The following is a 56,194-nucleotide window of genomic DNA, read 5'->3' on the forward strand; positions in this document are numbered from 1 at the left end:
CCGGTCGCGTCGCATGCACGGCTGATCGGTCGGATGGTCGACGTGAAGATCGTGCACGCGTATCCGCACTCGCTGCGTGGTGAACTCGTGATGGTTCACGACGACAGCGCCGCGACGACGCATTGAACGACATTCTGAGTACCGCAACCGACAGGATCGACTCACCGCCTTGAAGACCACTCAGCAGCCTCTGGAATTCACCGCACCGCGCGAAGATAATGCGCGGCTCGCCAACCTCTGCGGACCGCTCGACGAAAATCTGCGGCAGATCGAGCAGGCCCTCGACGTGACCCTGCAGCGCCGCGGCCACCGCATCGCGATCCGCGGGCGCGGCGCGAAACTCGCGCTCACCGCGCTCGAAAACTTCTACAACAACGCGCGCGAGCCTTTGTCGGTCGACGACATCCAGCTCGCGCTCGTCGAAGCGCGTAATCCGGTGCGTCATCGTTCGAATGGCAACGGCAATGGCAATGGCGACACCGTCGACGCGCACTTCGCCGGCAATCCCGACCACCCGTTCGACCAGCCCGCCGACGCCACTGCGAGCGAGGACGACTTCGAGGAATACGGCCCGAAGCTGTACACGCGACGCGCGGATCTGCGCGGCCGCACGCCGGCGCAGCGCGAGTACCTGAAGCAGATCGTGTCGCACGACGTCACGTTCGGCGTCGGCCCCGCCGGCACCGGCAAGACCTATCTCGCGGTGGCCTGCGCGGTCGACGCGCTCGAGCGCGACCAGGTCAAGCGTATCGTGCTGACGCGCCCGGCCGTCGAGGCGGGCGAGCGGCTCGGCTTTTTGCCGGGCGATCTCGCGCAGAAAGTCGATCCGTATCTGCGCCCGCTCTACGACGCGCTGTACGACCTGCTCGGCTTCGACAAAACCGCGAAGATGTTCGAGCGGCAGATGATCGAAATCGCGCCGCTCGCATACATGCGCGGCCGCACGCTGAATCACGCGTTCATCATCCTCGACGAGGCGCAGAACACCACGCCCGAGCAGATGAAGATGTTCCTCACGAGAATCGGCTTCGGCTCGAAGGCGGTCGTCACCGGCGACACGACCCAGGTCGACCTGCCTCGCGGCCAGAAGAGCGGGCTGATCGAAGCGCAGCAGGTGCTCGCGAACGTGCGCGGCATCGCGCTCACGCGTTTCACGAGCGCGGACGTGGTGCGGCATCCGCTGGTCGCGCGAATTGTGGAGGCGTACGATGCGCATGCGCAGAAGTCGCCGGCCGCGGTCGATCCGCGCTAAAGCGATGCGCTTCGCAGCGCGAGGCCCGCGTCGCCTCGCCGCAAAAAAAAAACGACTGAGCCAGGAATGCCACGCATAGAAACCGCATGAGCCGCACCCCGAAACTGACGTTGAGCCTGCAATTCCCCGCCGCCAAAGCCTGGCCGGAACACAAGGCGCTGCTGCCGCGCGCGACGGTGGCCGGCTGGATCAAGGCGGCGCTGTTCGCGGACGGCGAACTGACGGTTCGGTTCGTCGACGCCGAAGAAGGCCGCACGCTGAATCGCACCTATCGCGGCAAGGATTACGCGACCAACGTGCTGACCTTCGCCTATGCCGAATCGGAAGATGATCCGGTCACGGGCGATCTGATTCTGTGCTGCCCGGTGGTCGAGAAGGAAGCCGCCGAGCAGGGCAAGCCGCTCGCCGCGCATTACGCGCACCTGCTCGTGCACGGCACGCTGCATGCACAGGGCTACGACCACGAGGTCGAAGAAGAAGCCGAGGAAATGGAGGCGATCGAAACCGAAATCCTCGGCAAGCTCGGCTTTCCGGACCCTTACCAATAGGCGTTCCGCCCCTCCTCGACGCCAGCCCGCCCGAACCCACCGTGAGCACTCCGTCCCCCGAAGCCGATATCCCCGTGCGCTGTCCGGACTACCCGCCGGTGCTCGGCGACTCGCGGCTCCTGACGGACGATGAACTGCGCGCGTCGCTCGAATCCACGTTGCGCGGCTGGGACCGTCAAAGCGATCTGTGGCTGTTCGGCTATGGCTCGCTGATCTGGAACCCGGGCCTGCCGGCCGTCGAGGCGATGCGCTCGAAGGTGCACGGCTATCACCGCGGCCTCTATCTGTGGTCGCGAGTCAATCGCGGCACGCCAGAGCAGCCCGGCCTCGTGCTCGCGCTCGATCGCGGCGGCTCGTGCACCGGCATGGCCTTCCGGCTTGCGGCCGATGGCTCGAGGCCGCATCTCGAAGCACTGTGGCGCCGCGAAATGCCGATGGGCTCGTACCGTCCCGCGTGGCTGCCGTGCGTGCTCGCGGACGGCCGGCGCGTCGACGCGCTCGCATTCGTGATGCGCCGCGACGTGCCGAGCTACACCGGCAAGTTGCGCGACGACATCATCCAGACCGTGCTGGGCTGCGCGAGCGGCCGCTACGGCACGACCTTCGATTACGTGAGCCGCACCGTGCACGCGCTGCGCGAAAGCGGCATGCCGGACCGCGCGCTCGAAGCGCTGCTCGCGCGCTGCAAGCCGGCCGGGTGACCGCGGCATCTCGGCGAAAACCCCACCCGCGACTTTTTTGCCAGCGAGCGCTTTTGCCCGCGTAATCGGTTAGGATGATTCCACACTCCGCCGTCGCGGCGGGGCCGTTTCACCCTGGCTTCGCTCATCGCCGGGCCCGGCGGGACACGGTTCCGCCATGCGCCTGGTGTATCCTTAACGCACTGCAACAGCGCGCCCAGTCTCGCCGGGCGCACTACCATGAACGACACGTATCCCAGTCGACGCCATACCGGACGTCAACTCGACAAACCGCAGGAAAAGCGCACGCTGCTCGAGCGCCTGACCGACTTCATCTCGCCCGAGCCCGACTCGCGCGCCGAACTTCTGGAAATTCTGCAGGACGCGCACGAACGCAACCTGATCGACGCCGACTCGCTGTCGATGATCGAAGGCGTGTTCCAGGTGTCGGAACTGAGCGCACGCGACATCATGGTGCCGCGCGCGCAGATGGACGCGATCAATATCGCGGACAATCCCGCTGAATTCATCCCCTACGTGCTGGACAAGGCGCATTCGCGCTATCCGGTCTACGAGGGCAATCGCGACAACATCATCGGCGTGCTGCTCGCGAAAGATCTGCTGCGCTACTACGCCGAAGAAGAGTTCGACGTGCGCGGCATGCTGCGCCCTGCCGTGTTCATCCCCGAGTCGAAGCGGCTGAACGTGCTGCTGCACGACTTTCGCGTGAACCGCAACCACCTCGCGGTGGTCGTCGACGAGTACGGCGGCGTCGCGGGCCTGATCACGATCGAAGACGTACTGGAGCAGATCGTCGGCGACATCGAGGACGAATACGATTTCGACGAGGAGAGCGGCAACATCATCGCTTCGCCGGACGGACGCTTCCGCGTGCGCGCGCTGACCGAGATCGAGCAGTTCAACGACACCTTCGGCACGCATTATTCGGACGACGAAGTCGACACGATCGGCGGGCTGGTCACGCATCACTTCGGCCGGGTGCCGCATCGGGGCGAGAAAGTCCGCCTCGACGACCTGATCTTCGAGATCCTGCGCGGCGACGCCCGCCAGATCCACATGCTGCTGGTGCGCCGCGACCCGCTCGCGGGCGAGCGCGAGCGCGAGTCACAGCACGCGCAGACCTGAGCCGGCGGCTCGGGCCGATGCACGGCCTGAGCGCCCGCGCGCTTTCATTGCTGGCGCATTTGCCAACTCGTTTGCCTACTGCGTTGCCCTTTCAACTACCGACGCCGACCGCGCAACAATGGCCGACCCGATCACTTCCCGTTCGCACCGCGGCGTGAGCGCCCCCGCCCCCGCTCCCACCGAAGACGGCACGCGCAGCCGCGCGCTGCCGCGCTGGCACTACCTCGTCGCACTGGCCGCGGGCGCGGCCAATACGCTGTCGTTCGCGCCGACGCCGCATGGCGGCTGGCTGCAACTCGCGATCTTCGTGTTCTTCTTCGCGTGGCTCACGCGCAGCACCGGCTGGAAAAGCGCCGCGCTGACGGGCGGCGCGTTCGGCTTCGGCAACTTCGTGAGCGGGGTCTGGTGGCTGTATGTGAGCATGCACTACTACGGCGGCATGCCGGCGCCGCTCGCCGGCACGGCGCTCGTGCTGTTCTCGCTGTATCTCGCGGTCTATCCGGCGCTCGCCGCGGGGGTGTGGTCGTTCTGCGCGGGCCATGCGCGCAACGGCGCGGCCGACGAGCGCGCGCCATTCTCGCCGACCTGGCACGGCGCGCTCGCCTTTGCAAGCGCGTGGGCGATCGGCGAATGGCTGCGCGGCACGGTGTTCACCGGCTTTCCGTGGCTCGCCACCGGTTATGCGCAGGTCGACGGCCCGTTGGCGGGGTTTGCGCCGGTGGTCGGCGTATATGGCGTCGGTTGGATGGTTGCGCTGACGGCCGCGTTGATCGTGCAGGCGTTGCTGGCGCTGCTGCCGTCATGGCGCTCCGGGTGTGCGAATGAATCGCTCGAGCCGAACGCCAGCGCCGCTGATGACGCCGGCGGTCGCGCCGCGCGGGGCCGCGGCACGCGCGTCGCCCCCATCGTCGTGCCTGCTGGCGTCGCGCTCGCGCTGCTCGTGATCGGCCTGCTGCTGCCGCTCGTGCAGTGGACCACGCCCGCCAACGCGGCGCTGTCGGTGCGGCTGTTGCAAGGCAACGTGAAGCAGGAGATGAAGTTCGAGGAAGCCGGCTTGCGCGCGGCGGTCGACGAGTATCAGCAGATGATCACGTCGAAGCCGGCCGATCTGATCGTCACGCCGGAAACCGCGATCCCCGTGCTCGCGCAGCAGCTTCCGCCGAACTTCGCGGCCGCGATCCGCCAGTTCACGGATTCGACCGGCAGCGCGCTGCTGTTCGGCGCGATCGGCGGCACGATCACGCCGGACGGCCGGGTGGTCGACTACACCAACAGCCTGTTCGGCGTCACGCCCGGCTCGCACGAGATTTATCGCTACGACAAGCACCATCTGGTACCGTTCGGCGAATTCGTGCCGTGGGGCTTCCGCTGGTTCGTGAACCTGATGAACATTCCGCTCGGCGATTTCTTCCGCGGCCCGCCGGTACAAAAACCGTTCATGGTGCATAACCAGCCGGTCGCGGTGAACATCTGCTACGAGGACATCTTCGGCGAGGAGATCGCGCGCACGCTGCGCGAGAATGCGACGCCCGCCGGCGTGCTGATCAACTCGACCAATCTCGCGTGGTTCGGCGACACGATCGCGCTCGACCAGCATCTGCAGATCGCGCGCATGCGCTCGCTCGAAACCGGCCGGCCGATGCTGCGCGCAACCAACACCGGCATGACCGCCGCGATCGACGCGAACGGCCGCGTGATCGGGCGCCTGACGCCCTACACGGTCGGTTCGCTCGACGTGAGCGTGCAAGGCACCTCAGGCAACACGCCTTACGTGACGAGCGGCAACAACACGGTGCTCGCGGTGTCGGCGCTGCTGCTCGCGTTCGGTTTCGCGTTCGGACCGGGGCTCGCGCGGCGACGCAACGGCAAGCGGTAACGCCGACGTCAAAGGCACGACACCCGCAAAAAAAATGCGCCTGACATGCAGGCGCATTTTTTTCAAGCTCGTTCGAGCTTCATCAATCCTTCGGCACCGTATCGATGAACGACTGCCGCAGCGACAGCTTCTGGAAGTGCTTGTCCAGATTCGGATGCGATTCGCGCCAGTTCAGGTCCGGCATACGGAAGTCCAGATAGCCGAGCGCGCAGCCCACCGCGATGTCGGCCAGCGTGTAGTGATTGCTCGCGCACCACGGCTTGCTGCCGAGCCCTTGGGACATCGCGATCAGCGCTTCGTCGATCTTGCGCTGCTGCCGCGCGAGCCACGCGTCCACGCGCTGCTCGGGCGCGCGCTGCGTGCCTTCGAGACGGATCAGCACGGCCGCGTCGAGCATGCCGTCGGCGAGCGCTTCCCAGCAGCGCACTGCGACGCGCTCGCGCCCCGACGGCGGAATCAGCTTGCCGACCGGCGACAGCGTATCGACGTACTCGCAGATCACGCGTGAATCGAACACGGCCTCGCCGTCTTCCATCACGAGGCACGGCACCTTGCCGAGCGGATTGAAGGTGTGAATCCGGGTATCCGGCGCCCAGACGTTCTCGGGCACCAGTTCGTAGTCGATCTTCTTATCGGCGAGCACGATGCGTGCTTTGCGCACGAACGGGCTGCCGAACGAACCGATGAGTTTCATCATGACCTTCTGCCTTTTTCTGAATCCGGCGAAAGTATAAGTGGTCTAAGGCTTCCGCGAGCGTGCTGGCGCGATCTTCGCGAACTGCCCGCCGAGCCGCTGTGGACGGATTGCAACATGACGGCGGCCGCCGCGCCGTCCGGAGCCGCACAAAGCGAGTCAATGTCGCGCGCGGAGAATGGGGCCAGGAGAATCGCGGCGCTACAATCGCACGATGAACCAGCCGACCGAACCCACCATCGCCATCGACGTCTACCGCACGCGCCGCGAGCGCGTTCTCGCCGCGCTGCGCGCCGCGGGCGGCGGCGTCGCCATCGTCCCGACCGCGCCGGAAGCGCTGCGCAATCGCGACACTGACTACCCGTACCGCCACGACAGCTACTTCTATTATCTGACCGGCTTCACCGAGCCCGAAGCGCTGCTGGTGCTCGATGCCAGCGCCGCGCCCGGCGCGCCCGCGTCGATGCTGTTCTGCCGCGAGAAAAGCGTCGAGCGCGAGACATGGGAAGGCTTCCGCTTCGGCCCCGACGGCGCGCGCGAAGCATTCGGGCTCGACGCCGCGTTCCCGACCGGCGAACTCGACACGCAGCTGCCGCGCATCATCGCCGACAAGCCGGCGCTGCACTACGCGTTCGGCACCTCGGCGCATTTCGACGAGCAGGTGCGCGGCTGGCTCGACGCGGTGCGCGCGCAAAGCCGCAGCGGCACCGTCGCGCCCACGGCCGCGCGCGACCTGCTGCCGTTGCTCGACGAGATGCGGCTCGTCAAGGACGACCACGAACTCGCGATCATGCGCCGCGCCGGACAGATTTCGGCGGCCGCGCATCGTCGCGCGATGGCGGTGTGCCGGCCCGGTATCCGCGAGTACGAACTCGAGGCCGAACTGCTCTACACGTTCCGCAAGTTTGGCGCGCAGGCGCCGGCCTATACGTCGATCGTCGCGGCTGGCGCGAACGCGTGCGTGCTGCACTACCCGGCCGGCAACGCGATCGCGCGCGACGGCGACCTGATCCTGATCGACGCGGCCTGCGAACTCGACGGCTACGCGTCCGACATCACGCGCACGTTTCCGGCGAGCGGGCGTTTCACGCCGGCGCAGCGCGAGCTGTACGACATCGTGCTGGCAGCGCAGCAGGCCGCCGTCGACGCGACGCGCGCCGGTGCGAGCTTCGACGATCCGCATCAGGCCGCGCTGCGCGTGCTGTCGCAGGGGCTGCTCGACACCGGCATCGTGCCGCGCGCGAAGTTCGCCTCGGTCGACGACGTGATCGCCGGGCGCGCCTACGTGCCGTTCTACATGCACCGCACCGGCCACTGGCTCGGCATGGACGTGCACGACTGCGGCGACTACCGCGAGCGCGGCGCGCCGCGCGACGAAGCGGGCGTGCTGCCGTGGCGCACGCTGCGCGCGTCGATGACGCTGACGATCGAGCCGGGCTTGTACGTCCGCCCGGCCGAGGGTGTGCCCGAACGCTACTGGAACATCGGCATCCGCATCGAGGACGACGCGATCATGACGCCGACCGGCTGTGAGCTGATCACGCGCGACGTGCCGGTCGCCGCCGACGAGATCGAGGCGCTGATGCAGGAAGCACGAGCCCTCCATCAAGCGTCGCATCAACAGAGGACCTGATCCGCGATGAACGACGCATCTCCCTCGGCGGTGATCCTGAGGCCCGCCTCCCACCAGCAGGGGTTCGATTTCGACGTGACGATCGTCGGCGCCGGGCCGGTCGGCCTCGCGCTCGTCGGCTGGCTCGCGCGCCGCAGCGTGACGCGCGAGCTGAAGATCGCGCTCGTCGACGCGCGCGAGCCGGAAGACTCGATCGCCGATCCGCGCGCGATCGCGGTCTCGCACGGCAGCCGGATGATCCTCGAGCCGCTGCGCTGGCCCGCCGACGCCACCGCGATCGAGCGCATCCACGTGTCGCAACGCGGTCATTTCGGTCGCACGCTGATCGATCATCGCGAGCACGGCCTGCCCGCGCTCGGCTACGTTCTGCGCTATGGCTCGATCGTGCATGGCCTCGCCGACGCCGTGCATGCGACGCAGGTCCACTGGTTCCGCTCGACCTCGGCCGGCGCGCCGGTTCAGGTGCTCGACGGCGTCACGCTGCCGATCGAAACCGCGGGCGTCGCGCGCCAGTTGCGCACGCGGATTCTGGTCAACGCCGAGGGCGGCCTGTTCGGCGACCAGAAGCACGCGAAAAATCCGAGCCGCGCCACGGACGAATACGCCGGCGCACGCAACATCGGTAAAAACAACGCCGGCTCGCGCGACTACGGGCAGACCGCGCTGGTCGGCACGGTCACCGTGTCCGCGCCGCAGCCGCACGTCGCATGGGAGCGCTTCACGTCGCAAGGTCCGATCGCGCTACTGCCGATGGGTGGCGTGCGTGGTGCCGACTACGCGCTCGTCTGGTGCTGCGCGCCCGACGAAGCCGCGCGCCGCGCGCAGCTCTCCGACGAAGCGTTCCTGCGCGAGCTCGACGCCGCGTTCGGCGGCCGCATGGGCCGCTTTACGCACATCAAGGGTCGCGCGTCGTTCCCGCTCGGTCTCAACACGGTCGACACGCTGGTGAACGGCCACATCGTCGCGATCGGCAATGCGGCGCAGACGTTGCATCCGGTAGCCGGCCAGGGCCTCAATCTGGGCTTGCGCGATGCGCACGCGCTCGTCGACGCGCTGTCGGCCGAAGGCCCGACCCCGCTCGCGCTCGCCACCTTCGCGCAACGCCGCGCGCTCGACCGGCGCCTGACGATCGGCTCGACCGACACGCTCGCGCGCCTCTTTACCGTCGACTTCGCGCCGCTCGCGGTACTGCGCGGCCTCGCCCTGACCGCACTCGAATTCGTGCCGCCGATCAAGACCGCGCTCGCCCGGCAGATGATGTTCGGCCAGCGCCGTTAAGCGCGTGAAAGCGCTGCGCGGTTCTATGAGCCGGGCGACTTTCATAGAAGATTTAACGGGTTACGAGACTCGGTTCGCGAGTCCCGGCAACCCGTTAACGCTAAAATAACGATTTTCCCTCGCATTTCGCGCTGCGCCGGCTGTCACGATTGTCAAATCCTGGCCCGTCGTCGGCGCACGCTCACGCCATGCCCACTCTCGGCCCCCACAATCTGCGTAACAACCTGTTCGTCGCCCCGATGGCCGGCGTGACCGACCGACCGTTCCGCCAGCTGTGCAAACGGCTCGGCGCGGGCTATGCGGTGTCGGAAATGGTCGCGTCGAACGCGCAGCTGTGGAAGAGCGAAAAGACCATGCGCCGCGCGAACCACGAAGGCGAGGTCGAGCCGATCGCGGTCCAGATCGCCGGCGCGGACCCGGAGATGATGGCCGAAGCCGCCCGCTACAACGTCGCGAACGGCGCGCAGATCATCGACATCAACATGGGCTGCCCCGCCAAGAAGGTCTGCAACGTCGCGGCCGGCTCGGCGCTGCTGCAAAACGAACCGCTCGTGCAGCGCATCGTCGAGGCCGTCGTGAACGCGGTCGGCGTCGGGCCCGACGCGGTGCCCGTCACGCTGAAAATCCGCACCGGCTGGAATCGCGAGAACAAAAACGCGCTGAACGTCGCGCGTCTCGCGCAAGCAGCGGGCATTTCGATGCTGACCGTGCACGGCCGCACGCGCGCGGACCTGTACCACGGCGACGCCGAGTACGAAACCATCGCCGCGGTAAAGGCGGCGGTGCGCATTCCGGTCGTCGCGAACGGCGACATCACGTCGCCGCAAAAAGCGCGCGAGGTGCTCGCCGCGACCGGCGCGGACGCGATCATGATCGGGCGCGCCGCGCAGGGGCGTCCGTGGCTGTTCCGCGAGATCGAGCATTTCCTGCAAACGGGCGAGTTGCTGCCGCCGCCGCGAATCGACGAAATCCAGCAGGTGATGAACGAACATCTCGAAGATCACTACGCTTTTTACGGGGAATTTACCGGTGTCCGCACTGCGCGCAAGCACATCGGCTGGTACACTCGCGGCCTTTCCGGCGCCAACCTGTTCCGGCATCGCATGAATACGCTGGACACCACGCGCGAACAACTCCTCGCCGTCAACGAGTTCTTTGACGCGCAAAAGGCGATCTCAGACCGCCTCGTCTACGTCGACGAAGCGCCCGGCAACCCCGGGCTCGACAGCGAGAGCGAGGACAACTCCGACCGACTAGCAGCATGAGCAAGAACAACATCGAACAATCTGTCCGCGACAGCCTGGACGTGTATTTCCAGGATCTCGACGGCTCCAATCCGCACGACGTCTACGACATGGTCATTTCATGCGTGGAAAAACCCTTGCTCGAAGTGGTGCTCGAGCAGGCCGGCGGCAACCAGTCGCTGGCCGCCGAGTATCTCGGCATCAACCGCAATACGCTGCGCAAGAAGCTGCAACAACACGGTTTGCTGTAGCGCGTCGTAGTTTCTCGCGCCCTGCCACGTTTCCCTTCGGCTTTTTGTCTTCATCATGATCAAGCAAGCGCTCATCTCCGTTTCCGACAAGTCCGGCATCGTCGACTTCGCCAAATCGCTGTCGGACCTCGGCATCAAGATTCTGTCGACCGGCGGTACCGCGAAACTGCTCGCGGACGCGGGCCTGTCCGTCACCGAAGTCGCCGACTACACGGGTTTCCCGGAAATGCTCGACGGGCGCGTGAAAACGCTGCATCCGAAGGTGCACGGCGGCATCCTCGCGCGCCGCGACCTGCCCGAGCACATGGCCGCGCTCGAGAAGCACGAGATTCCGACCATCGACCTGCTGGTCGTGAACCTGTACCCGTTCGTGCAGACCGTGTCGAAGGAAGAATGCTCGCTCGAGGACGCGATCGAGAACATCGACATCGGCGGCCCGACGATGCTGCGCTCGGCCGCGAAGAATCACCGCGACGTGACGGTGGTGGTCGATCCGGCCGACTACGCGGTCGTGCTCGACGAAATGCGCTCGAACGGCAACACGGTATCGTACAAGACGAACTTCCGCCTCGCGACCAAGGTGTACGCGCACACCGCGCAATACGACGGCGCGATCACGAACTACCTGACGAGCCTGACCGACGAGTTGCAGCATTCGTCGCGCAACGAGTACCCGGCCACCTTCAACATAGCGTTCGGCAAGGTACAGGACCTGCGCTACGGCGAAAACCCGCATCAGAGCGCGGCGTTCTACCGCGACCTGGCGGTGCCGGCCGGCGCGCTCGCGAATTTCAACCAGTTGCAGGGCAAGGAACTGTCGTACAACAACATCGCCGACTCCGACGCGGCGTGGGAATGCGTGAAGACCTTCGACGTGCCGGCCTGCGTAATCGTCAAACACGCGAATCCGTGCGGCGTCGCGGTCGGCGCGGACGCTCACGAAGCGTATTCGAAGGCATTCCAGACCGATCCGACCTCGGCGTTCGGCGGCATCATCGCGTTCAACCGTGAAGTCGACGAAGCGACCGCGCAAGCGGTGGCGAAGCAGTTCGTCGAAGTGCTGATCGCGCCGTCGTTCAGCGCCGAAGCGCGTCAGGTGTTCGCGGCGAAGCAGAACGTGCGTCTGCTCGAAATCACGCTGGGCGAAGACCGTAACACGTTCGATCTGAAGCGCGTCGGCGGCGGCCTGCTCGTGCAGTCGCTCGACTCGAAGAACGTGCAGCCGCGCGAGTTGCGCGTCGTCACGAAGCGTCATCCGACGCCGAAGGAAATGGACGACCTGCTGTTCGCATGGCGAGTCGCGAAGTACGTGAAGTCGAACGCGATCGTGTTCTGCGCGAACGGTATGACGCTCGGCGTCGGCGCGGGCCAGATGAGCCGCGTGGACTCGGCGCGCATCGCGAGCATCAAGGCGCAGAACGCCGGTCTGAAGCTGGCTGGTTCGGCGGTCGCATCGGACGCGTTCTTCCCGTTCCGCGACGGTCTCGACGTGGTCGTCGCGGCAGGCGCGACCTGCGTGATCCAGCCGGGCGGCTCGGTGCGCGACGACGAAGTGGTCAGCGCCGCCGACGAGCACAACATCGCGATGGTGCTGACTGGCGTGCGTCACTTCCGTCATTGATCGGCTGAAGTTCGGTAGCCGCAAGACAGGCCCGGCGGGTTGTCCCGCCGGGCCTTTTGTTTCGCGGCGACGCGTTCAATCGTCCGGCTCTTTGCGCGCGTAACCGTCCCGCACCTGCGCATGCTGGCTGATGTACGTGCCCAAACCCCGGCCCCGCCGCGCGAGACGCTTCAGCACCGCGACATGTTCGGCGCCGACACTCGCCTCTGTGTACCAATACACGACGCCCGGCCGAAAGCGCACCTTGATGAAATCGTCGCCGATTTCGTAAGCGTCGACACCCGAGTCGCCGCTGAGATTGCGGTAGCGCTCCATTCTCGATCGCCCTCCCTGCGCAAAGCCTTCAGCAGCTTTTATTCCGCCAGGCATTCTGCCAGCGGACCGCCGCGCGCCGCGTTCGATGTAGTATCGCAGGCACCTGGTTTTTATCGCTTGTGCGGCACCTCATGAGAATTCTCGGCATCGACCCCGGCCTGCGCGTGACCGGCTTCGGCGTAATCGAACAACACGGCCACACACTGAGCTACGTCGCGAGCGGCGTGATCCGCACCGCCGACGCCGATCTGCCGTCGCGGCTCGGCACCATCTTCGCGGGCATCTCGACGCTGATCCGCGAGCACGCGCCGGATCAGGCGGCCATCGAAAAAGTCTTCGTCAACGTCAATCCGCAGTCGACGCTGCTGCTCGGCCAGGCGCGCGGCGCCGCGATCTGCGGGCTCGTCGCGGGCGGCGTGCCGGTCGCCGAATACACCGCGCTGCAGCTGAAGCAGTCGGTGGTCGGCTATGGCCGCGCGACCAAGGAGCAAATGCAGCAGATGGTCGTGCGGCTGCTGAGCCTGTCAGGCGTGCCCGGCACCGACGCCGCCGACGCGCTCGGCATGGCCATCTGCCACGCGCACGGCGGCTCGACGCTGAGCACGCTCGGCGGCATCGCACCGGCGCTCGCGAAGAAGGGGTTGCGAGTGCGGCGCGGGCGTCTGGTCGGCTAGCGCAACTATGCCCCGCGCCGCCGATCCGCTGCGCTACACTCGCGCTTTCCCATCCGACTCTGAAAACTAATCCGCCATGATCGGTCGCATCGCCGGCGTTCTGCTGGAAAAAAATCCGCCGCATCTGCTCGTCGACTGCAACGGCGTCGGCTATGAAGTGGACGTGCCGATGAGCACCTTCTACAACCTGCCGTCGACCGGCGAGCGCATCGTGCTGCTCACGCAGATGATCGTGCGCGAGGACGCGCATCTACTGTACGGCTTCGGCACCGCGCAGGAACGCGCGACGTTCCGCGAGCTGCTGAAGATTTCCGGCATCGGCGCGCGCATGGCGCTCGCGGTGCTGTCGGGCATGAGCGTCTCAGAGCTCGCGCAGACCGTCACGATGCAGGACGCCGCGCGCCTCACGCGCGTACCGGGCATCGGCAAGAAGACCGCCGAGCGGCTGCTGCTCGAACTGAAGGGCAAGCTCGGCGCCGACCTCGGCGCGATGGCGGGCGCCGCGTCGCCATCCGACCACGCGTCCGACATCCTCAATGCGCTGCTCGCGCTCGGCTACTCGGAAAAAGAAGCGCTCGCGGCAATCAAAAACGTGCCGGCCGGTACGGGCGTGTCCGAGGGCATCAAGCTCGCGTTGAAGGCGCTGTCGAAGGGCTAAGCTCCAAGCCGCGCGCGGTACAATGACCGCATGATCGAAACCGACAAACTCGCCGCCGAGCGCATCATCGCGGCCACGCCCGTGTCGCCGAACGAAGAAGCGTTCGAGCGCGCGCTGCGCCCGCGTCAGCTCGACGAATATGTCGGGCAGGAGAAAGTGCGCGGCCAACTCGAAATCTTCATCGAGGCCGCGAAGCGCCGTTCCGAATCGCTGGACCACGTGCTGCTGTTCGGGCCGCCGGGCCTCGGCAAGACCACGCTCGCGCACATCATCGCGCGCGAGATGGGCGTCAATCTGCGGCAAACGTCGGGGCCGGTGCTCGAACGCGCCGGCGACCTCGCCGCGCTGCTGACCAATCTCGAAGCCAACGACGTGCTGTTCATCGACGAAATCCACCGGCTCTCGCCGGTCGTCGAGGAAATCCTGTATCCAGCGCTCGAGGATTATCAGATCGACATCATGATCGGCGAAGGGCCGGCCGCGCGCAGCGTGAAGCTCGATCTGCAGCCGTTCACGCTGGTCGGCGCGACCACGCGCGCGGGTATGCTGACCAATCCGCTGCGCGACCGCTTCGGCATCGTCGCGCGACTCGAGTTCTATAACGCCGAGGAGCTCGCGCGCATCGTCACGCGTTCGGCCGCGCTGCTCGGCGCGCAGATCCATCCGGACGGCGCGTTCGAAATCGCCCGTCGCGCGCGCGGCACGCCGCGTATCGCGAACCGCCTGCTGCGGCGCGTGCGCGACTTCGCCGAAGTGAAGGCCGACGGCAACATCACCGCGCAGGTGGCCGACGCCGCGCTCAGCATGCTCGACGTCGACGCGGTCGGCTTCGACCTGATGGACCGCAAGCTGCTCGAAGCGATCCTGTACAAGTTCGACGGCGGCCCGGTTGGTGTCGACAATCTCGCGGCGGCAATCGGCGAGGAGCGCGACACGATCGAAGACGTGCTCGAGCCGTATCTGATCCAGCAGGGCTTCCTGCAGCGCACGCCGCGCGGCCGCATCGCCACGCTGCTCACGTACCGGCATTTCGGACTGGCCGCGCCGGATTCGGCGAGCGCGCGGCCGGGTCTGTGGGATTCCACGAACTGAGTCACGCGACGAGGCCGACCAGGATGTCAGACCAGACCCAGCAACCCGGCCCTTCCAACCGTTCACCTGTCAATCCCGCCGGCGACCCGTCCGGCAATTTCACGCAGCGCCTCACCCACCGCCTGCGCTCGAAGCTCGCCGCCGGCGTCACGCATCTGACGACCGGCAGCGGACCGGTGCTCGACTACTCGTCGCCGCCGGGCGACCCCGGTCTGTTCGGGCCGGACTCCGTCTGCTGGAAGGTCCACGCCGACTTCGCGTCGATGATGACCAGCGGCATCAGCGCGCTGCTACTTCAGGCGCTGCATCCGCTCGCGCTCGCGGGCGTCTGGGATCACTCGAGCTTTCGCACCGACATCCTGGGCCGGCTGCATCGCGCGGCGACGTTCATCGCCGGCACGACGTACGGCAGCAAGAGCGATGCGCTCGCGCTGATCAAGCGCGTGAAGCGCATTCATCTCGACGTGACCGGCGTCGCACCGGACGGCCAGTCGTATCGCGCGAGCGAGCCCGCGCTGCTGACGTGGGTGCACGTCGCGGAAGTGTCGAGCTTCATGACCGCGCACCTGCGCTATGTGAATCCGGTGCTGTCCGTCGCGGCGCAGGATCAATACTTCGCGGAAACCGCGCGCATCGCGGAAATGCTCGGCGCCGTCGATATTCCGCGCTCGCGCGCCGAGATCGAGGCGTACCTGCTCGCGATGCGGCCCGCGCTCGTCGCGAGCGAGCGCACGCGCGAAGTCGTGAGGATTCTGATGAACGCGCCGGCACCGAGCTTCGCGATGCGGCCCGCTGGCACGCTAATGCTCAACGCGGGGGTCGATCTGTTGCCCGACTGGGCGCAGACGATGCTCGGCTTGAATCGCCACGCGGCGCTGCGTCGAACCTTCGCGCGGCCTGGCGTGCGGGTCGTCGCGCCGGTGATCCGCTGGGCGCTGGTCAATGGAGCATCGAAGCGGGCTCGGCGGCGCGCGGCGGCGGCGGTGCGGGAGCGGGATTGATTGCGCCACGCGTCTCGGGCCATTTCCCGCCTTTGCTTACCGCCCCGGTCCCTTCCTGAAACCATCATCGTCGGCGCTGCCCGCGTCGAGATGCGCTACGTCCGCCCACGACACGATCGTTGCGCGACCGTCCCCGTAGTCCACGACGTTCAGGCTGGTGTTCAGCAGCGGGTAGTCGCGCGGTGCGTCGAGCCGCATGCCGGTTGCAAAGCGGCGCACGCAGTCGAGCACGCCGCCATGCGTGACACAGGCGATGCGCCCGCCCGGATGCGCGGCGACGAGCGGCTCGATCGCATGCACGATGCGGTGGTAGAACACGCGGTGCGACTCGCCCTCGGGCGGCGCGAAGCCGGGATCGCGGGTTTGCCACTGCGCGTATTCGTCGGGGAAACGCAGCGCGATCTCGTCGCTGTCATGGCCCTGGAACGCGCCGTACGAGCGCTCGCGCAAGTTCTCGCGCGACTGCAGCGGCAGGCCGAGCGCCTCGCCGATCGGTTGCGCGGTCTGCTGCGCGCGCTGCAAGTCGCTCGAATAGATCGCGTCGAGCCGCGCGCCCTGCTTCGCGTCGTCGGCGAGGCGCTGCGCGAGACGTCGCGCCTGCGCGACGCCGGTCGTCGCGAGCGGAATGTCGATGTGGCCTTGAATGCGCTTGATGCGATTCCAGTCGGTCTCGCCGTGCCGGATAAACAGGATCTGCGTCGTCATGAGAGAGAGGTGCCGTTCGCGGTTGTGTCGAGCGACTATTGTCGCAAAAAGCAGCGGCACGGCTCGCGTGCGGCGACGGCGCGCTCGAACGTTTGCGTTCTTTTAGGCGTTGGTCTGCAACCAGAACGTGACCGGCCCGTCGTTGACGAGCGACACCTGCATATCCGCGCCGAACTCGCCAGTCTGGACGATCGGATGCTTCGCGCGCGCGGCAGCGACGAAGTAGTCGAACAGGCGCTTGCCCTCGTCGGGCGGCGCGGCCGGCGTGAAGCTCGGGCGCAGGCCGCTGTTGGTATCGGCCGCGAGCGTGAACTGCGACACGAGCAGCAGCCCGCCCGCGCGTCCGGCGCCGTCGAGATTCTGCACCGACAGGTTCATCTTGCCGGCCGCGTCGCTGAACACGCGGTAACCGAGCACCTTGGCGAGCAGCTTGTCGGCCGTGGCCTCGGTGTCGCCGCGCTCCGCGCAGACGAGCGCGAGCAGGCCTGCGTCGATCGCGCCGGTCACACGATCGGCGACGCGCACTTCGGCGCGCCGCACGCGTTGGATCAGCGCGATCACGCCGTCAGCGTCACGCGCGCGAAACGGCGCTTGCCGACCTGCACGACGTACTCGCCCGCTTCGACCTTCAGGCCCTTGTCGGACACCGCGGTGCCGTCGATCTTCACGCCGCCTTGCTCGATATTGCGCAGCGCCTCGCTCGTCGACGGTACGAGGTTCGCCTGCTTCAGCAACTGGCCGATCGAGAGCGGTGCGCCCGCGAGCGTCACGGCCGGGATATCGTCGGGCACGCCGCCCTTCGCGCGATGATTGAAGTCCTCCAGCGCGCGTTCGGCGTCCGCCTGCGAGTGGAAACGCCCGACGATTTCCTGGCCGAGCATCACCTTGAAATCGCGCGGATTACGGCCCGCGCCGGCCTCGCGCTTGAAGCCGGCGATTTCGTCCATCGGACGGAACGACAGCAGTTCGAAGTACCGCCACATCAGCGTGTCGGAGATGCTCATCAGCTTGCCGAACATGTCGGTCGGCTTTTCGCTGATGCCGATGTAGTTGTTCTTCGACTTCGACATCTTCTCGACGCCGTCGAGCCCTTCGAGCAGCGGCATCGTCAGGATGCACTGCTGCTCCTGGCCGTACTGCTTCTGCAACTCGCGACCAACCAGCAGGTTGAACTTCTGATCCGTGCCGCCGAGCTCCAGGTCCGCGTTCAGCGCGACCGAGTCGTAGCCCTGCATCAGCGGGTACAGGAATTCGTGGATCGAGATCGGCACGCCGCCCTGGAAGCGCTTCGTGAAGTCCTCGCGCTCGAGAATGCGTGCGACCGTGTAGCGCGACGCAAGCTTGATCATGCCGTCGGCGCCTAGCGGCATCGACCATTCGCTGTTGTAGCGAATCTCGGTCTTGTCGCGATCAAGCACGAGCGCGGCTTGCTCGAAATAGGTCTTCGCGTTCGATTCGATCTGCTCGCGCGTAAGCGGCGGGCGGGTCGCGTTGCGCCCGGACGGATCGCCGATCAGCGACGTGAAGTCGCCGATCAGGAAAATCACCGTGTGGCCGAGGTCCTGCAACTGGCGCATCTTGTTCAGCACGACCGTGTGGCCGATGTGGATGTCGGGTGCAGTCGGATCGAGCCCGAGCTTGATGCGCAGCGGCTTGGCCGACGCCGCGCTGCGCGCGAGCTTTTGCGCGAATTCGTCTTCGATCAGCAGTTCGTCGACGCCGCGCTTGGTCACGGCGAGCGCGTGACGGACTTCGTCGGTGATCGGGAAGGCGGAAGCGGGATTGGGCTGGGTGGACTCGGTGCTCATGCTGGAAACGTGAAGTCGCGAAAAAACAGGATTGTCCCATAGATGCGCGCCGCCGCGCCCACTCACGCGCCCCGCACGGCCCCGCGACGGGCCAATTCGGTGCGGCTCGCGTCGCCTTCGCCGTTTGCGCCGATAATCTGCTACAACGAATCGGAATGAACATCGACAGGAGCAGCGACGTGGCGCAAGATTCCGCAGACGGCATCTATTTCGGACTGATGTCGGGAACCAGCATGGACGGTGTGGACGGCGTGGCCGTCCGGTTTGCCAAAGGGAAGCCGCCCGAGGTGCTGGCCGAGGCGTTCGTCGGCTTTTCGGCCGGCATCCGCGAAGCGCTGTTCGCGTTGCAACAGCCGGGGGACAACGAGATCGAGCGCGAGGCGCTCGCCGCCAACGCGCTCGCGACGCGCTACACGGTGTGCTGCCACGATCTGCTGCGCGACAGCCGCGTATCGGCCGATGACGTCCGTGCGATCGGCGTGCATGGGCAGACCGTGCGGCATCGGCCGGAAAAGGGGTATACGCGACAGATCAACAACCCGGCGCTGCTCGCGGAAATGCTGCATATCGACGTGGTCGCCGATTTCCGCAGCCGCGACGTCGCGGCAGGTGGCCAGGGCGCGCCGCTCGTGCCCGCTTTTCACGCGACGATCTTCGGTGCGAAGGACGAAACGCGCGTCGTCTGCAATCTTGGCGGAATCAGCAACATCACGATCCTGAACGCGACCGGCGGCGTGCGCGGCTTCGACTGCGGGCCGGCGAACGCGCTGCTCGACGCGTGGGCCGAGCGCCAGCTCGGCAAGCCATTCGACGAAAACGGTCATTTCGCGGCGAGTGGCCAGGTCGATCGCAAGCTGCTGAACGCGTTGCTCGACGAACCATTCTTCGCAGAGCAGCCGCCCAAGAGCACCGGCCGCGATCTATTCAACACCGCATGGCTCGATGCGAAGCTCGAGCCGTTCTCCGCGCTCGCACCAGCCGACGTACAGGCGACGCTCGTCGCGCTGACCGCGGTGACGGTCGCGCGCGAGATCGAGCGGCATGCATCCGATGCGCGGGCCGTGTACGTGTGCGGCGGCGGCGCGCGCAATCCGGAGATCATGAAGGCGTTGCAGCAGGCGCTCGAAGACAGCGGCGTAAGCGGTGTGCCCGTGATGACGACCGACGCGCTCGGCGTGCCGCCGAGCCAGGTCGAGCCGCTCGCGTTCGCGTGGCTCGCAATGCGCTGCATCGCGCGTCTGCCGGGCAGTCTGCCAAGCGTGACCGGGGCATCCGCGGAGCGGGTGTTGGGGGCTATTTATCCGCGCTGAGAAGGGATGAGCTGAAAACAAACACCTTTTGTTGCCGCACGCGGATTCTGCGGCACGAAGGCAATGAAAAACGGGGCCTCTCGGCCCCGTTTCTTCGCTCTGGCTTGACGAGCCTATGCGCTCAGACCGAGAACGACGAACCGCAACCGCACGTCGTGGTCGCGTTCGGGTTCTTGATAACGAACTGCGCGCCGTTGATGTCGTCCTTGTAGTCGATTTCGGCGCCGACCAGGTACTGGTAGCTCATCGAGTCGATCAGCAGCTGGACGCCGCTCTTGTTCATCACGGTGTCGTCTTCGTTGATCGCTTCATCAAACGTGAAGCCGTATTGGAAGCCCGAGCAGCCGCCGCCCTGCACGAACACGCGCAGCTTGAGCTCCGGGTTGCCTTCCTCATCGATCAGTTGCTTGACCTTGTCAGCCGCTGCGTCGGTGAAGACGAAGGGGGCCGGCATCTCGGTCACGGGGGTGTCGGTGACTGCGTTCATTTCGAACTCTCCAAAAAGCTTTAGCCGATATTGTAGGGCTGTTCCGGATATCGTGCTGAAGTCCACAAAATCAATGCGCTCTTGCTGCAAGGTCGATGCGAGGCGATCCGTTGGCACTTGAGCGAACGGGGCCGGCGTGCGAACCCCGGCGAACCATAAAAAAAGCCGCCTTCGCGCGTGGCGTTGGCGGCTTTTGCTGCAAACCGGCGCGAGGGCCGGTTCACGCCCGAAACGATTAACGCTTCGAGAACTGCTTGCGGCGACGTGCTTTGTGGAAGCCGACCTTCTTACGTTCGACTTCACGAGCGTCACGCGTGACGAAGCCAGCCTTCGACAGTTCCGGCTTCAGCGTTGCGTCATAGTCCATCAGCGCGCGGGTGATGCCGTGGCGAACCGCACCTGCTTGACCCGTTTCACCGCCGCCGGTCACGTTGACCTTGATGTCGAACGTGACACCGTGGTTCGTGAGCTCCAGCGGCTGACGCACGATCATCAGCGACGTTTCGCGCGAGAAGTAGTCGGCGATGGGCTTGCCGTTCACAACGATGTCGCCCTTGCCTGCCTTGATGAACACGCGAGCGACGGCGCTCTTGCGGCGGCCCGTGCCGTAATTCCAGTTACCGATCATGTGGGCTCCCCTTAGATCTCGAGCGCCTTCGGCTGTTGTGCCGAATGCGGATGCGTTGCGTCAGCGTAGACCTTCAGCTTCTTGATCATCGCGTAGCCGAGCGGACCCTTCGGCAGCATGCCCTTGACCGCTTTTTCGAGCGCACGGCCCGGGAAGCGTTCCTGCATCTTGCCGAACGTCGTTTCATAGATACCGCCCGGGTAGCCCGAGTGACGGTAGTACTTCTTGTCGGTAACCTTGTTGCCCGTGACCTTCAGCTTGCCGGCGTTGATGACGATGATGAAATCACCGGTGTCGACGTGGGGAGTGAATTCAGGCTTGTGCTTGCCGCGAAGACGGTGTGCCACTTCGCTGGCGACACGCCCGAGAACCTTATCCGTCGCGTCAATCACGTACCATTCGCGCGTCACCTCATGGGCTTTTGCGGAAAACGTCTTCATGATCGATCCAAAAAAATTGCTGCGCCCAATGTGTTCTTTCCTGCTTGTAGTGTGCGCATCGAGGCGCGTGCAGGCTCTCCCTGGTTCTTCTTCCGCGGGCGCGGATGCGGAAAAGCCCTGAATTATAAAGGAATTTGTGCTGGCAAGTCAAAACGTGCGATGCGCTCGCCGCGAGCGCCAGGAAACGGGCCGAAACGCCTGACAAACGGGGCGAAAAAAAACCTGAACGAGCGGTTCAGGTTTAATCCACCAAAGGAGGAGGTGGAGGAGACAGCGGAGGTTGCAGAACTGCTGCAACGATGGAATAAATTATAAGAGTCACCCTTGTGCAACGCAAGAAGATTTGCATTGTGAAATTAGTTTTCATAATGCGACAGATTCGATGCAGGGAGGACATTTGACTAAAACTCCTTTTGGATCAAGCACTAAAGGCCAAAGAATTCGAATCGCATCAGACATGCCTTGGAACTAAGGCCCCTAAACTGCCCGAGGAATTCTGGAACCGCCCGCCCGTTCCGCATCGCAACAAGAAAGCAATCGCCGTGCATGGACGCGGGATGCGTTCAGCGTGCGCCAATCGTCAGACACCGGGCTACAATGCCGTCTCGATAAAGCGATGCGCGGTGGGAGTGACAGCATGGAATGCAAGGTAAGCTGGATGGGACAAGACGGGATGGCGTTCGCGGCCGAGACGGGCAGCGGTCATCTGGTCGCGATGGACGGCGCACCCGAGGGTGGCGGACGCAACCTCGCGCCGCGCCCCATGGAAATGGTGCTGCTCGGCACCGGCGGCTGCACCGCCTACGACGTCGTGATGATCCTGAAGAAGAGCCGCCAGGAGATCGCCGGCTGCTCGGTGACGCTGAAGGCCGAGCGCGCGAGCGAAGATCCGAAGGTGTTCACGAAGATCCACTTCCACTTCACGGTGACGGGCAAGAATCTGAACCCGGCGACCGTCGAGCGCGCGATCAACCTCTCGCACGACAAATACTGCTCGGCGTCGATCATGATCGCGAAGACCGCCGAGCTCACGCATTCGTTCGACATCGTCGCGCTCTGAGCGCGAAAGCGATGGCGGCCACGGCCGCCACCCCGCCCCAAATCGGCATAGGGGGCAGCCTGAGGCTGCGCCCCTGCCACACCACCCGGCATGCGGGTCCGCACCGGGCGGTTCGGGAAGTTGAGGTTAGGAGAGTCGGGGCACACCCAGCTGATCGAAGTAAGTGATGGTCAGCACGCTGTTGAGGAGCTTGCCGCTGTTGCACCACCAGCGGCGACTGTTCGCCGCCACCTGTTGTGCCACAGAGCATGACGCGCCCAGCGCGCGCAGTTCCCGGTAGATGGTTGAGCCACGGCGCCAATGCTTAAGCTGGATGGCGCGTAGTCGGTGGCGCAGCCACTCATCCAGCTCACGCCAGACTCTGGGGGTTTGCGCCAACCGGAAGTATGCCCTCCAGCCCTGCACATAAGTCCGCAACCGTGCCACCACGTCCTTCATGCTGCGCCCGCCAGATCGGCGGGTCAGTTCACGAATGCGGTGCCTGAACGCCAGCAGCGGTTTGGCCGCCACCTTGCGCTTGACCACACCGCCTGGAGCCACCCATAAGCTGTAACCCAGGAACTTGCGACCGAACACACTCGCGACCGCACTTTTGGTCTCGTTGACCTTCAGGCGCAATCGCCCATACAGACGTCGCAGCAGCACCATTACCCGTTCGCCCGCGCGGCGGCTACGAACATACACGTTCGCATCGTCGGCGTAGCGCGCAAAGCAGTGGCCCCGCCGCTCCAGTTCCTTGTCCACCTCATCCAGCAACACGTTGGCCAGCAGCGGCGATAGCGGCCCGCCTTGCGGCGTGCCCTGGGCTCGCTGCTGAACCACTCCATCATCCATGATGCCGCTGTTCAGATACGCCCTGATCAGCCGGATTACACCAGCGTCTCCAATGCGTTTCTGTAGGCGGTCGATCAGGATGTCGTGGTTGACCCGGTCGAAGAACTTCTCCAGGTCAACGTCCACCACGATTCGCCGGCCTGACTGCACGTACGACTGCGCGGCAAGCACCGCATCGTGTGCACGCCGTCCGGGCCGGAAGCCGTAGCTATGCTCGCTGAAGGTGGGATCCAGAACCGGCTGCAGCACCTGCAGCAGAGCCTGCTGGATCAACCGGTCCGTTACCGTCGGGATACCAGGCTCGCGCTCGCCTCCGTCCGGCTTCGGAATCGTCACCCGCCGTACCGGGCTGGGCCGGTACGTCCCCTTCAGCAGTTGTTCACGAATCGCTGGCCACGCCGTCACCAGATGGCGCGCAGTCTGGTCAACGCCCAGACCATCCACCCCAGCGGCTCCTTTGTTGGCCCGCACCCGTTTGAACGCCCGCTTCAGGTTCTCTCTCGTCAACGCCGCTTCCAGCAACGCTGACCTTGTGCTCCCGGGTTCATGCCGCGGGCAGCCGGCTTCGTCGCTCACAGGTACATGCGCAGCTTCACCACGCGCTGCTCCCGCTCGCCCCGTTTGCACGGGCATCTGACGCATTGCCTGCCGCATCGGCATATCCCTGAACACTCCTTCCCGTTCGGTCCTTCGTCACCAGCTTCAGCCTTGCCGACCTGTCCTGTGACTACTACGACCTCGGCTGACTTCCCGCTCCGGTTCGACACCGTTGCCCTTTCAGGCATGAGGCGAGATCTCCCCAGGTAAGAACGCACTCCTTCACCGCACAACCGCCGGATTTACGGCACCAATCCTTGACCACAAGAGCTTCGCAGATTCGTGCCCGCTCGCCCTGATCGGTGCCGCCTCATATCCGGTTCTTGTCCATCGGCTCACGGCTTTGCTCCACGCTTCCTCCCCACGCTCGGTCACCCTTACGCAGTTGCGCTTCACTTCATTCGCTGTGGTCAGCTTATGGGAGGACTTGCACCTCCAGGAGTGCGCCCATGCTGGGCGCACATGAAAAAGCCGGCGTCTCAACGGACGCCGGCTTTCCTTATACAGCGGCAAAGCAGGCCGATAAGCCGGATTCTGTGCACGCGCCGCGCCCGAAGACGCGACCCGCGTGGCAGCCATTCCTCTAGGCGCGCCATTACTGACGCGCTCAAGCTTCCTACCCGCAGACGAGACGGGGGCCCCGTCCTGCATCGCGAAGATGCGCGCCTGCCTACTTGGAATTGCTCCGGGTGGAGGTTACCGTGCCGGTCTGCCTTGCGACAGCCGCGGTGCGCTCTTACCGCACCGTTTCACCCTTACCTGATCCCGGCTTGCGCCGGGCCATCGGCGGTTTGCTTTCTGTTGCCCTGTTCCGCGTGTCGCCACGGATGGCCGTTAGCCATCACCCTGCCCTGTGGAGTCCGGACTTTCCTCGCCCTCGTTGGCCGAAGCCGTCGAGGCCGCGACTGCCTGGCCTGCTTTGCTGGCGCGAATTTTAACACCGAACGCGGAAGCGCCTAGCGCTTGCGCCTCCCCGTGCGGAACACGGACGTGTCGTCGTAGAACGCCGGCGATTCGTTCTCGGGCCACCAGCCCGGAATGCCGAGCACCGGCAGCGGCGCGAACATGCGGCTCGTCAAAGCGTCGGGGCCGAGCAGCGCCGCGCTGACGGCTTCATCGAGCCATGCGTCGCGCGCCGGCGTGTCCCATTCGAAATACTCGGCCGGAACGTCGACGATCCATGCATGGCCGGTGCAGCCCTTGAACGGCGCGATCAGCTTTTCGAGCAGCGCATGGCCGAAGCACCGCACTTCGCAGCGCCGCCCCCACGCATCGCGCCACGCGACAAACAGCGTCTGCCACTCGAAGCCGCGTAGCGCGGCGCTCAGCGAAGAATCGGCGCAAGCGAACAGCAGCGCGTTTTCGTCGAAGAGAGTCAGCATGTCGCGCACACCACCACGCGTCGGGCCGACGCCGAGCACGTCGAGTTCCGCCGACTGGCGCGCGTTCAGCGCCGCCTTTATGCGCGGAAACGCGAACCACATCGAACCGTTGAAGAAGTCGTGCAGATTGTGGCGCGTCGGCACGCAACCGGTCGACGCGATATGCCCCTCGTACGCGGCACCCGGTGGCAGGTCGTCCTGCGCGATGAACGCAAGAGGCTGGCCGCGGCCGGTGGTCTGTTGCATCTGGGCGGCGTCGGCGTTCATCGCGGCGAGAAGGTCCGCGTAGCCGGTCAGCGCGGCTTGCTGCCAACGCTGACCGCGTGTGGCGAATTGCGCGAACCACGGCTTTGACCAGTCGATTGCGGCGAAGCACGGTGGCAGAGGCTCGGGTGCCATGCCGCGCGCAGCTTTGTCCGCCGCGGCTTCATGCGCTACCGCGGAGCCCGCTTTCGCCGCCTTATCAATATTGGCAGCGCGCTGCCCCGCCTCACGCTCCCGCATCTACCGCAGCCTCAAACGAGACGCCAGCCAATCGACTCCCCGCCTCGCAGCGGCACGACCGGCGTATCGCCGGCGGGCAGCTCGGCCGGCAGCGTCCATTCCTCGCGACGCAGCGTGACCTTCTCCGTATTGCGCGGCAGACGGTAGAAGTCCGGACCATGGAAGCTCGCGAAGCCTTCGAGCTTGTCGAGCGCGCCGGCCTGGTCGAATGCTTCGGTATAGAGCTCGAGCGCGTGCAGCGCGGTGTAGCAGCCCGCGCAACCGCACGCGTGTTCCTTCATCCCCTTCGGATGCGGCGCGCTGTCGGTGCCGAGGAAGAAGCGCGGATCGCCCGAGGTCGCCGCCTCGACCAGCGCGACGCGATGCGTCTCGCGTTTGAGCACCGGCAGGCAGTAGTAATGCGGACGGATGCCGCCCTGGAAAATCGCGTTGCGGTTGTACAGCAGATGGTGCGCGGTGATCGTAGCGCCAAGCAGTTCCGGCGCGACGCCCGCTTCGCGGACGTAGTCGGCCGCGTCCTTCGTCGTGATGTGCTCGAACACGACCTTCAGCGCCGGAAATGCGCGGCGCAGCGGCATCATCACGCGATCGATGAAGACCTTTTCGCGATCGAACAGATCGATGTCCGAATCCGTCACCTCGCCATGCACGAGCAGCGGCATGCCGACTTCCTGCATCACTTCCAGCGTCTTCGCGCACTTCATCAGATCGGTGACGCCCGCGTCCGAGTTCGTCGTCGCGCCCGCCGGGTACAGCTTCACGCCGTGCACGAAGCCGCTCTCGCGCGCGCGGCGGATCTCGTCGGGCGGCGTGTTGTCGGTCAGGTACAGCGTCATCAGCGGCTCGAATTTCGCGCCCTCGGGAATCGCGGTGATGATGCGCTCGCGATATGCCTTCGCCATCGCGGTCGTCGTGACCGGCGGCTTCAGGTTCGGCATGATGATCGCGCGACCGAACTGGCGCGCGGTGTCAGGCAGCACGGCCGCGAGCATCGCGCCGTCGCGCACGTGCAGATGCCAGTCGTCCGGGCGGACCAGTGTGACGGAATCGGGGGAAACGTTGAAAGCAGTCATGGCAGGAATACGAGACGTCGCGCACCTCGCTGATCGACCGGTCAAACCGCGCTGTAGCGGCCCAAACACATGTCAATTTTGCTTTTTGGCGTCTCCGGCTCGGTGATATGCTTGGAAAATCATCATTGTAACGGCTCACTCCGTTCACAGGCTCACCTGCAACATGTGCCAACTTCTCGGAATGAACTGCGCCGCGCCGACGGACGTCACGTTTTCCTTTACCGGCTTTGCGGCGCGTGGCGGCGTCACCGATCACCACGCCGACGGCTGGGGCATCGCTTTCTTTGAAGACAAGGCGTGCCGCTTGTTCATCGATCATCAATCGTCGGCCACGTCGCCGATCGCCGAGATGGTCAAGCGCTACCCGATCAAATCGAAAAACACGATCGCGCACATCCGCAAAGCGACGCAAGGGCACATCCTGCTCGAAAACTGCCACCCGTTCATGCGCGAACTGTGGGGGCGTCACTGGATCTTCGCGCATAACGGCGACCTGCAGGCTTACGCGCCGGAACTGAACGGCGTGTATCAGCCGGTCGGCACGACCGACAGCGAACTCTCGTTCTGCGCGCTGCTGGAAGGTTTGCGTAAGGCTTTTCCGGGCGCGCAGCAGCCGCCGCTTCACGAGCTGTTCGTCGCGCTCGAGACGCTCACGCGTGAAATCACGCAGTACGGCGTGTTCAATTTCCTGATGTCTAACGGCCAGGCCCTGTTCGCGCATTGCTCGACGCATCTGCATTACGTCGTGCGTCGCTGGCCGTTTTCGACCGCGCATCTGGTCGACGCGGACGTGTCGATCGATTTCGCCAAATACACGACACCCGAAGACCGCGTCGCGGTGATCGCGACCAAACCGCTGACCGACAACGAAGTGTGGACCGCGTTCAAGCCCGGCGATCTGCTGATGTTCCAGCATGGCGACGTGATCGGCCGCGCCAATATCCCGGTGCCGCAGTCGGTGCTCGAAAAGTTGCGCAATCCGGCACTCGACGCATCGGCGTCGGCCACGACGATCGCGGCGTCGAACGGCGCGCACGCGGTAGGCACGAGCGCAACCACGCTATCACCCGACAGCGAAACCGATCTCGAAGCCGCCGATGACACGGCAGCGTTCGAGTCGTAAGCCGCCGCGTCACCCTACGCCTGCGAAACAAAAAGCCGCTCCACGGAGCGGCTTTTTTTCGTCCCGCGCGAGCCCCGAAACGAGGCCTGCGCACCCACCCTCAGTGCAGAATCTTCGCGAGAAAATCCTTCGCGCGATCCGACTTCGGATTCGCGAAGAAGTCTTCCTTGCGGTCGTCTTCGACGATCAAACCCTTGTCCATGAAAATCACGCGATGCGCGACCTTCTTCGCGAAGCCCATTTCGTGCGTCACGCACATCATGGTCATGCCTTCCTGCGCGAGTTCGACCATCACGTCGAGCACTTCGTTGATCATCTCCGGATCGAGCGCCGAGGTCGGCTCGTCGAACAGCATCGCGATCGGGTCCATGGAGAGCGCACGCGCAATCGCAACGCGCTGCTGCTGACCACCGGACAGCTGCCCCGGATACTTGTCCGCATGTGCGCGCAGACCTACGCGATCGAGCAGCTTCAGGCCCTTCGCGGTCGCCTCGTCGTTCGAGCGGCCGAGCACCTTCACCTGCGCGAGCGTCAGGTTCTGCACGATCGACAGATGCGGAAACAGTTCGAAGTGCTGGAACACCATGCCGACCTTCGAGCGCAGCTTCGACAGATTGGTTTTCTTGTCGGTCAGTGACTGGCCGTTGATGACGATCTCGCCCTTCTGGAACGGCTCGAGTCCGTTGACGGTCTTGATCAGCGTGGACTTGCCCGAACCGGACGGCCCGCAGACCACGACCACTTCGCCCTTTTTGACTTCCGTCGTGCAGTCGGTCAGCACCTGGAAATGGCCGTACCACTTCGAAACATTCTTGATAGAGATCATCTTGCGACCTTTTTCTGAAGACCTTTGACGAGGCTCGACGCGATCACGCAGATCACGAAATAACACGCGCCCGCGAACAGTACCATCTCGACGTTCGTGCCGTCACGATCGCCAATATTCGTAGCCGTGCGGAAGAAGTCGGCGAGGCTGATCACGTAGACGAGCGACGTATCCTGAAACAGCACGATACCCTGCGTGAGCAGCAGCGGCACCATCGCGCGGAACGCCTGCGGCAGCACGATCAGGCGCATCGCCTGCCCATAGGTCATGCCGAGCGCGAACGACGCATTGACCTGACCACGCGGCACCGCCTGAATGCCGGCGCGGATGATCTCGGAATAATACGCGGCCTCGAATAGCGAGAACGCGACCATCGCCGAGGCGAGCCGGATGTCGATGTCGGCCGACAGACCGAGCACGCTTTGCAGCACCTGCGGCACGATCAGGAAGAACCACAGCAGCACCATCACGAGCGGGATCGAACGGAAGAGCGTCACGTAACCCTGCGCGAACCATCCGAGCGGCTTGATCGGCGACAGTCGAAACATCGCGAGAATGGTGCCCCAGATGATGCCGAATACGATCGCGATCAGCGTGATCTTGAACGTGATGATCGCGCCGGTCCATAGCGTAGGCAGCGCGCCCGGAATACCGCTCCAGTCGAAATGATGCATCACTTTCCTCCGATATAGCCGGGCAGCCGGGCCTTCACTTCGACCCAGCGCATCAGTTGCATCACGATCAGATTGATCAGCATGTATGCGACCGTGACCGCGATGAACGACTCGTAAGTTTGCGACGTGTAGTCGACGAGCTGGCGCGCCTGCGCGGACAGATCGAGCAGACCGATCGTCGAGGCAACCGCGGAGTTCTTGAAGATGTTCAGAAACTCGGAGGTGAGCGGCGGCACGATGATGCGGTACGCGACCGGCAGCAGCACGTAGCGATACGTCTGCCACTGCGTGAAGCCTACCGCCAGACCGGCCGCGCGCTGGCCGCTCGGCAACGCGTTGATGCCCGAGCGCACCTGCTCGCACACGCGCGCGGCGGTGAAGAGGCCCAGACACACGATCGACGACGAGAAGAACTGCGCGCCCGGCGGCAATTGCTTGAACCAGTTGCCGATCGACACGGGCAGCAGCTCCGGTATCACCAGATACCAGATGAAGAACTGCACGATCAGCGGAATGTTACGGAAAATCGCGACGTAGACGGTGCCGACACCCGACGCCCATTTGTTGGGCACCGTGCGCAGCACGCCGAAGAGCGAACCGACGATCAGCGCGATCACCCATGCCGACAGCGACACGGTGACCGTCACCCACAGCCCCGAGAACAGCCAGCCCAAATAGGTGGTCGGCTCGCCCGTGGAGACGGGACTCAGCAGAATGCCCCAGTTCCAGTGATATGACATGACCAAGACTCCGGCAAAAAGAAACGGAAGAAGCGCGTGGCCCCTTCCGTTCCGTTCAGCGTTTCGAAAGTGTCGAAAAAGCAGCTAGGGTTTAGTCGATTGCCTTGTCGTTCGGGTTCTTGAACAGCGCACGCATATCGTCGCTCATCGGGAAGTTCAGGTTCAGGCCCTTCGGCGGGATCGGCGATTCGAACCAGCGCTTGTAGATCTGTTCGCCTTCGCCTGACGTCTGCACCTTCGCGATGGCGTCGTCGGCGACCTTCTTGAAGTCGGGGTCGTTCTTGCGCAGCATGCAGCCGTACGCCTCCCGCGATTGCGGCGTGCCGACGATCACGAAATCGCCCGGGTTGCTCGACTTCGCGCGCTCGCCGGCGAGCAGCGCGTCGTCCATCATGAACGCGGCGGCACGGCCCGTCGACAGCGTCAGGAACGATTCGCCGTGATCCTTCGCGCTGATGATGTTCATGCCCATGTTCTTGTCCTGGTTCATCTTGCGAAGCAGGCGCTCGGACGTGGTGCCGGCGGTCGTGACGACCGTCTTGCCCTTCAGGTCCGGGAAGTCCTTGATGCCGGAATCTTTCTTGGTCATCAGGCGCGTGCCGATCACGAAGATCGTGTTCGTGAAGGCAGCCTGTTGCTGACGCTCGAGGTTATTCGTGGTTGAGCCGCACTCGATGTCGACCGTGCCGTTCTGCACGAGCGGAATGCGGTTCTGCGACGTGACCGGCACGAGCTTCACCTTCAGGTTCGGCATGTTCAGCTTCTGCTTGACGGCCTCGACGATCTTCGTCGCGTAATCCTGCGAGTAGCCGATCACGTTCTGCTTGTCGTCGTAAAAGGAGAACGGGATCGACGATTCGCGATGGCCCAGCGAAATGACGCCCGTATCCTTGATCTTTTTCAGCGTGCCCGAGTCTTGCGCATGCGCGCCAACCGTAAACAGTCCGAGAGTCGCGAGCAGCAGCGCAGCTTTTTTAATCTTCATCTTGATCTCCATGGCAAGAACCGGCGCCAGTGTAACAAAGTAATTTTTCTGAAAGTATCGCTATTAACCATTCTGTTGCGCGCACGCCGCGATGGGCCCGCGGCGCCGTCGCACGGCCGTTTCGCGCATATGAGAAGGCGGGCGGCATCGATAGAATGCCGCCCGCCGGTCAAACACGCCGTCTTGTGGACCGCGTTGATGCACGAAGTTTCGGCGGTGTGCGCCTCCCGGCCCGGATACCGGGCCGCGTCACCGCCGTTTCAAACAAGATAGGACAGGGTCCATCAGGGATACAAGCCGCGCATCTCGCGCGCCTGCAAAATCCGCTTACACGCGACGATGAACGCCGCCGTGCGCACCGACACGTTCTGCTCGCTCGACACCTGCCAGACGGCCGCGAACGCTTCGCGCATCACGCGTTCGAGGCGCTCGTTGATCTCGTCTTCGGTCCAGAAGAAGCTCGAGAAGTCCTGGACCCATTCGAAATATGACACTGTCACACCGCCGGCATTCGCGACCACGTCCGGAATCACGAGGATGCCGCGATCGTGCAGGATGTCGTCCGCCGCCGTAGTGGTTGGGCCGTTCGCGCCCTCGACGATGATCCTGGTCTTGATCTTGCCGGCGTTTTTTTCGGTGATCTGATTTTCCAGCGCCGCCGGAATCAGGATGTCCGACTCGACGGTCCAGAACTCATCGCCGGTGATCGCGTCGGCTTCGGGGAAACCGCCGACGCCGCCCGTCTTCGTGACGTAGTCGAGCAGCGCGACCGCGTCGATGCCGGTGGACTTGTACACCGAGCCGGTGTGGTCCTGCACCGCGACGACCTTCGCGCCCGCCTCCTGGAACAGACGCGCGGCGATGCCGCCGACGTTGCCGAAGCCCTGCACCGCGATACGCGCGCCTTCGATGTCGAAGCCGATGCGGCGAGCCGCTTCGCAGCCCACCACGAATACGCCGCGGCCGGTCGCCTCGCGACGGCCGAGCGAGCCGCCGAGCGTGATCGGCTTGCCCGTCACGACGCCGGTGGCCGTCTGGCCCTGATTCATCGAGTACGTGTCCATCATCCACGCCATGATCTGCTCGTTCGTGTTCACGTCCGGCGCGGGGATGTCGGTATTCGGTCCGATGATGATGCCGATCTCGCTCGTGTAGCGGCGCGTCACGCGCTCGAGCTCGCCACGCGACAGCGTGCGCGGATCGACGCGGATGCCGCCCTTCGCGCCGCCGTACGGCACGTTCACCGCCGCGTTCTTCACCGACATCCACGCGGACAGCGCCATCACTTCGGAGAGCGTAACGTCCTGGTGATAACGCACGCCGCCCTTGCCCGGACCGCGCGACACGTTGTGTTGCACGCGATAACCCTCGAAGTGCGCGACCGTGCCGTTGTCGAGTTCGATGGGCACGTCGACGACGAGAATGCGCTTCGGGCGCTTCAGGGTTTCGAGCCAGCGGGACAGCGAACCGAGATACGGCGCGACGCGGTCGACCTGGCGCAGATAGTTGCCCCAGGGGCCGAGGTCGTCCTTATTGAGGTAGGAGGGAACTGCTTGCAACGTTGAGGCGGCTTGCACCGATTCTGCGGCTTGTTGCTGGGATGACATGAACGCTCCGGCGTTTGATCGAGTACGAGCATTGTGGAAAAACGCCGTATCGAAATCCAATGCCGTTTCCTCATCCCGTTATGTTTTTTTTGCATAACGTTCGCAAAGCCGCAAATTCGCGTCGTCGCGACGCAGGTTCGAGTTTGAGTTTTATGCCGCGGCTCAGGCGGCGCTCTGCCGGAGTTCCTCCGACACCACGTCCCACAACTGGCGCACGAGAATCTGGCGCGCGTCGTCGCTTTTCGCGGCGAGCTTGTCGCGATACAGGCGAATCTCCATGCTGAGCGTCAGCTGCCCTTCGGGCGTGCCGCGCGTCGCGCGATCGAGGCGGATCAGCCGGCCTTCGGCCACCGCATCTTCGACCGCGCTATGCGGCAGAAACGCGATGCCGTGACCGGCGAGCGCCATCGCCTTGAGCCCCTCGGCCATGTCGGTTTCGTAGAGCCGGTCGAGGTACAGGCGCTCCGGCGCGTTCGCGAGAATCACCTCGGTCATGCGCCCGAGGTACGCGTTCGGCGTGTACGACAGATACGGCGCGGGCGCATCGGCCGAGCCTGGCAGCGTGTGACGCGGCCGCCCCGCACGGGCCGGCGCAGAGAACGGGCTGATCGGCTCGTGGCCGAGCGTCAGCATGTCGTAGCGGGCCGGATCGAGCGCGACCGGATGGCTCGGATGGTGGTAGCCCATCATCAGATCGCAGCCGCCTTCCACCAGCGAGAGCGCCGCGTCGTGGACGTTCAGCGCGCGCAGCCGCGTGTGGATCGGGCCCATCTGCGCCTCGATGCGCTGCAGCCAGCGCGGAAAGTAAGTGAGCGACAGCGTGTGGGGGACCGCGAATTCGATCGTCGCCTGGGGCGTCGCCATGTGGCCGCGCAGCAGCGCGCGCGCCTCGTGGAATTGCGACAGCATCGCGAGCGCCTGCTCGTTGAACACCTGACCGGCCGCCGTGAGCCGCGTCGGATAAACAGAACGGTCGATCAGTTCCGTGCCGAGCCACGCTTCGAGCGCCTGGATGCGGCGCGAGAAAGCCGGCTGCGTGACGTGGCGCAACTCGGCCGAGCGGCTGAAGCTACGCGTTTCCGCGAGCGAAATGAAGTCTTCGAGCCATTTCAGTTCCATGCGATTGCGCTTGCCGTCGAGAGGGAAGAAGTCTGCATTCTAGCGGCGCGGATTGCGACCGACGCATCCGGGCGGGCCGATCGCGTCACAGTGGTAAAATCCACGGTTCCCTCCGTTCCCGACCCGCTCGCTGAGCGCTCAACCGCTTCAACCCGGTCCTCATCATGTCCGACACCCGCCCCGACACCCTCTTCGCGCTGAACGCACTTTCCCCGCTCGACGGCCGCTATGCCGCCAAAACCGAAGCCCTGCGCGACTGGCTCTCGGAAGCCGCCTTCATGCGCAATCGCGTGACGGTCGAAATCCACTGGCTGATCGCGCTGTCGCGCGCCGGCTTCGCTGAAGTGCCGCGCTTCTCCGAGGCGTCCGAGCAATTCCTGCTGCAACTGGCCGAGCGCTTCACCGCGCACGACGCCGCGCGCATCAAGGAAATCGAGCGCGTGACGAACCACGACGTGAAGGCCGTCGAATACTGGTTGAAGGAATCGGTGAAGGGCCAGGAAGAACTGGAGCGCGCGAGCGAGTTCATCCACTTCGCGTGCACGTCGGAAGACATCAACAACACGTCGCACGGCCTGATGCTCGCCGGCGCGCGCGAACACGTGATCCTGCCGGCGCTGCGCTCGGTGCATCAACGCCTCGTTGCGCTCGCGCACGCGCAAGCCGCCCAGCCGATGCTGTCGCGCACGCACGGCCAGCCGGCCAGCCCGACCACGCTCGGCAAGGAAATCGCCAACGTCGCCGCGCGGCTCGCGCGTGCGATCGAGCGGATCGCGAAGGTCGAACTGCTCGGCAAGATGAACGGCGCGGTCGGCAACTTCAACGCGCACCTGTCCGCGTATCCGGAGTTCGACTGGGAAGCGTTCTCGAAGGACGTCGTCGAGAACCGTCTGAAGCTCACGTTCAATCCTTACACGATCCAGATCGAGCCGCACGACTACATGGCCGAGCTGTTCGACGCGATCTCGCGCGCGAACACGATCCTGCTGGATCTGGACCGCGACGTGTGGGGCTACATCTCGCTCGGCTACTTCAAGCAGCGCACGAAGGCCGGCGAAATCGGTTCGTCGACGATGCCGCACAAGGTCAACCCGATCGACTTCGAAAACTCGGAAGGCAACCTCGGCCTCGCGAACGCGACGTTGCGTCACCTCGCCGACAAGCTGCCGGTGTCGCGCTGGCAGCGCGACCTGACCGACTCGACGGTGCTGCGCAACATCGGCGTCGCGTTCGGCTACTCGCTGCTCGCGTACGACTCGCTGATCCGCGGCCTCGACAAGCTCGAAGTGAATGCGCAGCGTCTGAACGAAGACCTCGACAACTGCTGGGAAGTGCTGGCCGAGCCGGTGCAGACCGTGATGCGCCGTTACGGCATCGAGAATCCGTACGAGCAGCTGAAGGAACTCACGCGCGGCAAGGGCATCACGCGCGAGGCACTGCAGAGCTTCATCGGCGGCCTGGCGATTCCGCAGGACGCGAAGGACCGTCTGCTCGCGATGACGCCCGGCTCGTACATCGGCCGGGCCGTCGAACTGGCGAAGCGGATCGGCTGATCGGCTGGGCCAGCTTCTTCAATGCGTAAAAAAGCTGGCGAAGCGGATCGGCTGATCGGCTGGGCCAGCTTCTTCAATGCGTAAAAAAGCCGCTCCGAGGAGCGGCTTTTTTTCGTCCCGCGTTCGAAGCTGGAACGCGAAGCAATCAAAGACTCAGCGCGCTTCGACCTGCTTGAGCACCTCGTCGACGATCTGTTCCGGCGTCAGCTCGATGCTGACCGTGATCGCTTCGTCGTCACCGGGCTCCTCGAGCGTATCGAGCTGGCTTTGCAGCAGCGACGGATCGAAGAAATGCCCGGTGCGATCCCCGAGACGCTCCGCGAGCACCTCGCGCGAACCCTTCAGGTAGACGAAGCACACGTCCCTGTCGCCGGCACGCAGAATGTCGCGATACGAGCGCTTCAGCGACGAACACGTGAACACCGCCGTCTCGCCCGCTTTCTGCTTTTCCTCGATCGCCGCGCGGATCGTCTTCAGCCACGGCCAGCGGTCTTCGTCGGTGAGCGGAATGCCGTGGTGCATCTTCTCCTTGTTCGCCGCGCTATGGAACGCGTCGCCGTCGGTGAACGCGCAATGCAGGCGCTCGGCCAGCATTTCGCCAATCCTCGTCTTGCCGGCGCCCGACACGCCCATTGCGATCAGAATCATTTGAAACTCCTTACAGGACCGCCGCGAGTGCGAAGGTCAGGCCCAGCCCCATCACCGAAATGATGGTTTCGAGGAGCGACCACGTCTTGAAGGTCTGCCCCACCGTCATGCCGAAATATTCCTTGATCAGCCAGAAGCCGCCGTCGTTCACATGCGAGAAGATCAGCGAGCCCGAGCCGGTCGCGAGCACCATCAGTTCCGGCTTCACCTGCACCGCGCCCGCCGCCGCGATCGGCGCGACGATGCCGCAGGCGGTCGTCATTGCGACGGTGGCCGAGCCGGTCGCGAGACGGATCATCGCCGCGACGAGCCAGCCGAACAGCAGCGGCGACAGATGCACCGCGGTCGCCACGTTGGTGATTTCCTTCGAAATGCCGCTATCCATCAATACGCGGCCAAAACCGCCGCCCGCACCGACGATTAGTGTAATACCCGCGATCGGCGCCAGACATTCTCCGCAGAACTTCTGGATCTGCTCGCGGTTAAAGCCGCGGCTCGCGCCGAAGGTCCAGAAGCTGACCAGCACGGCCGTCAGTAGCGCGACGTCGGTGTTGCCGAAAAAGCGCAGCAGATCGTTCGGCAGCGTCTTCGGCTCGAAGACCAGGTCGGCCCAGCTGCCGATCAGCATCAGGACCACCGGCAACAGGATCGTGACCAGCGTGATGCCGAAGCCCGGCAGTTCGCGCTTCGGTGCAGCGGCCTTCGCGGCGCTACCACTTTGCACGCCGTTGGCGTCCTTCACGTCGCTGCCCAGAAATTGCGCGGCAAGCGGATTTTCCTTCGGCAACTGGATATGACGGCTCACCAGCAACGCGAACAGCGGACCCGCGACGATCGCGCACGGCACGCCGACGATCAGACCGTAGGCGATCGTCTTGCCGATGTCCGCGTGATACGCCTGCACGGCGAGCAATGCGGCCGGGTGCGGCGGAATCAGCCCGTGCACGACGGACAGACCCGCGACCATCGGCAGGCCGACCAGCAGCAGCGATTTGTTGGTGCGCTTGGCGACGTTGAACGCGATCGGAATCAGCAGCACGAAGCCGACTTCGAAGAATACCGGCAAGCCGACGATGATCGCGACCACCATCATCGCCCAGTGAATGTGTTTCTCACCGAACCAGTTGATCAGCGTGGTCGCGACGCGCTCGGCGCCGCCCGATTCGGCCATCATCTTGCCGAGCATCGTACCGAGACCGACGACGATGGCAATGTGCCCGAGCGTGTTGCCGTTCCCCGTTTCGAACGATTTGACGATGGTCTGCATCGGCATGCCGGCCACGAGGCCCAGCAGCAACGACACGATGATCAGAACGAGAAACGGATAGACCTTGAAGCGCGTGATCATCAAGATCAGCAACGCGATCGCGATCAATGCGTAGACCAGCAGCAAGCTGCCGTGGGCAGATTCCATGAAGCCCCTCCTTTGGTTTATTGATTTCAGAGTGCGGATGCGGCCGGCACTTCGTCTCACGGCAACCTGCGCGATGCCTGAAAACCCGGCTAGCCGCGCGGACGCTGAATTTTACTGTTTGTTTCCAGAAAGCGCGCGCAAATCCAGCACGCATATCAAGTAAAAAAAAGAGTCTCGGCGCGACAGCCTGATGCGGCTGTATCGACGAGACTCCTGGGCCCGGTTCAGTTGACCGATGCGCTATTGGGTTGTGGGGCTTAGTGCGCGGGTGCCGCCAGCTGGCTCGCGGCGCGCGCGAGGCGCGTGACCTCGTCCCAGTTCTGCGCGGCGAGCGCGGCCTTCGGCGTGAGCCACGAACCGCCGACACAGACCACGTTCGGCAGCGACAGGAAGTGCGGCGCGCTCTCCGGCGTGATGCCGCCGGTCGGGCAGAACTTCAGCGCCGGGAACGGGCCGTGGAACGCCTGCAGCATCGGCACGCCGCCCGCCTGCTGTGCGGGGAAGAACTTGACGATCTCGTAGCCGAGCTCGAGCGCGAGGATGATGTCCGACGGCGTCATCACGCCGGGCAACAGCGGCAGACCCACATCCTGCGCGGCCTTGTGCATGTCCTTGGTCAGACCCGGCGACACGCCGAACTGCGCGCCCGCCTTCTTCGCCTGGGCGCAATGCTCGGGCTTCGTGATCGTGCCGACACCGACCACGATGTCGTCCGCGAGTTCGCACGCACGCTCGATCGCGCCGAGGCCCGCCGGCGTGCGCAGCGTGATTTCGAGCACCTTCACGCCGCCCGCGTGCAACGCGCGCGACACGTGTTCGCCCTGTTCGACCGTGTCGAACGCGAGCACCGGAATCACCGGGCCGAGGCGCACGATATCGCTTACTGTTTTCGACGTCATAGTCAGACTCCTTGTTTCTGCAGCGCCGCGCCGGCTTGCGCGGTGCTCGTGTGATGATGGTCGCTGGGTTGATGGCCGTGCTGATGGTCACCGTCGTGGCCGTGCTGGCCGTCGACCGTGCCGCCCTCGCCGACCAGCTTGCCGAACACCGACGCGCCCTGCTCCGCCGGCGCCGCCGCCGCACGGAACACGCCGAACAGCTCGCGGCCGAAGCCGACTTCGTTGTCCGCCTGATGCAGCGGCTCGGCGCTCGGACGCGCGGCCCACTCGGCTGCGTCGATTTCGATGTCGAGCACGCCCGCTTCGGCGTCGATCACCAGCATGTCGCCCGTGCGGACTTTGCCGATCGGGCCTTGCAGCAACGCTTCCGGCGACAGATGGATGACCGCCGGCACCTTGCCCGACGCGCCCGACATACGGCCATCGGTCACCAGCGCGACATGGAAACCCTGATCCTGCAGCACACCGAGCAGCGGCGTCAAACGATGCAACTCGGGCATGCCGTTTTGCGCGTGCGCCCTGGAAGCGCACCACCGCGATGAAGTCGCGCTTGAGCTCGCCCTTGTCGAACGCTTCCTGCACCGCTTCCTGCGAATCGAACACGATTGCCGGCGCCTTCACCTTGCGATGCTGCGCCGCGACCGCCGAAATCTTGATTACGCCGCGGCCGAGCTTGCCCTGCATCAGACGCAGGCCGCCGTCCGGCTGGAACGGCTCCCTGATGCCGCGCAGCACCGCTGTGTCCGCGCTCGCCTCGACACCCGCCACCCATTGCAGCTTGCCGTCGAGCAGCTTCGGCTCCTCGGTGTAGCGCTTCAGACCCTTGCCCGCGACCGTGTTCACGTCTTCATGCAGCAGACCGCCTTCGAGCAGATTGCGCACGAGGAACGCGACGCCGCCCGCCGCGTGGAAGTGGTTCACGTCGGCCTTGCCGTTCGGATAGATCTTCGCAAGCAGCGGTACCGCCTGCGACAGCGTGTCGAAGTCGTCCCAGTCGATCACGATGCCGGCCGCGCGCGCGATTGCGACGAGGTGCAGCGTGTGATTGGTCGAGCCGCCGGTCGCCAGCAGCGCGACGATGCCGTTGACGATCGCCTTCTCGTCGACCACATGGCCGATCGGCATGTAGTGGCCGCGCTCGACCGTCAGATCGAGCACGCGGCGCGCGGCCTGCGCGGTCAGCGCGTCGCGCAGCGGCGTGTGCGGATGCACGAAGGCCGAGCCCGGCAGATGCAGGCCCATCACTTCCATCAGCATCTGGTTACTGTTCGCGGTGCCGTAGAACGTGCAGGTGCCGTGGCTGTGATAGGCGGCCGCTTCCGCTTCGAGCAGCGCGTCGCGGCCGCACTGGCCGGTCGCGAACTGCTGACGCGTCCTGGCTTTGTCGTCGTTCGACAAGCCGCTTGCCATCGGGCCGGCCGGCACGAAGATGGTCGGCAAATGGCCGAACTGCAGCGCGCCGATCAGCAGGCCCGGCACGATCTTGTCGCAGATGCCGAGGCACAGCGCCGCGTCGAACATATTGTGGGTGAGCGCGACGGCCGTGCTCATCGCGATCACTTCGCGCGAGAACAGCGACAGCTCCATGCCCGCGTTGCCCTGCGTGATGCCGTCGCACATCGCCGGTACGCCGCCCGCGAATTGCGCGACGCCGCCGTTTTCGCGCGCGGCCTGCTTGATGATGTCCGGGTAGTTTTTGTACGGCGCGTGCGCCGACAGCATCTCGTTGTACGACGACACGATGCCGATATTCGGCTCGCGGATCTGCTTGATCACGAGCTTGTCGTTGCCCTCGAGGCCGGCGAAACCGTGAGCGAGGTTCGCGCACGACAACGCGCCGCGCGCCGGAAAGCGCCCCTGCGCATGCTGGATGCGGGCCAGATACGCTTCGCGCGTGGGCTTGCTGCGCTCGATCACGCGTTGCGTGACCTTCAACAATTGCGAATGCGGGGAAACCATCGGAGCTCCTTCGTCGCTGGCGGCAGGCGCACGCATGACACCTGGCGGTATCGCGGGGTTGTGATATCGAACGACGTCATCTTAGTAGAAAAACTACACGATCGCAATGACGAACTCTGTTGCGGCGCCGCATGGCGCGGATCGCCAGATCGCCCTACTGGCGGCGCCTCAGCGCTTTACAGCAGAAACTTGGGGAATACACTTACTTGCCGATATGTAGTTTTTGTACATATCTTTTGTGCGCCGACGACCAATCGGATATAGTCCACACGTTCTTCAGCATAGTGCGAGTTTTCCGATGATGCTGTCCCAGGTGGAAGAGATGCGCGACCAGCTGCGCCCGTCCGAGCGCAAGCTGGCCGATTACGTGATCGAGGCGCCGCGCGAGGTGCTCGATCTGTCGATGACCGAGGTCGCCGCGCGCGCGGGCGTGAGTCAGCCGACGATCGCGCGCTTCTGCCACGCGCTCGGTTTCTCCGGCTTTCGCGAATTCAAGATCCGTCTCGCACAGGGCATCGCCAGCGAAGTGCCCGCCGTCTATCGCGACGTGCGGCCCGACGAGCCGACGCCGGGCGTCGCCGCGAAGGTGCTCGACCGAACGATCGGCGCGCTGATTCAGGTGCGCAACAATCTGTCGTCGGATAGCGTCGCCGCGGCGATCGACATGCTCGCGCAAGCGAAGCGCATCGAGTTCTACGGGGCGGGCGGCTCAGGCATCGCCGCGCTCGACGTGCAGCACAAGTTCTTTCGGCTCGGCATGCCGAGCGTCGCGTATTCGGACCCGCATACGTTTCTGATGTCGGCCGCGCTGCTCGGACCTGGGGACGTGGTCGTCGCGATTTCCAATACGGGCCGCACGCGCGACATCATCGATGCCGCAAAGGCCGCGCTGAACGCAGGCGCGAAGGTGATCGCGATCACGCACGGCAACTCGCCGCTCGCGCGGCTCGCAACCGTGGGCCTCTTTGCGAACGTCGACGAAGACACCGACATCTTCTCCCCGATGACCTCGCGCGTGTCACATCTGGCGATCGGCGACATTCTGGCGGTCGGCGTCGCGCTGAGCCGCGGGCCCGAACTGGTGGAGAAGCTCGCGCAAACGAAGGAAGTGATCCACCGGCGGCGGGTGGATTCGCAGGGGTGATCCGCTGCGATGGAACGCGAAACGACGGGATAACGCAAAAGGGCGGTGTGCCATTCAACCGGCATACCGCCCTTTGATCTTTTCCAGCGCCCTGCTTAACGCCGTCAGCCGCTCAGAACGGCTTGATCACCACCAGCGCGACCGCGGCGAGCATACCGAGCACCGGCAGCTCGTTGAACATCCGATACCACTTGTCCGAGCGGCGATTCTCGCCGCGCTCGAACCTGCGCAACAGCACGCCGCAATACGCGTGATAGATGACGAGGAGCACGACCACGCCGACCTTCGCGTGAATCCAGCCCTGCCCGCTGCCGATGCCGATCACGAGCCACAACCACAGGCCGCACGCGATCGCGGGCACGGCGATGAAGCTCATGAAGCGGAACAGCTTGCGCGCCATCAGCAGAAGACGCGCCGTCGCGGCGGGTTCCGTTTCCATCGCCAGATTGACGAAGATGCGCGGCAGATAGAACAGGCCGGCAAACCAGGAGGCAATCAATACGATGTGAAACGTCTTTACCCAAAGCATCGGCGGGGTCCTTGTGGTCCTTGTGGTCCATGTTGTTGTGGCGCCGGTGGTTGTGGCGCTTCGATTCGTGCTTTATTGACGGCCTTCGCCATGACCCAGCACGACGTATTTCAGCGACGTCAGCCCTTCGAGTCCGACCGGGCCGCGCGCGTGCAGCTTGTCGTTCGAAATGCCGATCTCGGCGCCGAGGCCGAACTCGAAGCCGTCCGCGAAACGCGTCGACGCGTTGACCATCACGCTCGCCGAATCGACTTCGCGCAGGAAGCGCATCGCGCGGTCGTGGTCTTCGGTGACGATCGCGTCGGTGTGGTGCGAGCTATACGTGTTGATGTGCTCGATCGCCGCGTCGATGCCGTCGACCACCTTGATCGCGAGCACCGGCGCGAGATATTCGGTGCGCCAGTCTTCCTCGCTCGCATCGACGAGCGGACCGACGCCCGCATCGGCCAGCACCGCGCGCGCCGCCGCATCGACGCGCAGCTCGACGTCCTTGCCGCGATATAGCTTGCCCAGCGGCGGTAGCACTTCGGCCGCAATGCCGCACGCGACCAGCAGCGTCTCCATCGTGTTGCAGGTGCCGTAGCGGTGCGTCTTCGCGTTGTCGCAGACGTTGAGCGCCTTCGGCAGGTCCGCGCGATCGTCGACATAGACGTGGCAGATGCCGTCGAGGTGCTTGATCATCGGCACGCGCGCTTCGTTCATCAAACGCTCGATCAGGCTCTTGCCGCCGCGCGGCACGATCACATCGACGTATTCGGTCATCGTGATCAGCTTGCCGACCGCCGCGCGGTCCGACGTCGCGACCACCTGCACCGCGTCCTGCGGCAGACCGGCCGCTTCGAGGCCCTCGCCGATCAGCTTCGCGAGCGCGGTATTGCATTCGAGCGCTTCCGAGCCGCCGCGCAAAATGGTCGCGTTGCCGGACTTCAGGCACAGCGCGGCCGCGTCGATCGTTACGTTCGGGCGCGATTCGTAGATGATGCCGATCACCCCGAGCGGCACACGCATCTGGCCGACCTGGATGCCGCTCGGCCGGTACTTCAGATTGCTGATCTCGCCGATCGGGTCGGCCAGCGCCGCGACCTGGCGCAGGCCTTCGACCATCGTTTTCAGCGCCTTGTCGGACAGCGTCAACCGGTCGATGAACGCGGCATCGTGGCCCTTGCCGCGGGCGCGTTCGAGGTCGCGCGCATTGGCGGCCTTCAGCAGATCGGCATCGCGCTCGATCGCCTCGGCAACGGCCGCAAGCGCCGCATTCTTCGCGGCGGTCGACGCCCGCGCCATCGCGCGCGAAGCCTGACGGGCGCTTTGGCCGAGGTCGGTCATGTACTGGTCGATATCCATGGTCATTCTCGTGATGCCCCGCACGTTGGCATGCGGTGGTCGGGCAGGATTAGCGAAAGATCAAACGATTGTAAGTCGGGTACCGGTGCTTTGCTCGCGCGCGGGCAGCGGGTGCGCTGTGCTGTCACGGGTTTGCCGATGCGTTTCGTTCGGCGCGTGGCACGCGAAACACGCTGGTCTATATGTGTGGAACGACTGGCAGTTGGTACACGATTGCTCGCGTCAACCACTGCTTCGACGCTCGCGCGAATCAGCTGTGCCGCTTCAGACTGGCCGCCGGCGCTGGCGCCGCCGTTGGCACCCGAGGTCGCGGCGGCGGCACTGGCGAAGCTGCCGACGGTTTCGGCGCCGCCACCGTCATCGCGAGTTCGAACAGGCCGTCCCACGGATCGGGCGGCGGATCGTTGCGATGACTACCCGGCGTGCCGCCCGACAGCCCCTTCACCTGCCGGTCGAGCCGCGCCGCCAGCGCGAGTGCCTTCTCGAGCGCCGCTTCGCTGACGCGCGACAGCGCAGGTCCGATCAGCCGTTCGCGCGGACCCCACACGCGGTTCTCGCGCGTGAGCATCGCGAGCGGCTTGCCGGCCGCGACGCCGCGCTTGATCCGCAGCAGCGTGCGCACTTCTTCGACGACCGCCCACAGCACGAGCACCGCGGCCTCGCCTTCACCGCGCAGCCCGTCGAGCATGCGCGCGAGACGGCCGACGTCGCCCGCGAGCATCGCCTCGTTGAGCTTGAACACGTCGTAGCGCGCGACGTTGAGCACCGCGTCCTGAACCTGATCGAAGCTCAGCGAGCCGTTCGGATACAGCAGCCCGAGCTTCTGGATTTCCTGATGCGCGGCGAGCAGATTGCCCTCGACGCGCTCGGCGATGAACGCGAGCGCACGCCGCCCCTCCTCGCCGGCTGCGACGCGCTGACCCTGGGCCGCGAGCCGCTGCCCGACCCAGTTCGGCAGCTGCGCGCGCTCGACCGGATCGATCTTCAGCGCGACGCCGGCGTCGGCGAGCGCGGTGAACCATGCCGACTTTTGCGTGGCCGCGTCGAGGCGCGGCAGCGTGATCATCGTCAGCACGTCGTCGTTGACGGTGGATGCGAGCACCTTCAGCGCATCGGCGCCTTCCTTACCGGGTTTGCCCGACGGAATGCGCAACTCGACCAGCTGACGGTCGCCGAACAGCGACATCGACTGGCTCGCGCCGAGCAGCGAGCTCCAGTCGAAACCGCGCTCGACCGTGAACACCGAGCGGTCGGTGAAGCCGGCCGCGCGCGCCGCCGCGCGGATGCGATCGCACGCTTCCTGCGCGAGCAGATGCTCGTCGCCGTATACGACGTACAGTCCGGCGAGGCCGCGGGCGAGATGCGCTTCGAGCGCGTCAGGTCGCAGTTGCATGGCTGGCGGTTGACGGGATGAATGAGATTCGACGAATCACGAACGGCGCGATGCTCACAGCGGCGGCGGCGGCAGCGGTGCGCGCGGCGCGATGGCCGGCACGGCCTCGGCCGGCGTCGGATGCAGCGAGCGCACCACGCCGAGACGGCGGATCAGCTGATCGACCGCGTCGTTTTCCATGTCGGCGAACAGGATGTCGGACTCGGCGGCCTTCGCCTGCGAGAACTGGTCGCTATAGGTCATCGCGCGGTTCAGCGCGATCACGCTGCCCGGAATCAACACGGTGCCGTCCTTGCCGGTCAGCGTGTAGATCATCTGCAGATTCAGCTGATACTCGGCGACGACGCCCAGCGAATTCAGCGTCAGCGTGCTGACGTTGCGGTTCTGCGTGATCTGCAGGAGCGCATCGGCGTTGGCGGGCGAGCTGACCACCACGGTGTCGCTGCCGCCCTGTACCATGCGCGTGAAGCGCGCCATGGCCGCGGGCGAGCCGCCCGCCACATAGAGGCGCTTGAACGCGAAGTCCTGCTGGCCGCGCAACTGAAAGCCGCAGGCCGACAACATCATTACGCTGCAAGCGAGCGTCAAAAACGATCTGCGAGTCACATTCGCTCCCGGTTCGCAGTGGATTCGCGGTGCCGAGGAACGCCGCCGGGCGGGCGGCGCTCCGTCTGCCGGATGAGGGCCTGGAACGTCAAACGACCACGTTCACGAGGCGGCCCGGCACCACAATGATCTTCTTCGGCGCCTTGCCTTCGCTGAATTTCGCGACCATTTCGTGCGCGGCCGCTTGTTGCTCGATCGCTTCGCGCAACGCGTCCTTCGCGACCGTGATCGCGCCGCGCACCTTACCGTTCACCTGCAGCACGAGTTCGATCTCGGCCTGTTCGAGCGCCTTCTCGTCGACCTTCGGCCACGGCGCGTCGAGCAGTGGGCCGAATTCGTCGGCATAGCCGAGTTCCTGCCACAGCTGGAACGTCAGGTGCGGCACGACCGGGTACAGCACGCGCAGCATCACACCATAGGTATCACGCAGCACGGCGGTCTGCGCGCCCTTCGCGCCGTCGAGCGCGTTGAGCATCTTCATCGCGGCCGATACCACCGTGTTGTACTGAAGACGCTGATAGTCGAAATCGGCCTGCTTCAGCACGCTATAGATCTCACGACGCAGCGCCTTGTCGGTGTCGTTGAATCGTGCGGCGTCCAACTGGCCGCCCGCGCGCAGCGCGGCTTCGTTCGAATAGCCGAAGTTCCACACGCGACGCAGGAAGCGGCTCGCGCCTTCGACGCCCGAACCCGACCACTCGAGCTGCTGCTCCGGCGGAGCCGCGAACATCACGAACAGACGCGCGGTGTCCGCGCCGTGCTGATCGATCAGCATCTGCGGGTCGACGCCGTTGTTCTTCGACTTCGACATCTTCTCGACGCCGCCGAGCACGACCGGCTGGCCGTCAGCGTTCAGCACTGCGCCGACCGGGCGGCCCTTGTCGTCGAACGACACGGTCACTTCCGCCGGGTTGTACCAGGTCTTCTTGCCCGCTTCGTTTTCGCGGTAATAGGTCTCGTTGAGCACCATGCCCTGCGTGAGCAGGTTCTTCGCCGGTTCGCCGAACTTCACGAGACCGAGGTCGCGCATCACCTTCGCCCAGAAACGCGAGTACAGCAGGTGCAGGATCGCGTGTTCGATACCGCCGATGTATTGATCCATCGGCGCCCAGTAGTCGGTGCGCTCGTCGACCATCGTCTTCGCATCCGGCGACGCGTAGCGGTAGAAGTACCACGACGAATCGACGAAGGTGTCCATCGTGTCGGTTTCGCGCTTTGCCGCGCCGCCGCAGCTCGGGCACGTGCAGTTCAGGAACGCTTCGGACTTCGCGAGCGGATTGCCCGTGCCGTCCGGCACCAGGTCTTCCGGCAGCACGACCGGCAGGTCTTTTTCCGGCACCGGCACGTCGCCGCACTTCGGGCAGTGGATGATCGGGATCGGCGTGCCCCAGTAACGCTGGCGCGACACGCCCCAGTCACGCAAACGCCACGTGATCTGCTTGTCGCCGAGGCCCAGTTCCTTGAGATCGGCGGCGATGCGGTCTACGGCTTCGTCGTAGGCGAGGCCGTCGTACTTGCCGCTGTTCACCAGCGTGCCGTTCTTCTCGCCGTACCACTCCGCCCACGCTTCGGTCGAGAATTCCCTGCCCTCGACCGCGACGACCTGCCTGACCGGCAGACCGTATTTCTTCACGAACGCGAAGTCGCGCTCGTCGTGCGCCGGCACGCCCATCACCGCGCCTTCGCCGTAAGTCATCAGCACGTAGTTGCCGATCCACACCTCGACCTTCGCCTGCGTCAGCGGATGCGTGACGTAAAAGCCGGTGGCCATGCCTTTCTTTTCCATCGTCGCGACATCGGCTTCGGCGACGCCGCCGCGCTTGCATTCGTCGATGAACGGCTGCAGTTCCGGCTTGTCTTGCGCGAGACGCGTGGCGAGCGGATGCTCGGCGGCGATCGCGCAGAACGTGACGCCCATGATCGTGTCGGCGCGCGTAGTGAACACGCGCAGCAGCTTCTGTTCGCCGTCGATTTCATACGGGAAGCCGAAGTTCACGCCGAAGCTCTTGCCGATCCAGTTCTGCTGCATGATCTTCACGCGCTCGGGCCAGCCGAGGCCTTCGAGATCGTTCAGCAGTTCATCCGCGTACTGCGTGATGCGCATGTAGTACATCGGGATTTCGCGCTTTTCGACGAGCGCGCCCGAGCGCCAGCCGCGCCCGTCGATCACCTGCTCGTTCGCGAGCACGGTCTGGTCGACCGGGTCCCAGTTCACGGTGCCGGTTTTCTTGTACGCGATGCCCTTTTCGAGCATCTTCAGGAACAGCCACTGGTTCCACTTGTAATAGTCAGGGCTGCAGGTCGCGACTTCGCGCGACCAGTCGATCGCGAGGCCCATCGACTGCATCTGCTTCTTCATGTAAGCGATGTTGTCGTAGGTCCACTGCGCGGGGGGCACGTTGTTGGCCATCGCGGCGTTCTCCGCCGGCATGCCGAAGGCGTCCCAACCCATCGGCATCAGCACGTTGTAGCCGTTCATCCGCAGATAGCGGTACATCACGTCGTTGATCGTGTAGTTGCGCACGTGCCCCATGTGCAGCTTGCCCGACGGATACGGCAGCATCGAGACGCAGTAGAACTTGGGCTTGTCGGTGGTTTCCGTCGTCTTGTAGGCGTCGATCGCGCGCCATTGCCCTTGCGCGGCGGCTTCGACGTCGGAGGGAACGTATTTTTCGTGCATGGTGTGATGGGATCGCTAGGTTCGGTGCTTTCGCACCGGCCCGGTGCTCTGCAGAATGTCGTTGCGTCGTTTCCCCTTCGGCGGGGAAAGGGCTGATTATACCGTTCGCGGACGGGTGCGCCGCGCGGCGTGGCGCGGGACTGGGTATGCCGGATTCGTGAACGCGGTGCGCACCCGGTGGCGCTCAGTGCTGCGCGGCGGGCGGCGGCGGGTCCGTCACGAAGCCGATCCGCTCGAGCCCCGCCTGCTGCGCGGCGCCCATCACCTGCGCAATCACTTCGTAGCGCGTCGAGCGCTCCGCGCGCAACTGGATGTCCGGCTGGTCCGCCCGCTTGCCGGCCTCGGCGAACTGCGCGCGAATCTGCGCGAGCGTGATCGGCTTGCCGTTCCAGTAGAGCTTGCCGGCGCCGTCGATCGAAAGGGAGATGGTTTGCGGGGTCTGGCGCGCGGGCGCCGCCGCGACCTTCGGCAGATCGAGCCGGATCGCGTGCGAGAACAGCGGCGCGGTGATGATGAAAATCACCAGCAGCACCAGCATCACGTCGATCAGCGGCGTCATGTTGATCTCGGCCATCGGCGCGGCCGTCTGCTTCTTCTCGAGTCCGCCGAATGCCATGTCGCCTCCTTGCGTCTGAGCTTGCCCGTGCGATGGGCGGTGTGTCGTGCGAGGAAGGTCGCGATGTGCCGAGCCCGCCGCGCGTGACAAGTCAGCGGTGCGCCTCGCGCGCCGCCTGCTGCGCGCGCGGAGGCGTCGGCGCGTGCTCGGTTGGGGAGCACACGTACGCATGCAGATCGTGCGCGAAGCCGTCCAACTCCTCGGACAATTGCCGCACGAGGCGGCCCAGCACGTTGTACGCGAGCACCGCCGGAATCGCCACCACCAGACCGAACGCGGTCATGATCAGCGCCTCGCCCACCGGTCCCGCGACGTTCTCGATCTGCGCCTGCCCGCTCGCCGCGATGCTGCCGAGCGCGTGATAGATACCCCATACGGTGCCGAGCAGACCGACGAACGGCGCGGTGCTGCCAACCGACGCAAGCAGCACCTGACCGAACTCGAGCCGCCGCTGCGACGCATTGAGCGCCTGGCGCAGCGCGCGCAGCACCCGTTCGCTGCGCTCGACGCGCGCGAGCAGCGCGCCCGGAATGTCGACCTCGGCCGCATTCAGCGCCGCTTCGGCGAGCGGCGCGAACACGCGCTCACGATCAGTGCGGCGCAGGATGGCGACGCCTTCGGCGAGCGTCGGCGCCTGCCAGAAGCGCGCGATCGCCCGGTTGGCCTGGCGTTTCGCGCGCGTCAGAATCCAGCTCTTGACGATCAGAAAACACCAGCTCGCAATCGACATGGCCAGCAGCACATAGGCGACGCCATGCGTGATTGCGTCGCTCGTTTGCAGGTAATGGATGATGCCGCTGCTGCCTGCCATCTGACCTCGCCTTGGGAGAGTGACTTCGGGAGGGCGCGCTCGGGATGCGCTACTCCGCCTATGCGCAACGGGCTTCGCTCAACGCAGGCCGAGCACGTCCTGCATGTCGAAGAAGCCGTTGTCGTGGCCTTCGAGGAAGCGTACAGCACGAAGCGCGCCTTGTGCATATGACAGGCGGCTTGCCGATTTGTGCGTGATCTCGATGCGCTCGCCGATGCCCGCGAACAGCACCGTATGATCGCCCACGATATCGCCGCCGCGAATCGCCGAGAAGCCGATCGTCGACGGATCGCGCTCGCCGGTCACGCCTTCGCGGCCGTAGATCGCGCAGTCGTCGAGGTTGCGGCCGAGCGCGTTGGCGATCACTTCGCCCATCGTCAGCGCGGTGCCGGACGGCGCGTCGACCTTGTGACGATGATGCGCCTCGATGATCTCGATGTCGTAGCCGGTCGAGAAGTGCCGCGCCGCGTATTCGAGCAGCTTCAGCGTGACGTTCACGCCGACGCTCATGTTCGACGCGAACACGACGCCGATCTTCTGCGCCGCCGCCCGCAACTGCGCTTTTTGCGCGTTGTCGAAGCCGGTCGTACCGATCACCATTTTCACGTCGTGGCGGTGCGCGGCTTCGAGATGCGCGAGCGTCGCGTCGGGACGCGTGAAGTCGATCAGGTAGTCGGATTCGGCGAACACACGCTCGATGTCGTCGGACAGCAGCACGCCGGTCTCTTTGCCGAGGAACGCGCCGGCGTCCTGGCCGAGCTGCGCAGCGCCCGTGCGGCAGAGCGCGCCGGACAGCGTCGCGTCGGCATCGTTGAGGACGGTTTCGATGAGCATACGGCCCATCCGGCCCGATGCGCCTGCAATGGCAATTTTCATGACGATGAGGATTCGAAAAGAGTCAACCGGTATGGAGCCCGGCAAACGCGGCCCGGCGAATGCCCGGACCAGTGTGCCGGGGAATGCGCCCGGTCGATATAGGGACACGCGGCGGCAGGGAGCGAAATCGCCCGGCTCGCTGCTGGAGCCAATGCGGGCGGCCAACCGGGACGGCTCGCTCAGGTGACTGACCGATACGGCCCGCTGCGGCGACCCACTGCCGCGGCAACCGCGGCAACACATTCATGCGGCCCAGGCGGCGCATTTCCGACCTCGCCTGGTGCCGGACAAACACACATCTGGCGGGCGCCGCACATGTGGCGCGCAGCCCGCCTCAGAACACCGACGAGCAAAATCAGTTGCTCGTTCCCGGCGTCGCCGGCGAAGTGTTCAGCGTCGGGCTGCCGCTGCTTTGCGAGCCCGTCGGGCCGACCGGGTTGCTCTCGTTCTCCTGAGCGGGCGGCGGCGGACGCTTGAACTGGAACTGCGGCTGACCGCCGGACGTCGGGCCTTGCGTCGGGATCCCGCCAGCGCCCGCTCTCGGCACGGCCGACCGCACGGACGGCGCGCGGCTCGGCGTCGGCACCGCGCTCGTTGCGCGATTGGCCGCCTGGGCGGCTTCCGCGTTGGCGTCCATGGACGGCGTGGCGGCCTGCTGGGCGCCTTCGACCGACGGCGAGCGCGTCGTATCCACGGTAGCCGGTGCCGCGGCGGCGGCCGCACTGGCGGCGGCTGCGTCGCTGGCGGCCACGGCGTTGGCGGCCGCGGCCGCGCTCGTCGCGCGCGGCGGCGTCGCGTTCGGGCCGCGGCCACGGCGGTCGCCGTCGATCTCGGCCAGCAATTCGAGATTGGTCGGCAGATCCTCGCCGCCCGTCCAGTGGGTCACGATGTCACCCGAGAAGAACACGACGAAGTCGCGCTGCTGAACGATCGAGGTGTTGCCGCGCTTGAAATAGAACACGTAATCCCAGCGATTCGCGTGGAACATGTCGGTCAGCAGCGGCGTGCCGAGCACCTGACGCACTTGCGCGCGCGTCATGCCGACCTTCATCTGATCGGCCATTTCCTGTGACACGAAGTTACCTTGCACGACCGTAATCCGATACGGCGTAATGCGTTGGGCAACGCGCTGGGTCAGGCTGTCGTACGTGGAACATCCGGCAAGAACTGCGACAGTCGCAACAGCGATCAAGGTACCCCGCATGCGGCTCCCCCGGTAGATCAATTGAGATTTAGAAATCATTTCACTCACTGTGCGGGCCCGCTTGCGGGCCGCGCTCATTCCATCGAAAATGACCAGAACGGCAAAACACATTACTATGAGAGCCCAGCATTGTACTCTAGGGATCCCTTGTCATGACCAATCCAACCGATCTCAAGAATATCGGGCTCAAGGCGACCCTTCCGCGCCTCAAAATCCTTGAGATTTTCCAGCATAGCCCGGTGCGTCACCTGACCGCCGAAGACGTGTACCGCAACCTCCTGCACGAGGAGCTCGATATCGGTCTCGCCACCGTGTATCGTGTTTTGACGCAATTCGAGCAGGCCGGCCTGCTCTCGCGCAGCAATTTCGAATCGGGCAAGGCGGTGTTCGAACTGAACGAGGGGTCGCACCACGACCACCTCGTGTGCCTCGATTGCGGGCTGGTCGAGGAATTTTTCGACCCCGAAATCGAAAGCCGTCAGCAGTCCATCGCCAAGGCACGCGGCTTCAAGCTGCAGGAACACGCGCTGGCGCTGTATGGGGCGTGCACGAAGGAAAATTGTCCGCATCGTAAGCACTGATGCGTCGCGGGTCGCCTGCGAACGCGACCTGGCAAGTCAGAAAAAAGACCCGGCCGATGGGCATCGGCCGGGTCTTTTCTATTCAGGCGGCGGCAATCGCCGCTATCCGACTAACTCCATACTCGGCTCGAGGGCGAGGCGCCACGGCTCGGCCAATTGCAATTCGTCGCAATTCGGCGCATCGCCGCCGCGATCGACGACGATGAAGTCGCTGACCTGATCCAGCACGAGCAGCGGATGATGCCAGACCCCTTTCGCGTAATTGACGCCCTGCCACGCATCGGTCCAGAACACGCGCATGCGCGCGGCGTCGAACTCGCCGGCCGGCGCGACCACCATCAGATATCGGCCCGCGCGTAAGGGAATGAAAGCCTGGCTGCCGAGCGGATGCCGCTCCATCATCGTGATCTCGACGGGCAGCGCGCGCGGCTGCGCGCGAAACAGACTGACGAGCGGCCGGCCGCCCTGCTCCACCACGTCGACGCGAGCGAGGTCGTGATAGCGCTCGGTGGTACCGCCGTTGATCGGAAAACGACGCGCGCCGTCGAGTTCGATCACGTCGCCGAACGGCGCGAAGGCCGCGCGCGTCAGGCGTTCCATCTGCAGGATCTTCATGCGTGCCGCTCCATGACGTTGCTTGCGTTAAGCGATCTCGCCCCACAGACGCAGGCGCGACACGCCGCCGTCCGGGAAGATGTTGAAGCGCACGTGCGTGACCGGCCCGAGCGCGGCGAGGTCGTCCGCGAACGCGTGCACGTGATCCATCTGCAGTTTCTGTTCGCCGAGCAGCACCGGCCAGAACATCGCCTGCGTGACGAGGGAATCGTCTGTGCCGCCCGTCACCGATGCCGCCTGCAGCGAGCAGCGATCCGGGAAGTTGCCCTTGAAGTGCGCGGTGTCCACTTCGATCTTGCGGATCACGCCGGGCCGCGCGAGCGCGACGATCGCCCAGTCGTTGCCCGGCTCGCGACGCCGCCGCGTTTCCCAGCCGTCGCCCATGTTCACGCCACGGCCCGGCATCAGCATCTGCGAGGCCGGCCCGAAATGCTGGTTGTTCGCGGCGACGAGGTACGCGCCGTTTTCGATCGCGGCGAGATCGAGCAGCGCGCCGCGCTCGACGCGGCTCCAGTCGCGCTGCGGCTGGCCATACACGCGCAGTCGCGCGAGCCCGCCGTCCGGATACAGATTCACGCGCAGATGGGTGACCGGGCGCGCGTCTTTCACCTCGACGTAGTGATGCTGGTTGCCCTGTAGCGTTGTCGCCGGCACGAGCGGCTGCCAGTCGGCGTGCTCGGGCGGCACGTCAGCGTCGCTATGACAGGCATCGATCGACGCCGCCGGCGGGAAATTGCCGGTGAAGTGGCTCGTATCGAGATCGACCCCATGCACGACGCCCGGCCGCGCGAGCCGGATCACGCAATGGTCGTGGCCGGTCGTGCGCTTGCGACGCGTCTCCCAGCCGTCCATCCACTTGCCGTGGTCGTCGTATTTGCCGGGGATGAACACCGCCGGCTGCGGGTCGAGCATGCGCTCTTTCGGCGCGAAGAATTCGTCGCTGGCGAACAGCGCCTTCGCGCCGAGGCGCGGATCGGCGAGGTTCATGTAGCGGCGTGTGAAGGCGGGAGCGTTCGGGTCGAGGATCGGGTTGGCCATGATGTCGGTCGGTGTCGAAGAGGTCAGAAACAGCCGGCGGCGCCACGGCAACCGCCGGCTTTGCGAAAAAAGGTCGAGGAGCTATCTGGAAAGCGATGCCGGTTCGTCTGGTCAGACCAGGCCCCCGCGCAGCCGTCAGACCGCCGGCGCGGGTTCGGCCGCACCGGGTTCGGCCGCACCGGGTTGGACGAGCGTGTCGTCGACGACGGGCACGTAGCGCAGCGCCGCGTCGCGATTCAACACGCGATGCGCGCGGGCCTTGTCGATATCGTTTTCCCACACGGCGACCACCACCGTCGCGACGCAGTTGCCGATCAGGTTGGTGAGCGCCCGGGCGATGCCGACGAACCAGTCGACCGGCAGAATCAGCACGAGACCGAGCACAGGAATCGCGGGAATCGCGGACAGCGTCGCCGCGAGAATCACGATCGCAGAGCCCGGAATGCCGTGCGCGCCCTTCGATGTCACCAGCGACACCAGCACGACGACGATCAGGTCATGAATAGACAGCGGCGTGTTGGTCGCCTGCGCGATGAACAGGACCGCGAGCGTCAGATAGATCGAGAAGCCGTCGAGGTTGAACGAGTAGCCGGTCGGAATCACGAGACCGACCGTCGAATCCTTGACGCCCATCCATTCGAGCTTGCGCATGATCTGCGGCAGCACGGCGTCGGACGACGCGGTGCCGAGCACGATCGACAGTTCTTCGCGCAGATAGCGGATCAGCTTGAAGATGCTGAAGCCGGCGAGCCGCATCACCGCGCCGAGCACGAGTACGACGAACACCACGCAGCTCGCGTAGAACACCAGCACGAGCATGCCGAGCTGCTTCAGCGACTCGACGCCGTAGGTGCCGGTCGTGAACGCGATCGCGCCGAGCACGCCGAGCGGCGCGAGCTTGATGATGAAGCCCATCACGCGGAAGAACACCTGCGACAGCTCATCGATCAACCCGCTCACGCGCTGCGCGCGCTTGCCGAGCAGCGACAGCGCCGAGCCGAACAGCACCGAGAACACGAGGATCTGCAGAATGTCGCCGGTCGCGAACGCGTTGATCGCCGTGTCGGGGATGATCTTCAGCAGGAAGCCCGCAGTGTCCTTCAGGCTCTTCGCGTGCTCGGTATAGGTCGCGAGCGACCCCGCATCGAGCGAGTTCAGGTTCACGTTCATACCTGCACCAGGACGCGTCGCGTAAGCGAGCACAGCGCCGATCACGAGCGCAATCGTCGTCATCGCCTCGAAGTAGATCACCGACTTCAAGCCCACGCGGCCGACCTTGCGCAGATCGCCCGCGTGCGCCATGCCGCTCACCACCACGCAGAACACGATCGGCCCGATCACCATCTTGATCAGCTTCAGAAAGCCGTCGCCAAGCGGCCGCAAGGACTGCGCGAAATGCGGAAACACGGCACCGAGTACGATGCCGACCACGAGCGCTATCACGACCCGGCCAAATAGCGAATTGAAGAATTTCAACACGGCTTCCTCCTGCGGATGGTTGTCTCGGTCACTTCTGTTCAGACTGGTCCGACCAGTGCTGTTATGGCGAATAGTAGGAAGCCGATATACCCGCGTCAAGGACTCATCGAGCAGTGTTTACCCGTTGTTATTTCGGCGATTTCGGGTCGGATTCGGGATTTCAGACGGCGCGCGGCGCGCCTTCTCGCGCGCAAGTATTAGAATTGCGGTCAGACCACGCCACCGAGCGATCCCTCATGAAAAACGTCCCGCACACCGTCACCGACGCGGCCATCGCGACCATCCGCGAGCGCATCGAGGGGGGCGTCTATCCGGTGGGCAGTCTGCTGCCGGCGCAGCGCCAGCTATCCGATGAACTGTCGATCAGCCGCGCGTCACTGCGCGAAGCGCTTTCCACGCTGGAAGCGCTTGGTCTGCTGGTGATCCGCCCCGGCAAGGGCGTCTACGTGGAAAGCGCGCAGGCGAAAAACGCGCAGGCGTGGCGCTTCGCCGAGCAGTCGTCGCTGCCCGACACGTATCAGATGCGCTACGCGCTCGAAGGCTTCGTCGCGCGCATGGCGGTGCTCGCGGTCACCAACGACGACCTCGCGTGGCTCGAGGAAAACATCACCGCGATGCAAAGCGCGCTCGCCTGCGAGGAACTCGACGAAGCAGCTCGGCTCGACTATGCGTTCCATATGCGCATCGTCAGCATCGCGGGCAATGCGGCGATCGAGTCGATCCTGCGCAGCAGCGCCGAGATCATGCAGGAAAGCCAGCGCATGCCGTTCTACCGGCGCGAGCGGGTGCTGTCCACGTACACCGAACATCGCGCGATTCTCGACGCGTTGAAGGCCCGCGATTCGCTCGCCGCGGGCAAGGCGATCGAGACGCACATCGCGAACGCCGCGCAGCGCGCCGGCGTCTATTTCCCCACGCCGTAGACGGCAAAAATCGCAGA

General features: G+C 65.0%; 54 protein-coding genes, 1 other RNA gene and 1 pseudogene (1 of these 56 only partly in view). 22 read left to right on the forward strand and 34 right to left on the reverse strand.

Annotation, left to right across the window (positions count from 1 at the left end; translation table 11 throughout):
• The 6 genes from miaB to lnt form a co-directional block, all read left to right on the forward strand.
• Nucleotides 1-126 carry the 3' end of a tRNA (N6-isopentenyl adenosine(37)-C2)-methylthiotransferase MiaB gene (gene miaB / locus OKW28_RS32645; protein ID WP_429451661.1) on the forward strand. The gene continues 1,260 nt to the left of window position 1, outside the view, so 126 of the gene's 1,386 nt are visible here — the last part of the coding sequence; the start codon falls outside the window, past its left edge; the stop codon is at nt 124-126.
• A gap of 43 nt (nt 127-169) precedes the next feature.
• Nucleotides 170-1,252: a PhoH family protein gene (locus OKW28_RS32650; RefSeq protein ID WP_429451663.1), complete on the forward strand. Its 1,083-nt coding sequence runs from the start codon at nt 170-172 to the stop codon at nt 1,250-1,252.
• Between the two features lie 86 nt (nt 1,253-1,338).
• Nucleotides 1,339-1,800 (forward strand): rRNA maturation RNase YbeY, encoded by a 462-nt coding sequence (gene ybeY, locus OKW28_RS32655; RefSeq protein ID WP_018421765.1) that lies wholly within the window; start codon nt 1,339-1,341, stop codon nt 1,798-1,800.
• A 41-nt stretch (nt 1,801-1,841) separates the two neighbouring features.
• Nucleotides 1,842-2,501: a gamma-glutamylcyclotransferase gene (locus tag OKW28_RS32660; protein WP_429451665.1), complete on the forward strand. Its 660-nt coding sequence runs from the start codon at nt 1,842-1,844 to the stop codon at nt 2,499-2,501.
• Between the two features lie 219 nt (nt 2,502-2,720).
• A complete protein-coding gene (locus OKW28_RS32665) occupies nt 2,721-3,626 on the forward strand; it encodes an HlyC/CorC family transporter (protein ID WP_090801803.1) in 906 nt (301 codons plus the stop codon).
• A gap of 118 nt (nt 3,627-3,744) precedes the next feature.
• Complete coding sequence (lnt, locus tag OKW28_RS32670; RefSeq protein ID WP_429451667.1) at nt 3,745-5,502, forward strand: apolipoprotein N-acyltransferase; 1,758 nt, start codon at nt 3,745-3,747, stop codon at nt 5,500-5,502.
• 82 nt (nt 5,503-5,584) lie between these two features.
• On the opposite strand, the gene OKW28_RS32675 is transcribed toward lnt, so the two are convergent.
• On the reverse strand, nt 5,585-6,199 hold the full coding sequence (locus OKW28_RS32675) for a glutathione S-transferase C-terminal domain-containing protein (RefSeq protein WP_429451669.1): 615 nt from the start codon (nt 6,197-6,199) through the stop codon (nt 5,585-5,587).
• Between the two features lie 211 nt (nt 6,200-6,410).
• Here OKW28_RS32675 and OKW28_RS32680 point away from each other — a divergent pair, with 211 nt between their 5' ends.
• The 5 genes from OKW28_RS32680 (at nt 6,411) to purH (ending at nt 12,223) form a co-directional block, all read left to right on the forward strand.
• The gene (locus OKW28_RS32680) at nt 6,411-7,829 is read left to right on the forward strand and encodes an aminopeptidase P N-terminal domain-containing protein (RefSeq protein WP_429451671.1); all 1,419 of its coding nucleotides are present in this window, start codon (nt 6,411-6,413) and stop codon (nt 7,827-7,829) included.
• Between the two features lie 6 nt (nt 7,830-7,835).
• On the forward strand, nt 7,836-9,107 hold the full coding sequence (locus OKW28_RS32685; protein WP_429451673.1) for a UbiH/UbiF/VisC/COQ6 family ubiquinone biosynthesis hydroxylase: 1,272 nt from the start codon (nt 7,836-7,838) through the stop codon (nt 9,105-9,107).
• Between the two features lie 188 nt (nt 9,108-9,295).
• Nucleotides 9,296-10,372 (forward strand): tRNA dihydrouridine synthase DusB, encoded by a 1,077-nt coding sequence (gene dusB / locus OKW28_RS32690; RefSeq protein ID WP_018421772.1) that lies wholly within the window; start codon nt 9,296-9,298, stop codon nt 10,370-10,372.
• Nucleotides 10,369-10,602: a Fis family transcriptional regulator gene (locus tag OKW28_RS32695; protein ID WP_008919619.1), complete on the forward strand. Its 234-nt coding sequence runs from the start codon at nt 10,369-10,371 to the stop codon at nt 10,600-10,602. The genes dusB and OKW28_RS32695 overlap by 4 nt, the downstream gene beginning before the upstream one ends.
• 55 nt (nt 10,603-10,657) lie before the next feature.
• Nucleotides 10,658-12,223, forward strand: coding sequence for a bifunctional phosphoribosylaminoimidazolecarboxamide formyltransferase/IMP cyclohydrolase (gene purH / locus OKW28_RS32700; protein WP_429451675.1), 1,566 nt, complete (start codon nt 10,658-10,660; stop codon nt 12,221-12,223).
• A gap of 75 nt (nt 12,224-12,298) precedes the next feature.
• On the opposite strand, the gene OKW28_RS32705 is transcribed toward purH, so the two are convergent.
• Nucleotides 12,299-12,538, reverse strand: coding sequence for a hypothetical protein (locus OKW28_RS32705; protein WP_018421774.1), 240 nt, complete (start codon nt 12,536-12,538; stop codon nt 12,299-12,301).
• Between the two features lie 131 nt (nt 12,539-12,669).
• Between OKW28_RS32705 and ruvC the strand changes: the two genes are divergently transcribed.
• The 4 genes from ruvC (at nt 12,670) to OKW28_RS32725 (ending at nt 15,963) form a co-directional block, all read left to right on the forward strand.
• Nucleotides 12,670-13,212 (forward strand): crossover junction endodeoxyribonuclease RuvC, encoded by a 543-nt coding sequence (gene ruvC, locus OKW28_RS32710; RefSeq protein WP_184006515.1) that lies wholly within the window; start codon nt 12,670-12,672, stop codon nt 13,210-13,212.
• 76 nt (nt 13,213-13,288) lie between these two features.
• Nucleotides 13,289-13,870, forward strand: coding sequence for a Holliday junction branch migration protein RuvA (gene ruvA / locus OKW28_RS32715; RefSeq protein WP_429451677.1), 582 nt, complete (start codon nt 13,289-13,291; stop codon nt 13,868-13,870).
• Nucleotides 13,871-13,900: 30 nt separating this feature from the next.
• Nucleotides 13,901-14,962: a Holliday junction branch migration DNA helicase RuvB gene (gene ruvB, locus OKW28_RS32720; RefSeq protein ID WP_184006516.1), complete on the forward strand. Its 1,062-nt coding sequence runs from the start codon at nt 13,901-13,903 to the stop codon at nt 14,960-14,962.
• 23 nt (nt 14,963-14,985) lie between these two features.
• Nucleotides 14,986-15,963 carry an oxygenase MpaB family protein gene (locus OKW28_RS32725; protein ID WP_429451679.1) on the forward strand — a complete coding sequence of 326 codons (978 nt, stop codon included), beginning with the start codon at nt 14,986-14,988 and terminating at the stop codon, nt 15,961-15,963.
• Between the two features lie 36 nt (nt 15,964-15,999).
• Here the strand turns inward: OKW28_RS32725 and OKW28_RS32730 are convergent, their stop codons facing one another.
• From OKW28_RS32730 to tyrS, 3 genes are all read right to left on the reverse strand, one after another.
• On the reverse strand, nt 16,000-16,668 hold the full coding sequence (locus tag OKW28_RS32730; protein ID WP_429451681.1) for a histidine phosphatase family protein: 669 nt from the start codon (nt 16,666-16,668) through the stop codon (nt 16,000-16,002).
• A gap of 102 nt (nt 16,669-16,770) precedes the next feature.
• Nucleotides 16,771-17,229 carry a D-aminoacyl-tRNA deacylase gene (gene dtd / locus OKW28_RS32735; protein ID WP_429451683.1) on the reverse strand — a complete coding sequence of 153 codons (459 nt, stop codon included), beginning with the start codon at nt 17,227-17,229 and terminating at the stop codon, nt 16,771-16,773.
• Nucleotides 17,226-18,476: a tyrosine--tRNA ligase gene (gene tyrS / locus OKW28_RS32740; protein ID WP_429451684.1), complete on the reverse strand. Its 1,251-nt coding sequence runs from the start codon at nt 18,474-18,476 to the stop codon at nt 17,226-17,228. The genes dtd and tyrS overlap by 4 nt, the downstream gene beginning before the upstream one ends.
• 179 nt (nt 18,477-18,655) lie before the next feature.
• Between tyrS and OKW28_RS32745 the strand changes: the two genes are divergently transcribed.
• Entirely contained in the window at nt 18,656-19,786 is a 1,131-nt protein-coding gene (locus OKW28_RS32745) for an anhydro-N-acetylmuramic acid kinase (protein WP_429454539.1), read from the forward strand.
• Nucleotides 19,787-19,907: 121 nt separating this feature from the next.
• Here OKW28_RS32745 and erpA read toward each other — a convergent pair whose 3' ends face one another.
• From erpA to rplM, 3 genes are all read right to left on the reverse strand, one after another.
• Nucleotides 19,908-20,273, reverse strand: a complete 366-nt coding sequence (gene erpA / locus OKW28_RS32750; protein ID WP_013090506.1) for an iron-sulfur cluster insertion protein ErpA — start codon at nt 20,271-20,273, stop codon at nt 19,908-19,910.
• 235 nt (nt 20,274-20,508) lie between these two features.
• Nucleotides 20,509-20,901: a 30S ribosomal protein S9 gene (gene rpsI / locus OKW28_RS32755; protein ID WP_011489810.1), complete on the reverse strand. Its 393-nt coding sequence runs from the start codon at nt 20,899-20,901 to the stop codon at nt 20,509-20,511.
• An 11-nt stretch (nt 20,902-20,912) separates the two neighbouring features.
• Nucleotides 20,913-21,341 (reverse strand): 50S ribosomal protein L13, encoded by a 429-nt coding sequence (rplM, locus tag OKW28_RS32760; protein WP_013090508.1) that lies wholly within the window; start codon nt 21,339-21,341, stop codon nt 20,913-20,915.
• 637 nt (nt 21,342-21,978) lie between these two features.
• On the opposite strand from rplM, the gene OKW28_RS32765 reads away from it, so the two are divergent.
• A complete protein-coding gene (locus OKW28_RS32765; protein WP_026226035.1) occupies nt 21,979-22,401 on the forward strand; it encodes an OsmC family protein in 423 nt (140 codons plus the stop codon).
• Between the two features lie 126 nt (nt 22,402-22,527).
• Here OKW28_RS32765 and ltrA read toward each other — a convergent pair whose 3' ends face one another.
• The 4 genes from ltrA to pyrC all read right to left on the reverse strand — a co-directional run bounded on the left by ltrA (nt 22,528) and on the right by pyrC (nt 26,791).
• Nucleotides 22,528-23,895, reverse strand: a complete 1,368-nt coding sequence (gene ltrA, locus OKW28_RS32770; RefSeq protein ID WP_429451686.1) for a group II intron reverse transcriptase/maturase — start codon at nt 23,893-23,895, stop codon at nt 22,528-22,530.
• A 444-nt stretch (nt 23,896-24,339) separates the two neighbouring features.
• An RNA gene (gene rnpB, locus OKW28_RS32775) (RNase P RNA component class A) lies at nt 24,340-24,753 on the reverse strand.
• A gap of 35 nt (nt 24,754-24,788) precedes the next feature.
• Nucleotides 24,789-25,718, reverse strand: coding sequence for a DUF3025 domain-containing protein (locus OKW28_RS32780; protein ID WP_429451688.1), 930 nt, complete (start codon nt 25,716-25,718; stop codon nt 24,789-24,791).
• An 11-nt stretch (nt 25,719-25,729) separates the two neighbouring features.
• Nucleotides 25,730-26,791 (reverse strand): dihydroorotase, encoded by a 1,062-nt coding sequence (gene pyrC, locus OKW28_RS32785; protein WP_429451690.1) that lies wholly within the window; start codon nt 26,789-26,791, stop codon nt 25,730-25,732.
• Nucleotides 26,792-26,954: 163 nt separating this feature from the next.
• Here pyrC and OKW28_RS32790 point away from each other — a divergent pair, with 163 nt between their 5' ends.
• Nucleotides 26,955-27,914 (forward strand): class II glutamine amidotransferase, encoded by a 960-nt coding sequence (locus OKW28_RS32790; RefSeq protein WP_429451692.1) that lies wholly within the window; start codon nt 26,955-26,957, stop codon nt 27,912-27,914.
• Nucleotides 27,915-28,014: 100 nt separating this feature from the next.
• Here OKW28_RS32790 and OKW28_RS32795 read toward each other — a convergent pair whose 3' ends face one another.
• The 6 genes from OKW28_RS32795 to OKW28_RS32820 form a co-directional block, all read right to left on the reverse strand.
• Nucleotides 28,015-28,740, reverse strand: coding sequence for an amino acid ABC transporter ATP-binding protein (locus OKW28_RS32795; protein WP_176105077.1), 726 nt, complete (start codon nt 28,738-28,740; stop codon nt 28,015-28,017).
• Complete coding sequence (gene gltK, locus OKW28_RS32800; RefSeq protein WP_184022936.1) at nt 28,737-29,414, reverse strand: glutamate/aspartate ABC transporter permease GltK; 678 nt, start codon at nt 29,412-29,414, stop codon at nt 28,737-28,739. The genes OKW28_RS32795 and gltK overlap by 4 nt, the downstream gene beginning before the upstream one ends.
• Nucleotides 29,414-30,154: an amino acid ABC transporter permease gene (locus OKW28_RS32805; RefSeq protein ID WP_429451694.1), complete on the reverse strand. Its 741-nt coding sequence runs from the start codon at nt 30,152-30,154 to the stop codon at nt 29,414-29,416. Before OKW28_RS32805 ends, gltK begins: the two co-directional genes overlap by 1 nt.
• 91 nt (nt 30,155-30,245) lie before the next feature.
• Nucleotides 30,246-31,139, reverse strand: coding sequence for a glutamate/aspartate ABC transporter substrate-binding protein (locus OKW28_RS32810; RefSeq protein WP_429451695.1), 894 nt, complete (start codon nt 31,137-31,139; stop codon nt 30,246-30,248).
• Nucleotides 31,140-31,423: 284 nt separating this feature from the next.
• A complete protein-coding gene (locus tag OKW28_RS32815; protein WP_429451697.1) occupies nt 31,424-32,746 on the reverse strand; it encodes a Glu/Leu/Phe/Val family dehydrogenase in 1,323 nt (440 codons plus the stop codon).
• A gap of 162 nt (nt 32,747-32,908) precedes the next feature.
• Nucleotides 32,909-33,865 (reverse strand): LysR family transcriptional regulator, encoded by a 957-nt coding sequence (locus OKW28_RS32820; protein WP_429451699.1) that lies wholly within the window; start codon nt 33,863-33,865, stop codon nt 32,909-32,911.
• Between the two features lie 164 nt (nt 33,866-34,029).
• Here OKW28_RS32820 and purB point away from each other — a divergent pair, with 164 nt between their 5' ends.
• The gene (purB, locus tag OKW28_RS32825; RefSeq protein ID WP_429451700.1) at nt 34,030-35,418 is read left to right on the forward strand and encodes an adenylosuccinate lyase; all 1,389 of its coding nucleotides are present in this window, start codon (nt 34,030-34,032) and stop codon (nt 35,416-35,418) included.
• A 153-nt stretch (nt 35,419-35,571) separates the two neighbouring features.
• On the opposite strand, the gene OKW28_RS32830 is transcribed toward purB, so the two are convergent.
• The 4 genes and pseudogenes from OKW28_RS32830 to edd all read right to left on the reverse strand — a co-directional run bounded on the left by OKW28_RS32830 (nt 35,572) and on the right by edd (nt 40,338).
• Nucleotides 35,572-36,066: a gluconokinase gene (locus OKW28_RS32830; protein WP_429451703.1), complete on the reverse strand. Its 495-nt coding sequence runs from the start codon at nt 36,064-36,066 to the stop codon at nt 35,572-35,574.
• A 10-nt stretch (nt 36,067-36,076) separates the two neighbouring features.
• Nucleotides 36,077-37,480, reverse strand: coding sequence for a gluconate:H+ symporter (locus tag OKW28_RS32835; protein WP_429451705.1), 1,404 nt, complete (start codon nt 37,478-37,480; stop codon nt 36,077-36,079).
• Nucleotides 37,481-37,737: 257 nt separating this feature from the next.
• Entirely contained in the window at nt 37,738-38,379 is a 642-nt protein-coding gene (gene eda, locus OKW28_RS32840) for a bifunctional 4-hydroxy-2-oxoglutarate aldolase/2-dehydro-3-deoxy-phosphogluconate aldolase (protein WP_184022929.1), read from the reverse strand.
• 2 nt (nt 38,380-38,381) lie between these two features.
• Nucleotides 38,382-40,338 (reverse strand): annotated as a pseudogene (gene edd, locus OKW28_RS32845) (phosphogluconate dehydratase).
• Between the two features lie 298 nt (nt 40,339-40,636).
• On the opposite strand from edd, the gene OKW28_RS32850 reads away from it, so the two are divergent.
• Nucleotides 40,637-41,482 carry a MurR/RpiR family transcriptional regulator gene (locus tag OKW28_RS32850; RefSeq protein WP_018421799.1) on the forward strand — a complete coding sequence of 282 codons (846 nt, stop codon included), beginning with the start codon at nt 40,637-40,639 and terminating at the stop codon, nt 41,480-41,482.
• A 112-nt stretch (nt 41,483-41,594) separates the two neighbouring features.
• Here OKW28_RS32850 and OKW28_RS32855 read toward each other — a convergent pair whose 3' ends face one another.
• From OKW28_RS32855 to OKW28_RS32895, 9 genes are all read right to left on the reverse strand, one after another.
• Entirely contained in the window at nt 41,595-42,011 is a 417-nt protein-coding gene (locus OKW28_RS32855) for a CopD family protein (protein ID WP_018421800.1), read from the reverse strand.
• A gap of 72 nt (nt 42,012-42,083) precedes the next feature.
• Nucleotides 42,084-43,355, reverse strand: coding sequence for a glutamate-5-semialdehyde dehydrogenase (locus OKW28_RS32860; RefSeq protein WP_429451707.1), 1,272 nt, complete (start codon nt 43,353-43,355; stop codon nt 42,084-42,086).
• 250 nt (nt 43,356-43,605) lie between these two features.
• Nucleotides 43,606-44,748: a DNA polymerase III subunit delta gene (holA, locus tag OKW28_RS32865; protein WP_429451709.1), complete on the reverse strand. Its 1,143-nt coding sequence runs from the start codon at nt 44,746-44,748 to the stop codon at nt 43,606-43,608.
• 54 nt (nt 44,749-44,802) lie between these two features.
• The gene (lptE, locus tag OKW28_RS32870) at nt 44,803-45,354 is read right to left on the reverse strand and encodes an LPS assembly lipoprotein LptE (protein ID WP_429451711.1); all 552 of its coding nucleotides are present in this window, start codon (nt 45,352-45,354) and stop codon (nt 44,803-44,805) included.
• An 88-nt stretch (nt 45,355-45,442) separates the two neighbouring features.
• Nucleotides 45,443-48,034 (reverse strand): leucine--tRNA ligase, encoded by a 2,592-nt coding sequence (leuS, locus tag OKW28_RS32875; RefSeq protein ID WP_429451713.1) that lies wholly within the window; start codon nt 48,032-48,034, stop codon nt 45,443-45,445.
• Nucleotides 48,035-48,218: 184 nt separating this feature from the next.
• Complete coding sequence (locus OKW28_RS32880; RefSeq protein WP_429451715.1) at nt 48,219-48,650, reverse strand: ExbD/TolR family protein; 432 nt, start codon at nt 48,648-48,650, stop codon at nt 48,219-48,221.
• A 91-nt stretch (nt 48,651-48,741) separates the two neighbouring features.
• Complete coding sequence (locus tag OKW28_RS32885) at nt 48,742-49,461, reverse strand: MotA/TolQ/ExbB proton channel family protein (protein ID WP_184058458.1); 720 nt, start codon at nt 49,459-49,461, stop codon at nt 48,742-48,744.
• A 78-nt stretch (nt 49,462-49,539) separates the two neighbouring features.
• On the reverse strand, nt 49,540-50,337 hold the full coding sequence (dapB, locus tag OKW28_RS32890) for a 4-hydroxy-tetrahydrodipicolinate reductase (protein WP_429451716.1): 798 nt from the start codon (nt 50,335-50,337) through the stop codon (nt 49,540-49,542).
• Between the two features lie 355 nt (nt 50,338-50,692).
• Nucleotides 50,693-51,541 (reverse strand): outer membrane protein assembly factor BamE, encoded by an 849-nt coding sequence (locus tag OKW28_RS32895; protein WP_429451718.1) that lies wholly within the window; start codon nt 51,539-51,541, stop codon nt 50,693-50,695.
• Between the two features lie 152 nt (nt 51,542-51,693).
• Here OKW28_RS32895 and fur point away from each other — a divergent pair, with 152 nt between their 5' ends.
• On the forward strand, nt 51,694-52,122 hold the full coding sequence (gene fur / locus OKW28_RS32900; RefSeq protein WP_013090534.1) for a ferric iron uptake transcriptional regulator: 429 nt from the start codon (nt 51,694-51,696) through the stop codon (nt 52,120-52,122).
• A 102-nt stretch (nt 52,123-52,224) separates the two neighbouring features.
• Here the strand turns inward: fur and OKW28_RS32905 are convergent, their stop codons facing one another.
• The 3 genes from OKW28_RS32905 to OKW28_RS32915 form a co-directional block, all read right to left on the reverse strand.
• A complete protein-coding gene (locus OKW28_RS32905; RefSeq protein WP_429451720.1) occupies nt 52,225-52,737 on the reverse strand; it encodes an ureidoglycolate lyase in 513 nt (170 codons plus the stop codon).
• A gap of 27 nt (nt 52,738-52,764) precedes the next feature.
• Nucleotides 52,765-53,775: an allantoicase gene (gene alc / locus OKW28_RS32910; RefSeq protein WP_429451722.1), complete on the reverse strand. Its 1,011-nt coding sequence runs from the start codon at nt 53,773-53,775 to the stop codon at nt 52,765-52,767.
• Nucleotides 53,776-53,910: 135 nt separating this feature from the next.
• Nucleotides 53,911-55,254 (reverse strand): C4-dicarboxylate transporter DctA, encoded by a 1,344-nt coding sequence (locus tag OKW28_RS32915; protein WP_429451724.1) that lies wholly within the window; start codon nt 55,252-55,254, stop codon nt 53,911-53,913.
• 236 nt (nt 55,255-55,490) lie between these two features.
• On the opposite strand from OKW28_RS32915, the gene OKW28_RS32920 reads away from it, so the two are divergent.
• Nucleotides 55,491-56,177: a FadR/GntR family transcriptional regulator gene (locus OKW28_RS32920; protein ID WP_090801859.1), complete on the forward strand. Its 687-nt coding sequence runs from the start codon at nt 55,491-55,493 to the stop codon at nt 56,175-56,177.
• Nucleotides 56,178-56,194 lie beyond the last annotated feature (17 nt).

Origin of the sequence: Paraburkholderia sp. 40, from assembly GCF_050434105.1 — a bacterium.
In the GTDB taxonomy this organism is placed as follows: domain Bacteria; phylum Pseudomonadota; class Gammaproteobacteria; order Burkholderiales; family Burkholderiaceae; genus Paraburkholderia; species Paraburkholderia tuberum.

Bases quoted from the DNA above. Each gene is read 5' to 3' on its own strand.
- tyrS (WP_429451684.1), bottom strand. From the start codon at position 18,476: ATGAGCACCGAGTCCACCCAGCCCAATCCCGCTTCCGCCTTCCCGATC.
- OKW28_RS32765 (WP_026226035.1), top strand. From the start codon at position 21,979: ATGGAATGCAAGGTAAGCTGGATGGGACAAGACGGGATGGCGTTCGCG.
- OKW28_RS32780 (WP_429451688.1), bottom strand. From the start codon at position 25,718: ATGCGGGAGCGTGAGGCGGGGCAGCGCGCTGCCAATATTGATAAGGCG.
- OKW28_RS32850 (WP_018421799.1), top strand. From the start codon at position 40,637: ATGATGCTGTCCCAGGTGGAAGAGATGCGCGACCAGCTGCGCCCGTCC.
- dapB (WP_429451716.1), bottom strand. From the start codon at position 50,337: ATGAAAATTGCCATTGCAGGCGCATCGGGCCGGATGGGCCGTATGCTC.
- rplM (WP_013090508.1), bottom strand. From the start codon at position 21,341: ATGAAGACGTTTTCCGCAAAAGCCCATGAGGTGACGCGCGAATGGTAC.
- OKW28_RS32685 (WP_429451673.1), top strand. From the start codon at position 7,836: ATGAACGACGCATCTCCCTCGGCGGTGATCCTGAGGCCCGCCTCCCAC.
- OKW28_RS32695 (WP_008919619.1), top strand. From the start codon at position 10,369: ATGAGCAAGAACAACATCGAACAATCTGTCCGCGACAGCCTGGACGTG.
- OKW28_RS32860 (WP_429451707.1), bottom strand. From the start codon at position 43,355: ATGGATATCGACCAGTACATGACCGACCTCGGCCAAAGCGCCCGTCAG.
- gltK (WP_184022936.1), bottom strand. From the start codon at position 29,414: ATGCATCATTTCGACTGGAGCGGTATTCCGGGCGCGCTGCCTACGCTA.
- OKW28_RS32790 (WP_429451692.1), top strand. From the start codon at position 26,955: ATGTGCCAACTTCTCGGAATGAACTGCGCCGCGCCGACGGACGTCACG.
- ruvC (WP_184006515.1), top strand. From the start codon at position 12,670: ATGAGAATTCTCGGCATCGACCCCGGCCTGCGCGTGACCGGCTTCGGC.
- ybeY (WP_018421765.1), top strand. From the start codon at position 1,339: ATGAGCCGCACCCCGAAACTGACGTTGAGCCTGCAATTCCCCGCCGCC.
- fur (WP_013090534.1), top strand. From the start codon at position 51,694: ATGACCAATCCAACCGATCTCAAGAATATCGGGCTCAAGGCGACCCTT.
- OKW28_RS32885 (WP_184058458.1), bottom strand. From the start codon at position 49,461: ATGGCAGGCAGCAGCGGCATCATCCATTACCTGCAAACGAGCGACGCA.
- OKW28_RS32725 (WP_429451679.1), top strand. From the start codon at position 14,986: ATGTCAGACCAGACCCAGCAACCCGGCCCTTCCAACCGTTCACCTGTC.
- rpsI (WP_011489810.1), bottom strand. From the start codon at position 20,901: ATGATCGGTAACTGGAATTACGGCACGGGCCGCCGCAAGAGCGCCGTC.
- lnt (WP_429451667.1), top strand. From the start codon at position 3,745: ATGGCCGACCCGATCACTTCCCGTTCGCACCGCGGCGTGAGCGCCCCC.
- alc (WP_429451722.1), bottom strand. From the start codon at position 53,775: ATGGCCAACCCGATCCTCGACCCGAACGCTCCCGCCTTCACACGCCGC.
- OKW28_RS32810 (WP_429451695.1), bottom strand. From the start codon at position 31,139: ATGAAGATTAAAAAAGCTGCGCTGCTGCTCGCGACTCTCGGACTGTTT.
- ruvB (WP_184006516.1), top strand. From the start codon at position 13,901: ATGATCGAAACCGACAAACTCGCCGCCGAGCGCATCATCGCGGCCACG.
- OKW28_RS32705 (WP_018421774.1), bottom strand. From the start codon at position 12,538: ATGGAGCGCTACCGCAATCTCAGCGGCGACTCGGGTGTCGACGCTTAC.
- erpA (WP_013090506.1), bottom strand. From the start codon at position 20,273: ATGAACGCAGTCACCGACACCCCCGTGACCGAGATGCCGGCCCCCTTC.
- holA (WP_429451709.1), bottom strand. From the start codon at position 44,748: ATGCAACTGCGACCTGACGCGCTCGAAGCGCATCTCGCCCGCGGCCTC.
- eda (WP_184022929.1), bottom strand. From the start codon at position 38,379: ATGACGTCGAAAACAGTAAGCGATATCGTGCGCCTCGGCCCGGTGATT.
- OKW28_RS32820 (WP_429451699.1), bottom strand. From the start codon at position 33,865: ATGGAACTGAAATGGCTCGAAGACTTCATTTCGCTCGCGGAAACGCGT.
- OKW28_RS32730 (WP_429451681.1), bottom strand. From the start codon at position 16,668: ATGACGACGCAGATCCTGTTTATCCGGCACGGCGAGACCGACTGGAAT.
- OKW28_RS32675 (WP_429451669.1), bottom strand. From the start codon at position 6,199: ATGATGAAACTCATCGGTTCGTTCGGCAGCCCGTTCGTGCGCAAAGCA.
- dusB (WP_018421772.1), top strand. From the start codon at position 9,296: ATGCCCACTCTCGGCCCCCACAATCTGCGTAACAACCTGTTCGTCGCC.
- purB (WP_429451700.1), top strand. From the start codon at position 34,030: ATGTCCGACACCCGCCCCGACACCCTCTTCGCGCTGAACGCACTTTCC.
- ltrA (WP_429451686.1), bottom strand. From the start codon at position 23,895: ATGCCGATGCGGCAGGCAATGCGTCAGATGCCCGTGCAAACGGGGCGA.
- OKW28_RS32680 (WP_429451671.1), top strand. From the start codon at position 6,411: ATGAACCAGCCGACCGAACCCACCATCGCCATCGACGTCTACCGCACG.
- leuS (WP_429451713.1), bottom strand. From the start codon at position 48,034: ATGCACGAAAAATACGTTCCCTCCGACGTCGAAGCCGCCGCGCAAGGG.
- OKW28_RS32815 (WP_429451697.1), bottom strand. From the start codon at position 32,746: ATGTCATCCCAGCAACAAGCCGCAGAATCGGTGCAAGCCGCCTCAACG.
- OKW28_RS32835 (WP_429451705.1), bottom strand. From the start codon at position 37,480: ATGGAATCTGCCCACGGCAGCTTGCTGCTGGTCTACGCATTGATCGCG.
- OKW28_RS32905 (WP_429451720.1), bottom strand. From the start codon at position 52,737: ATGAAGATCCTGCAGATGGAACGCCTGACGCGCGCGGCCTTCGCGCCG.
- OKW28_RS32895 (WP_429451718.1), bottom strand. From the start codon at position 51,541: ATGCGGGGTACCTTGATCGCTGTTGCGACTGTCGCAGTTCTTGCCGGA.
- ruvA (WP_429451677.1), top strand. From the start codon at position 13,289: ATGATCGGTCGCATCGCCGGCGTTCTGCTGGAAAAAAATCCGCCGCAT.
- OKW28_RS32805 (WP_429451694.1), bottom strand. From the start codon at position 30,154: ATGTCATATCACTGGAACTGGGGCATTCTGCTGAGTCCCGTCTCCACG.
- OKW28_RS32855 (WP_018421800.1), bottom strand. From the start codon at position 42,011: ATGCTTTGGGTAAAGACGTTTCACATCGTATTGATTGCCTCCTGGTTT.
- OKW28_RS32880 (WP_429451715.1), bottom strand. From the start codon at position 48,650: ATGGCATTCGGCGGACTCGAGAAGAAGCAGACGGCCGCGCCGATGGCC.
- OKW28_RS32920 (WP_090801859.1), top strand. From the start codon at position 55,491: ATGAAAAACGTCCCGCACACCGTCACCGACGCGGCCATCGCGACCATC.
- pyrC (WP_429451690.1), bottom strand. From the start codon at position 26,791: ATGACTGCTTTCAACGTTTCCCCCGATTCCGTCACACTGGTCCGCCCG.
- OKW28_RS32665 (WP_090801803.1), top strand. From the start codon at position 2,721: ATGAACGACACGTATCCCAGTCGACGCCATACCGGACGTCAACTCGAC.
- OKW28_RS32795 (WP_176105077.1), bottom strand. From the start codon at position 28,740: ATGATCTCTATCAAGAATGTTTCGAAGTGGTACGGCCATTTCCAGGTG.
- OKW28_RS32830 (WP_429451703.1), bottom strand. From the start codon at position 36,066: ATGATTCTGATCGCAATGGGCGTGTCGGGCGCCGGCAAGACGAGGATT.
- purH (WP_429451675.1), top strand. From the start codon at position 10,658: ATGATCAAGCAAGCGCTCATCTCCGTTTCCGACAAGTCCGGCATCGTC.